The organism is Shewanella xiamenensis, from assembly GCF_014647135.1.
GTDB lineage: Bacteria > Pseudomonadota > Gammaproteobacteria > Enterobacterales > Shewanellaceae > Shewanella > Shewanella xiamenensis.
This window is the reverse complement of record NZ_BMOP01000005.1, coordinates 1-57,671: the sequence shown is the minus strand read 5'-3', so window position 1 is coordinate 57,671 and position 57,671 is coordinate 1. Positions and strand designations below refer to the sequence as shown.

The window sequence follows — 57,671 nt, the reverse complement described above, 5'->3', positions numbered from 1 at the left end:
CTCGAACCCACCATATAAATGCTGAATTCTTTCTGTAAACGTGCCACTTGCTCAGGATTAACTCCTAGGAAAGAGAACATACCTTTTTGGCGAGCGATAAAGCCAAAGTCACGCTCAACGCCATTGGCCTTAAGTTTTTCCACTAAAATCGCGCGGTTACCGTTGATACGGTCGCGCATCACTTTGAGCTCATCAAGCCATTCTTGGGTTAATTCTTTTGATCCTAAAATCGTCTCAACAATCGCCGCGCCGTGGGCTGGCGGCATGGAGTAGAGGCAGCGAACCACATAAAGCAGTACAGATTGCGCGATATTGGCGGTATTGGCATCTTTGGCAACCACAGAGCATGAACCGATACGCTCACGGTAAAGACCGAAGTTTTTCGAGCATGAACTACACAGGATCATATTATCAACGGCTGCAGCCATTTTACGCACGCCGTAGGCATCAATATCAACACCATCGCCAAAACCTTGGTAGGCCATGTCGATAAGCGGGGTAAAACCTTGCTCCTTGGTGAGGGCAACCACTTTGTCCCATTGCTCAGTGGTTAAATCCATCCCACTTGGGTTATGGCAACAGGCGTGAAATAACACCACATCATCAGGACTCACTTGCGATAATGCAGCAAGCATCTCATCAAATTTCAATGATTTACTATCGTAGTCATAATAGGGATAAGTTTTTACTGTAATCCCAGCAGCTTCGAATAAACCGGTATGGTTAGCCCATGTTGGATCGCTGACCCACAATACCGCATTAGGATTGCAACGTTTAATAAAGTCACCCGCAACACGCAGGGCGCCCGTACCACCTGGTGTGGAAACTGTACGAATACGGTTAGCGATAATCGCGCTATGATCACTGCCAAAGGCTAATTGTGTCATCAGGGTATTAAACTGAGGCGAACCGGTTGGACCGATATAGACCTTTGTCGTCTCCGTTTCTAAACGAAATTTCTCGGCTTTTTTTACACAATTGAGAATGGGGGTGTTTCCCGCGGGGTCTTTATAAACACCGACACCTAAGTCTACTTTCTGTGGATGTGTGTCTTCGCGGTACTGGGTCAACAAGCCGAGGATCGGATCCGCAGGCATTGCGATGAGTGAGTTAAACATAGCTCCATCTACCTTTCTAGTTATTAAGCGACAGCATGAATCACATAGGATGTGCGTGATTTATCGATTGAAACCTAGGATAACGTGAATAGATGAAAACTTTAAAGTAAAAATGGTGTTTAGAGACCAATTAGTCTGGCAAAAAAGCCTGCCGAAAAAGCGTTTAGATCACAATTTCACCCATTATATTTAGTATTTTTGTTATTTTTAGGCTGACTTGAGTAAATTTCCGGTTTCAAAAGCCATTTTTTAGTAAAAAACGGTTGAATCCTGCGTCACTATCGGTAAATTTATAACGACGAAGCACCAACAAGGTCCCCAATCTCCTTTTATTAGTAACGTAAACTTGACGTCCTGTAGCGTGAAGTTGCCATTAGCCTATTCAGTTCGCGTGATGACATCAATCACGCCCAAAGAGAAAGAAGATTTATTCATGAAGCAATTACGTCTTGAACCTGTTGTGCAAGTCCGCGGTGAGATCAATATTCCCGGCTCAAAAAGTATTTCAAACCGCGCTTTATTATTGGCGACCTTAGCCAAAGGCACCACCACGCTCACCAATCTGCTCGACTCCGATGATATTCGCCACATGTTGGCGTCTTTAAAGCAATTGGGGGTTGAATACCGTTTATCGCAAAACAACACTGTCTGTGAACTCATAGGGTTAGGTGGGACGATTTCGGCAGATAGCGCGCAAACGCTGTTTTTAGGCAATGCGGGGACGGCAATGCGGCCATTATGCGCAGCGCTGACCTTGGGGCGAGGCGAATTTACCTTAACCGGCGAGCCGCGCATGGAAGAGCGTCCTATCGGTGACTTAGTCGATGCCTTAAGGCAACTTGGTGCCAATGTTGTGTATTTAAAAAATGACGGTTTCCCGCCTCTAACCATTAATGCGACAGGTCTTAATGGTGGTGATGTGGAAATTGCCGGCGATCTGTCTAGCCAATTCTTAACGGCGTTGTTAATGGTTGCGCCCCTTGCGAAGGGTAGCGTGAATATTCATGTTAAGGGAGAACTGGTTTCTAAACCTTATATCGACATTACCTTAGCCTTGATGGCGCAGTTTGGCGTTCAGGTGATTAATCATGACTATGCCCGCTTTGAAATCCCAGCCGGGCAGCAGTATGTGTCTCCAGGTAAAGTGTTAGTGGAAGGGGATGCATCTTCTGCATCTTACTTTTTAGCTGCGGGAGCCATTAAGGGCGGTGAAGTAAAAGTCACTGGCGTTGGCCGTTTAAGCATTCAGGGCGATGTGAAATTTGCCGATGTGCTGGAAAAAATGGGCGCCGATATTGAGTGGGGCGATGATTACATTATTGCGCGTGGCGCGCCGTTAACCGCGGTTGATTTAGACATGAATCATATTCCCGATGCGGCAATGACCATTGCCACCGCGGCCTTGTTTGCTAAGGGCACGACCACCATTCGCAATATCTATAACTGGCGCATTAAAGAGACCGACCGATTAGCTGCGATGGCCACAGAGCTGCGTAAAGTGGGAGCGTTAGTGGAAGAGGGGCATGATTATATTCAAATCACGCCGCCAGCAGTACTGAATACCGCAGAGATTGACACTTATAACGATCACCGCATGGCCATGTGCTTCTCCATGCTGGCCTTTGCCGATTGCGGGATCACTATTAACGATCCTGACTGCACCTCGAAAACCTTCCCTGACTATTTTGCTCAATTTGCCAGTCTGAAGGCCTAACGTTTTCAGCTAACAGATTGACTTCTGACCATATCAAACAAAAGAAGCCGCATTTGAGCGGCTTCTAAACTTCATAAAAAATCCACGGATTTTATTTGTATATTATTGTACAATGCGGCGCGCTCATTTTCGGGGCTCTACTTATGAACTCACGGATGATGATTATTTTTTGCGGAGGAATGTATGTCTGAACGGGCTCCTGTAGTCACAATCGACGGCCCAAGTGGTGCTGGTAAAGGGACAATTAGCCAATTATTGGCTAAGCATCTAGGTTGGCAACTGCTTGATAGTGGTGCAATTTATCGAGTACTTGCACTAGCTGCCATTCATCACGACGTAGAATTGGAAAATGAAGAGTCCATCACCTTGCTAGCTTCACACCTCGATGTGAAATTTTTAACGGGCAATGAGAAAGACCCCGTTCAAGTGATCTTAGAAGGTGAAGACGTCACCACAGCGATACGTACCCAAGAATGTTCAAATGCTGCCTCTAAAGTGGCGGCGTTTCCCCGTGTTAGGGAAGCCTTATTGCGTCGCCAACGAGCCTTTAGAACGGCACCGGGATTGATCGCCGATGGCCGCGATATGGGGACGGTAGTTTTCCCAACAGCATCGGCTAAATTATATTTAACGGCATCTGCACAAGAGCGGGCTCAAAGACGCTATAATCAGTTGCAGGACAAGGGCTTCGATGTTAATATCGAGCGCCTTTTAGCTGAAATTATCGAACGTGATGACCGCGATATGAATCGTCCTGTGGCACCATTGGTCCCAGCCGAGGATGCGCTCGTTATCGATACAAGCGATAAAGGTATTGATGAAGTACTGGAGCTTGCGCTCAACTTTATCAAGCAAAAATTATCCAGCACTAACTAAAATTATTGCTCGGGTAGGTATTCGTATTAAGGATGATACGGATAATTTGACTGACTCCACGTCTAGGATTGACTGTGGTTTATTACATTAAAGTAACTTAAACATGACTGAATCTTTTGCTGATCTATTTGAACAATCCCTTCAAACTCTGGAATTCCGTCCAGGCTCTATCGTTCGTGGTACTGTAGTTGCTATCGAAAACGGTATGGTTCTGGTTGATGCAGGTCTGAAGTCTGAAAGCCCAATCCCAGCTGAACAATTCAAAAACGCTCAAGGTGTTTTAGAAATCGCTGTTGGTGATGAAGTTGACGTAGCTCTTGACTCTGTTGAAGACGGCTTCGGTGAGACTCAACTGTCTCGCGAAAAAGCGAAACGTCACGAAGCTTGGATCGTTCTGGAAAAAGCTTACGAAGATGCTGAAACTGTAATCGGTATCATCAATGGTAAAGTGAAAGGCGGTTTCACTGTTGAATTAAACGGTATCCGTGCCTTCTTACCAGGTTCTCTAGTTGACGTGCGCCCAGTTCGCGACACCGCTCACTTAGAGTACAAAGAATTAGAATTCAAAGTTATCAAACTAGACCAGAAGCGTAACAACGTTGTTGTTTCTCGTCGTGCAGTTATCGAATCAGAAAGCAGCGCTGAGCGTGATGCACTGTTAGAAAACCTGCAAGAAGGTCAAGCAGTTAAAGGTATCGTTAAGAACCTGACTGACTACGGTGCATTCGTAGATTTAGGTGGCGTTGACGGTCTGTTACATATCACTGATATGGCATGGAAACGCGTTAAGCACCCATCTGAAATCGTCAACGTTGGTGACGAAATCAACGTTAAAGTACTGAAGTACGATCGTGAGCGCACTCGTGTGTCTCTAGGTCTGAAACAACTTGGCGAAGATCCATGGTTAGAAATCAGCAAGCGCTACCCAGAAAACACTAAGTTAACTGGTCGCGTAACTAACCTGACTGACTACGGTTGTTTCGTTGAAATCGAAGAAGGCGTTGAAGGTTTAGTTCACGTTTCTGAAATGGATTGGACTAACAAGAACATCCACCCATCTAAAGTGGTTAACTTAGGTGATGAAGTTGAAGTTCTGGTTCTGGACATCGATGAAGAGCGTCGTCGTATTTCTCTAGGTCTGAAGCAATGTAAGACCAACCCATGGGATGACTTCGCAACTCGTTACAACAAAGGCGACAAGGTTTCTGGTAAGATCAAGTCAATCACTGACTTCGGTATCTTCATCGGTCTTGACGGCGGTATCGATGGTTTAGTTCACTTGTCTGACATTTCTTGGAACGGCACTGGTGAAGACGCAGTATCTGAGTACAAGAAAGGCGACGAAATCCACGCAGTGGTTCTGTCTGTTGACCCAGAGCGTGAGCGTATCAGCTTAGGTGTTAAACAAACTGAAGACGACCCATTCAACGCTTACTTAGCTGACAAGAAGAAAGGTACTATCGTACACGGTACTGTTTCTGCTGTTGATGCTAAAGGTGTGACTGTTGAACTGGCTGACACTGTTGAAGGTTACATCCGTGTAGCTGACATCAGCCGTGAGCGCATCGAAGATGCATCTACTGTTTACTCAGTAGGTGACGCAATCGAAGCTAAGTTCATGGGTGTTGACCGTAAGAACCGTTCTATCAGCCTGTCAATCAAAGCGAAAGACGAAGCTGAAGAAAAAGAAGTAATGGCGACCTTGAATAAACAAGAAGACGCTGTTATTAGTAATGCAATGGCTGAAGCGTTTAAAGCAGCTCGCAAATAATCGCCTGTTGTATGGGGAGATTTTCTCCCCATTAGGTGACTGTGTTTGGCTTGATAATAGGGGATAGCTAGGATGACAAAATCCGAACTGATCGAAAAACTCGCCACCAGGCAGTCGCAGCTGTCGGCGAAAGAGGTAGAAGGCGCAATCAAAGAGATGTTGGAGCAAATGGCATCAACATTAGAAAGCGGTGATCGTATTGAGATCCGTGGCTTTGGTAGTTTCTCGCTTCATTATCGTGCGCCGCGTACTGGCCGCAATCCAAAGACGGGTTCATCCGTCGAATTGGAAGGCAAATACGTCCCGCACTTTAAGCCAGGCAAAGAACTGCGCGAACGCGTTGACGCTGTCAATGTTTAATTGACCGCATTGCAAAAAGCCTCCGCAAGGGGGCTTTTTTATATCTAATGTAAGGCAAAGCTGGTCAGCTCAGTAAATTTCTTGGATAATCAGAAAATTGAAAGGCGTTTAAGGGAGTGCGACGTGAAATCTTTTGTAGCGACAGTCCTAGTGGCACTGTTATTTATAGTGGCTTTGATTTTTGGCGCACGTAATGAACAAGTCGTGACAATCAGCTACTTTGTGGCACAAGGGGAGTACCGTTTACCCGTTGTGTTAGCGATTGTTTTCTTTGCAGGCTTTATGCTTAGTTGGCTGGTAGCGAGCTATTATATTGTTAAACTTAAATTGGCTTTAGCGGCAACGAAAAAGAAATTAACGGTTCAAACTGCTAAAAAACCTCAAGGTGTAGACGCCTAATATGCTTGAGATCCTCTTCCTGTTGCTTCCTATTGCTGCCGGTTACGGTTGGTATATGGGGCGGCGGAGCATAAGGCAAAATCAGAGCAATCAGCGTAAACAATTAAGTCGTGATTACTTCACCGGCTTAAATTACTTATTGTCTAACGAGTCGGACAAAGCGGTCGACTTGTTCATCAGTATGCTTGATGTAGACGATGAAACCATCGACACCCATCTTTCCCTCGGTTCCTTATTCCGTAAGCGTGGTGAGGTTGACCGCTCGATTCGTATCCATCAAAACTTAATTGCCCGTCCTACGCTCACCAATGAGCAGCGCGATATCGCCATGATGGAGCTGGGCAAAGACTATCTTGCCGCGGGATTTTACGACCGTGCTGAAGAAATTTTTCTGAATTTGGTGAGTCAAGATGATCATAGCGAAGAGTCTGAAACTCAGCTGATTGCGATTTACCAAGTGATAAAGGAATGGCAAAAAGCCATCGATATCACCAAACGTTTAAGCCGTAAACGTCAACTCGTACTCAAACCGATAACAGCGCATTTTTATTGCCAACTTGCCGATGAAACCAGTGATGATGCTGAGAAGGTCAAGCTACTGCAACAAGCCTTAAAACAAGATCCCAAATGTGGCCGAGCCTTATTGACTCTTGCCAAGAAATTTCTCGATGCGAAGGATTACAGTCAGTGTAAATCCATGCTGATAGCATTAAAAAAGGCCGATATTGAGCTTTTTGCTGATGCACTGCCGACGGCTAAAGAAGTATATCGCGATACTCAAGATAAAGAGGGCTATCAAGAGTTATTAGCTGGCGCTATGGCTGAAGGTGCTGGCGCATCCGTAGTGGTGGCGCTTGCCCAACATATGATAAGCCTTGATGAGATTAAAGCTGCTGAAAACATGGTGCTCGATGCGCTTTATCGCCATCCGACCATGAAGGGTTTTCAGCACTTAATGCAAATGCATCTACGCCAAGCAGAAGAAGGGCAAGCTAAACAAAGTTTGACAATGCTTGAGCAACTTGTTGAACAACAAATTAAATTCCGGCCAAGCTACCGCTGTAAAGAATGTGGTTTCCCATCCCATACACTATATTGGCATTGTCCTTCTTGCAAAAAGTGGGGCACCATTAAACGGATCAGAGGCTTGGACGGTGAATAACTTTTTTAAATATCTAGTTAGTGTAACCCTGTTGGAGAGATGATGACGACTAAACCTATCCTCGTAGCGCTTGATTACGATAATAAAAACCACGCTTTACAATTGATAGATCAACTCGATCCCAACATGTGTCGCCTGAAAGTTGGCAAAGAAATGTTTACCCTGTTCGGCCCGCAATTGGTTAAAGATATCCATGACCGTGGCTTCGATCTTTTCCTCGACTTAAAATTTCACGATATTCCTAATACGGTTGCGAAAGCGGTTGCTGCTGCAGCGGAACTTGGTGTGTGGATGACGAATGTCCATGCCAGTGGCGGCTTAGCGATGATGGAAGCGGCGAAAAAGGCTTTGCAGCCTTACGGTAACGAGGCGCCAATGCTGATTGCTGTGACGGTATTAACCTCTATGAGCGATGACGATCTGAAGCTCATCGGCATTGATGTGCCAGCATTTGAGCATGTTCAGCGTTTAGCTAAATTGACTAAACAGGCCGGACTTGATGGTGTTGTCTGTTCAGCCCAAGAAGCGAGCGTGCTTAAGTCTTTATTAGGTCAAGATTTTAAACTTATTACACCCGGCATTCGCCCTGTGGGTAGTGAGGTTGGCGACCAACACCGTGTGATGACGCCGCCTGAGGCGCTTGCTGCCGGTTCTGATTATTTAGTGATTGGTCGTCCGATCACTAAGGCGACAGATCCTCTGGCTGCGCTGCAGGCGATTCACCAATCTTTGCTTTAGTATACTGAACAGCACACTATTTAGCTGTTAAGGTTCGTATTCGCGACAAACTTTAACCGTTCACGGAGAACGTCCATGCTCAATACTACGATGTTTAATTATCAGGGTAAGAATGTTGTCGTTGTCGGTGGTACCAGTGGTATAAACCTCGCAATTGCCATTGCGTTTGCCCATGCGGGAGCCAATGTGGCGGTGGCGAGTCGCAGCCAAGATAAAGTCGATGCTGCGGTGTTACAGCTCAAACAGGCGAATCCAGATGGGATCCATCTTGGGGTGAGTTTTGATGTAAGGGATTTAGCCGCAGTAGAACAGGGCTTTGAAACCATCGCCTCAGAATTTGGTTTTATTGATGTATTGGTGAGCGGCGCTGCGGGCAATTTTCCAGCAACTGCCGCTAAGCTTTCGGCGAATGGTTTTAAAGCCGTAATGGATATTGATTTATTGGGCAGTTTCCAAGTACTGAAAACAGCTTATCCTTTACTGCGTCGCCCACAGGGGAATATTATTCAAATTTCTGCGCCACAGGCATCGATTGCGATGCCAATGCAGGCCCATGTTTGTGCGGCAAAAGCGGGGGTTGACATGCTGACGCGAACCTTAGCTATTGAATGGGGCTGTGAAGGCATTCGAATTAACTCCATTATTCCAGGCCCGATTACAGGCACCGAAGGCTTTAATCGTTTAGCGCCGAGCGCTGCACTACAGCAACAAGTGGCGCAATCGGTACCGTTAAAACGCAATGGGGAAGGGCAAGATATTGCCAACGCAGCGTTATTTTTAGGCTCTGAGCTGGCATCCTATATCACGGGTGTTGTACTTCCCGTCGATGGAGGTTGGTCACTGGGCGGTGCCAGTATCGCGATGACTGCCTTAGGTGAATTAGCAAGCAAAGGGCAGTAACTAAATAGTTATAACTCATTTATTTAATAGAAAATCGGGTGAAAATCCATGGCGAATGCATTACAAGAGCAGCTACTGAAAGCTGGACTTGCCAGTAAACAAAAAGTGCGTGATGTAAAAACGCAAAAGCGTCGCGATAAAAAGGCGCGGGTTGACGACGGCTCAAGCGCGTTAAAACTTGAGATTGCCGAGCAAAAACGCTTACAAGCTGAAAAAGACAAAGCCCTCAATGAACAACGCTTTGCAGAGGCAACGGCCCGAGGACAAGTGCGTGGATTAGTGAGTGAGTTCACGCAATTTGCTATCAAGATCCCAAGTCATGCCGAGATCAAATTCAACTATACGCTCGACAATAAAATTTACTCTGTCTATATCGATGAGAAAATTCAATCCGAATTGCTTAAAGGCCAATTAGGGATTGTTCGATACGAAGATAAGAGCTACCTCGTCCCCCACAAGCTTGCCGAACGCGTGAATCTATTGGTGCCACAATGGTGCGGCTATTTGTGGCAACAGGATGCGGGCAAGGTCGTAGAAGTCGAAGATGATCCTTATGCTGATTATGCGATCCCTGACGATTTAATGTGGTAATCAATACGTTAATCGTGAGCTAAGCCGACGACAACCTAGTTTACTTCTCGCTACACTATAACCCTTAAGGTCACTTAAGGGTTTTTTATTGCCTGTTCTTCACTCTGTTATGTTGCGTAGATTAGTGCTTAGCATCAAAGTGAATTTGTAATGAGATTGTTTTCTGTATAGAACTGGTATAAATTAAAACAACTGTTTAAATCCTACGTTTAAGAGTCTCCCAATGAATCCTTACCAAGCCCCGTTAGCAGATATGCGTTTCTTACTGGAACAGGTTTTTGATGCCCCAAATACGTGGTCACAATTACCTGAGATTGCAGAAATGGTTGATATGGATACGGCCAATGCAATCCTTGAAGAAGCGGCAAAAATCAGTGCTGAATTAATCCATCCGCTAAACCGTGCTGGTGATGAGCAAGGCGTTTTACACCAAGATAATGGTGTGATTACCCCCGAGGGGTATAAAGCCGTATATAAGCAATATTCTGAAGGTGGTTGGGTAGGCCTATGTGGTGAGCCTGAGTTTGGTGGTATGGGCATGCCCAAAATGCTTGGTGTATTAGTGGATGAAATGGCCTACAGTGCCTGCAACGCGTTTACGCTTTATGGCTCATTAACCGCGGGGGCAGCTTTGTGTATCAATGCCCACGGTAGCGAAGCATTAAAACAAGCTTATTTACCCAAGTTATATTCTGGTGAATGGGCTGGAGCGATGGATATGACAGAGCCACAAGCTGGCTCTGATCTGCGTAATATTCGCACTCGCGCTATTCCATTGGAGGACGGCAGTTATGCGATTAGTGGCAGCAAAATTTTTATTACTGGTGGCGATCACGATCTCACTGAAAACGTCATTCACTTAGTGCTGGCAAAATTACCAGAAAGCAAAGGTATTTCACTGTTCCTCGTACCCAAAATCACGGTTAATGATGATGGCAGCTTAGGTGAGGCTAACGGTGTTAGCGTGGGGTCAATCGAGCACAAGATGGGCCTTAAAGGCTCAGCAACCTGTGTGATGAATTTTGATGAAGCAAAGGGTTATCTGATTGGCCAGCCTAATCGTGGCTTGGTTTGTATGTTCACCATGATGAACTACGAACGTTTAGCTATTGGTATTCAAGGGCTTGGCAGCGCACAAGCCGCATATCAAATGGCCGCCGATTATGCTAAAGAGCGCAATCAAGGCGTTGCTGCCGGTGGCTCACCCACGGGGAGCGATTCTGATCCTATTATCGTCCATGGCGATGTGCGCCGTATGCTACTGACAATCCGCGCGATGACAGAAGCGGGACGTGCCTTATCCATATTTACCGGCAAACAGCTCGATTTGGCGAAATATGCTCAAGATGAGGTTAAAGCTAAAGCTGCACGCTATGTGGGGTTATTAACTCCCGTTGCTAAAGCGTTTTTAACTGACCGTGGTTTAGACGCGACTATCATGGCGCAGCAAGTCTTTGGTGGACATGGTTATATTCGTGAAACAGGCATTGAGCAATTGGTACGTGATACCCGCATTGCGCAAATCTATGAAGGCACAAATGGTATTCAAGCCATTGACTTTCTAGGTCGAAAAGTCACTGGCGACAACTTAGCGACGCTAAAAGAGTTTGTGGCCGAATTAAAAGCACAAATGCGTGAATTTACACAGGTCGACGGTGTAAAAGTTGCCGCCGTTTGTGCTCGTTTAGATGCTTTAGTCCATGTGGCCGAATCGATCAATGAGCAAAAACTGACTCAACCTGCGTTAATCAATGCTTGTGCAGTCGACTTTTTAGATGCCTTTGGTTACAGCTTATATGGTTTTTATTGGCTAGCCATGTTGGATAAGGTCCCTAGCGCAGAGGATAAAAACTTTGCCGAGCAAAAAGCTTACCTCGCTAAATTCTATTTTGATAAGTTATTGCCTAAGGCCGATTATCATTTAGCGCAAGTGCGTGCGGGTGATGCCAGTACTATGGCAATGCCAGCAGAATTATTCTAAGTTTGGGTTGGTGAGATAAATGATGTAAAAAGCACTGATTTATCAGTGCTTTTTAGTTTTGTCAGTCAATTAATTTAACCGTGTTGAGTTCTTTAGTCGATGTTTGGTTTGTTTGTGCCTGTTGTTCAACTGTAGTTATGAGACGAGTCAAAAAGTCAGCGCTAAACGCAGGCGTGCGTTGTTTTTTCGTTTCAGGACTAATGCCATTCTCAAGCACCACAAATAAGATATCCCGCTGTGGTATTCGAATAAAACCAGCTAAATTGGCAACCCCTTGCATTGAACCTGTCTTGGCAAAAACACGGTTTTTGAGCGGTGGTTGAGTGTAACCCAGTCGATATTTTAGCGTACCGCTGACTCCCGCCTCGGGCAAACTGTCAATCAGGCTGTGAAAGCGGGCATCTTGATAAATTAGTGTAAGCACATTGGCTAATTGCCTTGCGCTCAATAAGTTATAACGAGAAAGCCCTGAACCATCGACGATATTGGCGTGGGTTAAATCGACTCCCAAATCGCTAAGGATATGGCGCATGGCCGCCGCACCATTGGTAAAGTTTCCTTGGGTTTGGTAATAGCGTTGTCCGACTAACTTAAACAGGCTGTCGGCGATCAGATTATCCGACTTAAGCAACATAGTCTTTAACAACTCCGGCAAAGGCGCACTACTGTGACTGGCGATAAGTTTTGCCTTTGAAGGTATTGCGTTGCCAATTTTAACTTTACCCGAGAGCGACATTTCCCCCTTGAGTGTGGCCGTTAACGTATCCATGGCGAATTTTTCAGGATCGGTTATTGCAATAGCGAGGGGAATAGCCTCACTGCCCGGATAACATCCCCGAAGGTGATATTGATTTTGCCCAAGTCGCACTAAATCGAGCTGACAAAAATCATGGCTAGCTTTGGGAGAGAATATCGCGTCACTGCTGACCTTTACCCCAAAACTAGATACCCTTAATTTGACCTCAGAGGAATGCTTGTTCGAGCTTGGAACGAATTGCCCATAAACACAGTTTTGATTGATGATGTAACTCGACACTGGCGCCGCAAAACAAATGCCGAGGTCGTCCCACACCCAGCCAGGAGCTTGTAATTGCTCTTGTTTATCACCGATAAGATAAAGATGCCCGTCAATACTGTTGATGCCCTGTTTTTGTAGGTGGGCAAACAAGGCCTTAAGATCGTCTTGAGTGAGGGTAGGATCGCCACTAAAGCGCAGATAGACACTTCCCGCAATATGGCCTTGGCGAATAGGGGCATCGCTCCACAGCTCAGTCACATAACGAAAATCGGCCCCAAGGTTGGCCAATGCTGTGACGGCAGTAAGGACCTTTTGTGTGCTTGCGGGGATAAACAAGGTATCAGCTTGCTGGCTATAAAGCTGTTTACTGTTCGCCATATCCAGTGCCAGCAGCGCAATTTGCGAGTGACGTGGTGCAATATCATTAATTTGTTGACTCAAGATCGCATGTTGAATATCTGCAGTCGTAGCCCACAGCTGATGTGGTAATAGGGCTGTTGCTACTACCGTTAGCAATATGCCTGCCGAACGCTGTAAATTGAATAATGGGGAGAACGTTTCCATGTCTGTTGTATGTTTACTCTCTTAATTAGCGGTCATGACTGCCATCATCTTTTTCCATCAGACGATACAACCTTAGGGTAACAAATAAAACCAAGCCAATAAAAAGTGGCAAAATGAGTAATCCAAGTTGCGCTTTAAAATGAAAAATGCCCCACGCTAAAGCTAAAGTCAGTGCGAGGGTTAACAGGATTTTTTTATTCATAGAGTTTTAGAGTGTTGACTGGTGACGTTTTAGTTTACGCTAAAACACGCAAAACGGGCATGCTTGCATTAGGAGCAACCCATATTTTGTGATTAAACTACCATTTTGGGCACCCTATGTAGATAAGCAAAATGAGCAACCGATAAAGAGTGCAAGCGTATTTGGTTAGTCGTTGAAGTCGGCTTGTCTGCTCGTATATATTTAGGCTGAACCGACGTAATTTTACACTTATTATTGCCAATGACTTGTTTCAGCTCAAATTACCAGCAAAATAGGCGTTACGCCGCGCTCTTTTCATCGAAAAGTCTTGCCGAGTTGCAGTGAAGTCGGTAATTTCTACCCCTTACGATTTTAGGATCTTAGGTAACCACTAAAACCATGCCTCATATTAGTATGCGCGGCTTACCCCAGGCAGTCGTTGCAGAGCTTAGCCAAACATTACTGCAGTCTTTGGCGGCTATATGTAAAGGTAAAGCAGAGAGTTTTACATTAGATTGGATCCCCAGCATCAGTTACCGTAATGGTAGAATTGATCAGCGTTTTGTCCAAATCGAATTGCTTTGGTTTCCGGTAGACCCTGATATTCATCTTAAAGTAGAACAAACAATCAGGCTGGCAGTGACAGAAGCCTACCCAGAATTAACACAGATTGCTGTGATGTTTTTGTCACTGACCCCAAGCGCTTCCTATCGGGGTGGTCAGCATGTTTAAAGGAGGATGCCTTGCTAGATAAGCTTGGTGGAATAGCCGTTCAACCCGAGGCTTTAACGTGGTTGCTTACGCCATGCCGATTTAAGGCAGAGTTACTTACTCGCATCGAAAATGCCAAGAACAGCATTTACATCGCTGCACTCTATTTAGAAGATGATGAAGCAGGGCGGGAGATTTTACAGGCCTTGATGACGGCGAAGGCTAAAAATCCTGCGTTAGATATCAAAATTTTGGTCGATTTTCACCGTGCTAGACGTGGCTTGATTGGCCATAAGGGTGATAGCGGTAATTATTTGATGTACCGCAAAGTGATGGCTGAAGCTGAATATCCAATCGAGATTATGGGCGTACCAGTCAAATCCCGTGAATTTATGGGTGTATTACACCTTAAAGGCTTTGTAATTGATGATGCCGTGATTTATAGCGGTGCAAGTCTTAATAATATCTATCTACAGCAAAACGATAAATACCGTTTCGACCGCTACCATGTGATTGAGTCAGCAGAGCTGGCACGCAGCATGCGCGCAATGATCCAACGTTATATCATTGCCGATCCAGCAGTGACATCGCTTACTCAAGATGCGCAGCAGGAAGTGTTACCGCCTAAAACCGATGTGCGCAGCTTTAAATTACGTTTGTCACAGGCACAGTACGAGTTTAACGCAACTCGGACAGGTAATCGGGTAACACCATTACTGGGCTTAGGCCGTAAACATAATTTATTGAATAAAGCGGTTATTGCGATGGTTGAGGAGTCAAAAGATAGACTCTTTATCTGCACACCTTACTTTAACCCTCCTTATATATTAGTCCGTGCCTTAGCTAAACATCTGCGCAACGGCAAACGGATTGATATTGTCGTCGGCGATAAAACGGCGAATGACTTTTATATTCCACCTGAGCAAGATTTTTCCACCATCGGTGCCTTGCCGTATTTATATGAACAGTCGCTGCGTAAATTTGCCAAACGTCAGCAGTGGGCGATTGATAATGGCCAGCTCAATATTCACCTGTGGAAGCATGGGATCAACAGTTACCACCTCAAAGGTATCAGTGCCGATGGGCGTAAGCATTTGATCACAGGCTCAAATCTAAACCCTAGAGCATGGGCGTTGGATTTAGAGAATGGGCTCTTGATCCACGATGAAACAGGTAGCTGGAAGGCGCAATTTGAGGCCGAGCAAGCGCATATTCTTGAGCATACACAGAGGTTATATCACTATAGCCAAGTGGATACTTTGCAAAGCTATCCCGATCCGGTGAAGAAGATTATGAATCGTATTAGAAGATTAAAAGCAGACTTTTTACTAAGACGGATCCTGTAATCGATAAGCATCAGATAAAACTAAAGCCCACATAAGTGGGCTTTGTTATTTTGATAGAGCAAACCTCAGGTTTTTTGCGGCAATAGTGTTTGATGGGTATCGTTTTGATCTCGGGCATAATGTAAGGCCACAATCACTAAAAGCACCATCAGCGCGCTCAGTAAACCGATACTTAACTGGCCTCCCATAGGTACAAGCGACATAGTTAATGCCGCCAGCCCTGCGCCAAAGTTTTGTAAACCACCGAGCAAAGCCCCCGCAATGCCCGCTTGACGAGGAAAAGGTTCTAACGCAGCCGAGGTTAATGTCGGAAATAACATGCCGGCGCCGCTGAAAAATAAAATTGAGCCTATCAACAAACTCCAGCCTACAACCAGTTGAAACAACCCAGGGATCAACATAAACAATGCGCCAGCACCGAGCAAGGCAACACCTTGAAATACGGTTCGTTGTGCTTGTTTTTGTCTTCCTGCTACCAGTGCACCGAGTAAATAGCCGGGGATAGGCGCCACAAAATAACAGCTCACCATAAAAGATGAGAGTTGCAAATATTGGCCATAGAGCACACCCGCAATGGCTTCAAAGGCGGCAATCCCCGCAAAGGTGGCGATTAATGAAAATAGATATGCCCTAAAGCTGCGGTGGCGTAGCACATGGCGATAGGAGGCGAACACTGGTTGTTGCTCTCGTTTGTCTTTTGGTAAAGACTCTTTAAAACAAAAACAAAGCAGTAACCAAACCAAGACGCCAAACCCAAATAACACCCAGTAAACGGCTTGCCAACCTAAGTAGGCTGAAGCAAGGCTCCCTAAGAAGGGCGCCACCAAGGGTAAAAACACCACCGCCATGGACACATAGCTATTAAATTTAACTAAGTTATCGCCAAAGTAATGATCCCTAGGAATGCTGCGGCACAGGGCGCCGGCACTGGCTGTGCCTAGGCCTTGAAGCAGACTCGCGCAAATTAACTGATTAAAGCTTGTGGCTTGTGTGGCAATTAACGCGCCGATCATAAAAATCCCAATACCAACCAACAATGGGAGTTTTCGCCCATAGCGGTCAGATAATGGGCCATAGATAAATTGACATAAACCGTAGGCGAGCAGATAACAGGCCATGACTGCTTGTAGCTTGCTTGCATCGACGGCTAAACCTTGGGCAATCAGCGGGAGTGCTGGCACAAAAATCGTTTGAGCCATTTGTCCACAGGCCACCATAAAGACCAGCATAAAGAGCAATCGAGTGGTACTTCCTGCTGATGAAGCCGACGCTTTTGATGAGATTAAAGACGGTTTTTCGCCTGACATCATAATTCCGTAAAAAAGCACAGTTGAACAATGGCGCGCATCTTACGCCCAAAATTGAGTAGTTCAATGGCTAATCGTCTTGATTTTCAGGAATATTTTTTCATCTAACACATAAGTTTTTCTATGCTTTTATGGCTGTAAAACTAAGCTTACACTTGGTGTTTATCTTGTTAATCAGGTTTTGTAATTGATAAAGGGTGGATTTTTAAGTCAACAATATAACACTTTTATTAACATGGGTTTTGATCAATAACGAGATATTCGTGGCAGAGAAATTGAATGGAGAGAAAACCTCTCCATTTTGGCAAGCGCGGTTTGGGCTGAAATATGATGACGCGATATTAATTTTGCAGTGTTTCTAAGCCTGTTAATATCTGGTAACCCGCGGTTACCCGTGGCGGCACGGGATAATTTTTATTGCTCAATAACACCAATGCCAGCTTTTTAGCTGGAATATAAGCCACATACGCAGCAAAACCACCCGTTGAGCCAGTCTTATTTATCCAGACATTTTGCTGTTGCGCTTGGGGTGGTGTAATGGCTTTCACTGGCATGCTGCCAAACACTACATCTTGAGTATGTCCAGTGAGGAGCTTATCAAGGGCAATAGGATACGGATATTGCTCCCAAATCATCGCTTGAGTCATCATGCCGACATCAAAATAGCCCGTATGGGTGGCATCAATGGCACGTTGCAACCTTGCAGGCACCGAATGCTGCTGCATATTGGTTTCAACAAAACGGAGCAGATCTACAACCGTCGTTTTTATTCCGTAGGCCTCATCGGCGAACACTCCGGGATTGAGGCGTACTGGCTGATCTTGCTTATTGTAGCCTTGGGCGTAGTCAGTCATTTTATTGGTTGGAACCATAAAATAGCTGTTTGTCATGCCAAGTTGTCGAAAGAGAGTTTGCTCTACGGCCTCAGGAAAACCTTGACCAAGCTGCTTTGCCGCGATCACACCGAGAAGACCAATGCTGGGATTGGCATAATTGCGGTGAGTACCTGCGGCATAAGCTGGTTGCCAGGCTTTTAAATAGCTTATTAACTCAGCATTATTGGTTATATTATCAGGGACCTGCATGGGCAGATTTCCCGCAGTATGGGTGGCTAAATGAATGAGATTGATCTGGTCAAAATGGCTATCGGTTAATTCAGGCAGATATTGGCTTACCTTATCTGTTAGCGTCAGTTTACCCTCAAGTTGAGCGTATGTTGCGAGGGTCGCGGTAAAAGTTTTACTGATAGAACCAATCTCAAATAGGGTATTTTCATTCACCTTTTCCCCTGTCTTTTTTGAACTGACACCATAAGAAAAGAAATACTGTTGTCCATTGATACTTACCCCGATTGCAATCCCAGGGATCCCATATTCGTTCATTAAAGGATTAACAGTAGAATCGATAAGGGCTTCTATAGCCTGGGCATTCGGAGGGAAGCTGACGCCCCGTTGTGGCGCGGCATTTACCATTAATGGTGTCACTGCTAGCAATATTCCGCCAAAAATGATCGAGCCTACGTTGTGTGAACTTAATGGTGTAGATAACAAAGCGAAGCGGGTGAGCTTTACCGCTTGCAAGATAGACGTGGGCATATAATTCCTTGCATTTTTGTTGGGGCCTGCAAATGGCACTGATTCAACATAGATTGATGAATGAAAGATTTAGCACGATTTAAATCAGATTGGCTACAAATTTAGCCTAAGCTGTTTTGATCTTCGGCGATCGTTTAGCAAAGCGTAACCAATTAGTTGGCCTATGGCAGCGTTCTTTTCGGTACGCAGCCTTTTCTACAATGTTTANGGTGTGTAGGATGAATTGCCATTGTTTCCCCTGTGACACGCCATAAACTCATCCCTGAGGGCTCGACGGCGGCATCCATGCCGCCAACGATCACAGTTGCAACAATGGCAATCTTTACGATCATTGAACTGTTCATTGGCTAAAAGCTTTTTGCCCCAAAGCTTCTTAGCACTTGTTTAGTGAATCGAAAACTGACGAATGAGTTGCCCTACAAAATCTCATCTATTTACCTAATGTTTGGCCCAAGCGTAAAGCGACTAACAATGTATGGGTATACAGTCGTATTTAAATTTAGATGCTTTTGAGTGTTTTACACTCATTAGTTTGCGCGTTTATCGGCCTCCCCTAAAGTTGGACACCCAGCCTTAATAGCGCGGTAGCTAACCTCCGACTATGCTTTGGTTAAGCATTAAACAAGGAGGTTTGTATGCCGCGCCCTCGCAGAACCCAGATAAGCCTTGAAGACACACCCTATTACCATTGCTGTAGCCGCGTTGTTCGGCGGGCTTTTTTATGTGGCGATGATAGTTACTCGGGTAAAAACTATGACCATCGCCGCGCTTGGGTGGAGTCATTATTGTTTGAACTTGAAGCAGTTTTTGCCATCGATATCGCAGCATTTGCGGTAATGTCGAATCATCTGCATGTGGTGCTGCGGGTCGATATCGACAGTGCTAATCGCTGGACTGACCGCGAAGTGCTTGAGCAGTGGCATAAGTTGTTTAAAGGCGATGAGTTAACGCAAAAATTCGTTAAAGGTGAGTTAGTTGAAGCCTATGAGGTCAACAGATTAAAGCATTCCATCGCCCTTTATCGCAGTCGTTTGTGTGATATTTCATGGTTTATGCGCTGTTTGAATGAGCCGATTGCAAGGCAAGCAAATCAAGAAGATAACTGCACAGGTCGTTTTTGGGAAGGTCGGTTCAAATCTCAGGCCCTACTCGATGAAGCCGCGGTATTAGCCTGTATGACTTACGTCGATTTGAATCCCATCAGAGCACAACTAACTGATACACCAGAACAATCCGACCATACCAGTATTCAACTACGTATTCGTGCCGTATTAAGAGGTGAGCAGCCGAGCAATCTCCTGCCATTTATTGGTCACGAGTGCGACAACCAACCCAATGGCATTGGGTTTTCATTAACGGATTACCTTCAATTGGTGGAAGATACAGGCCGAATTATTCGCAACGATAAACGTGGATGCATCAGTGAAAGTAGCGCCAAGTTACTGACAAGATTAAATATCCCCCATGAGAACTGGCTCAAACTGACCACCGAGTTTGGCAAACTATTTCATGGTCCGGTGGGCACGCTGCAAGAACTGACAGATTACTGCGAACATCTCGAAAAGCGACGACGGCACTTTGCGTCAAGCTGCCAGCACTTTAACAGTAACTGACAACTGCTTATATCACTTCAAAAGCCTCACCCAGAACACATCCCAAGCACTATGGGCCAATTTACTTCGTCTGAAATACCTAATTTTTGAAGGAATTAGCGCAATTTATTGCCCTAGATGCTGTCCCCGCGATTGTTGATTGTCCCTATTTAAACCATTTTAATTCGGACAAGTTGTTGGCAAACATAAAGTGCATTATGTTATTGATTTATATTGGGTGGCTGGATTTATTTAATGGCGGCAAGGCAAACCAGTTTTACCTACACCAAAGATGGCACAACTCAGGCCGATGATGGCTATCTGCCTTACAAGGTTACCAATGCCAAAGGGCATATCACCACCACCGAATACGACATGGGGCTAGGACTCCCCTCCAAGGTGATAGCGCCTAATAATATCGTGACTCAAACCGAGTACGATGGTATCGGTCGTCCGGTGCAGGTCAAACAGACGGGTAGCCCGACTCGCTATTTGCGCTATTTACTCGCCAATGAGGGTAATAATCCGCCCCAGGACAACGACAATATTCCTGCGGTGATGACCCGCACCAGTGGTGCTGGTATCCCCGAAACGGAGCAATATTTTGACGGCCAAGGTCGCTTACTGCGTACGGCAACCCAAGGCTTTGATGGGGGCTATCAATATCAGGATAAGCATTATGATGCGCTTGGACGCTTAACCCGAGAATCGACGCCCTACGGTAATGGTACGGCGGCAGACTATACCGAGTTCAGTGATTTTGATGCACTCGATAGACCCGGCAGACGCACCATTCCTAATGGGCGCTCCGGTGGGCTAGAGTCACTTTACTCCTATAATGGGTTAACCACGGATATCAATGTCGAAGGACGCTTGATGTCGCGCACCTATGGCAGTCAAGGCTGGTTATATGAAACCGTGGATGCGCAAAATGGCACCAACCGCTTTGCCTATGATAGTGCGGGTAGACCGTTAGTTATCCGCGATGCAAACAATAATGATATCAAAGCGACTTACAACGGCTTTGGCCATAAAACCCAAGTTATCGACCCTAATCAAGGCACCACAGTCTTCGGTTACAACAGCGTAGGCGAACTGGATAAGCAAACCGATGCCAATGGCGTAGTACAAACCTATGTACTCGATGTGCTAGGGCGCGTTACCAGTAAAACCACCACGGGCGGCAGTGCGCCAGGTACAGCAACCTTTGTGTGGGACACGCTCAAACAAGGCTTACTCACTTCTGAAACTGAAAACGGCGTCGCTCGTACTTATGCTTACACAACTGCACTGCAATTGGCGCAAACCACAGTGACCGTTGATGGTGTGAGCCGCACGGTTAAGCATCAGTACGATGGCTTTTATGGTCGTCCTAAGGCACTCGAATACCCGAACGGTTTGACTCTTAAATATGCTTATAACGATTATGGTTACCTCGAGCAGACCAGCAACGCCGCCTCGGGCTATCAGTATCGGCGCATCACCGCCATGGATGAAGCGGGCCATATCACAGGCGCCGACCTTGCTAACCGGGTGATGTCTGAATCACGGGTTTATTACAGTGAAGGCACCATGGCGAGTGTCGAAGTGGATGGCCCGCTGGGGCGTATTCATGCGCACTACTATGATGGCTATGATGAGTTTATGAATCTCACCAGTGAACGTGATGGCGTCACTGGGCTGACGAAAAGCTACCACTACGACAGCCTGAATCGACTGGAAAGCTACAGTTTTAGCAATACCAATCCGACCTTTAGCGCCACGGTCAACTACGGCTACGATAAAGTCGGTAACTTCCTTAAAAAGACCGACTACAGTGCCAATAGCAGCACTGCCTACCGTTATGGTGGCAGCGCCAGCTGTGCCGCAGGCAATAATGCCGGCCCCAATGCGGTATGTCAGCTCACTAAACTCAATGGCACCACGGTGAGTTTTCAATATGATAAGCGCGGTAATTTGCGTGTGGGTGATGGCCTGACCATGACCTACAACGCCATGGATAAGCCACTGAGTGTCTCTGGCCGTGGTGCCACCACCAGTTTTGTCTATGGCAGCGATAATATGCGCGCCAAGCAAAGCCGTACGGTCGGCAGCGCAACGACAACCACTTATTATGTCGATAAGTACTATGAAGCCGACAGTGATGGCAGTTGGCGTGCCTACCTTGATGATATCGCTGTACTCAGTTATACCTCACAGCGTGGTCATTTGCTGCAATTTACTCTCAAGGACCGCCTCGGCAGTGCAACCACCCTAGCGGACCAAAATGGCAATATTGTTAGCCAGCGCTATTTTGACCCCTTTGGGCGAACCACCGATTTGGGTATCAACCATAAGCTGGATATCCAAAATAAAAACACGACACTTTCTCAACTACAGGATTTAGCGGTCACCAATAAAAACCGCCGTGGTTTTACCGACCACGAGCATCTGAATGAGCAGCAGTTAATTCATATGAACGGGCGGATTTACGACTATAACCTTGGTCGGTTTATGAGTGTTGATCCATTTATTCAGAGCCCCACCTCGACCCAGAGCGTGAATCCCTACTCATATATCATGAACAACCCGCTGGCAGGGACAGATCCGACGGGGTACTGTGCAACCACAGATAAAGTTCAGGATTGTGCGGACAGTATAGAAAGTGGCACAACGCAGGATATTACTGATAAAGATGGCAAAACCGTCGGTACTGTTGGTAAGGACAGTCAGGGCAACATGTACATTACCAAAGGCAATGGTGCGAGTGCCCATCAAGGGATTCAGAGTGTCATGAGCAATACTGATAACCTGTCTGATATGGGAAGTCTGAAACAGACAGCTTCGAAGAGTGGAGGGAGTGTTGGCTCATCGACAATGAAGGAAACTACGGTCGGGGTTGATAAAACAAAAAACTGGTCAAAAATGACTGATTTCACGAAAAAAGCAATTAATCGGGAAATCGTTAAAGCATATGAAAATTCTGGGCTAGATGCTGTTTTCTCTGGCGAAGGAGCCATGGATTTGGCAGCAGAGAAGTTTGCAGACGCAATGAATCCAATATCTATGAAGTATAACATTGAAATTGGTGCCAATATATTTGTTAATACTCAGACAGGTGCGGTGTATCTTTCGGATCCAGTAACTGATTACGTCTCTAATCGGATAACTAGCGACACTTACGATACTAAAGGAAATGAGACAATACGTTCAGGTCTTTCAAGAGAGGCCGTCGTTCACACTCATTCTAGATATACACCTGGGGCAGATAAATTTTCTGATGGTGACTACGATTTTGCATTTAGAAAATCGTTGAGCGCGATATATGTAGCAACTCCAATGGGGAATTTACACAAATGGAATACAGGCACAAAGAGAGAAGAGACCACAATAAAAAGCGACATTTCGACTTGGGAATAAATAAATGAAAAATCTAATATATATTACAATGTTGTTACTTATTTTTAGTTCAAACAGCTATGCAAGCATTTGTTCATCAGACGAGCCGACTACCTGTATAGTCTCAATAATACATTTAATAGCCAAGCCTGATGATTTTAACAAAAAAATAATAGTTGTTAGCGGTGTATATGATGAATTTGAAGATACATATCGACTCTACCTAGATCATGAGAAATATGAACGCCGAATGTCAGTTTATGCGGTTGAGCTTGAACTATCAGAAACTCAAAAGAAATCACTACGGGATCTCAAAGGTGAATACGTTCAAGTTAAAGGGTTGTATGATTCTGATTTAACAGGGGTAATTGGGATTTCTGCAGGTACGGTTACGAAAGTCACTAAATGGTTGCATGATGAACGTTTACAAAAATAAAAACATTTATCGATAAAAAAAAGATAGGACCAAAAAAGATAGTGGAGAGATAGAACTGGCATAACTCTTTTTATCAATCAGTCCCATGTCCTTGGGGCTTTTTTCTTGCCTGCAATTGGGCAATTCTACCAGCAGCCTGGGCAGTCGTGACCAGTAGAAGGGTTCAGTCTCTAACAGCCGAGAGCGCGATTGGGTGCAGCACCACCAAATTGGCGGCACTGGCGCAATTGATCGCTTCCGCTGTTCACAAGTGATCGCTTCCGCTGTTCACAAGTGATCGCTTCTGCTGTTTTGTGCTGCTCAGTCGGCTATGAGTTTTGACCAAATGAGTTTTTGGAGATCATTCGCTTAAGTTCATGCAACGAAAATGGATGGCTTGTTTATCGGGCTTAATACTAACGCTCAATAATCGCCTTACAAATATTAATCCGAAACCAATGAATTAGGGTAAAAACTCTAGCAAGGTTTTGTCCCAAAGCGTGTTTCGTATTTATTTAAAACTTACAGATTACGCTAATGCTAAAAAGGCTAGCTATGGTGATTAGCGAGACGGCCGTCCGCCCCATGGACGGGGCGGTCGAGCATCCACGGATGGACTTGCTGCGTGTCGGTGAGTGAACACCATGGCAAGCCTATGTTAGTGGATATCAGCCAACGAATCTAATCAGGTTGATAAGTTTGATAATGCTATGACTCACCTTTAGTGCATTAAATCTAACGCGCTTTAATGTCCTAAAGCGAGTTGCCTGAGTATGAGACTTTATTACTCTTCCACAATTGCACCTTTATCGGCCAAAGGATACACTGCGCCTCCGCGGCATAATGGCACACCTTGTGTACTGCCTTTTAAAACGAGTTTGATTGAGAATTGGTTGCTATGGCTCTTGCCCCACACGCTGTACATCGCTTATATGAATATCGCAAATCCATTTCAACTAAGCCTTTTGGCGCTCGCGGCAAAAAACTCATCCGTTGTCCTTTGTGTTTATTAGGTGCGCAATTTTGTACTTGTTCGCTGCGCAGGCAGTTAACCACTCAGGCTAGCTTTCTGCTGATCATGTATAACGACGAGGTCATCAAGCCAACCAATAGTGGCCGCTTAATTGCGGATCTGATCCCGGATACCTATGCGTTTCTGTGGTCGCGCACCGAGCCAGCAGCTGAGATGCTAGCACTGTTAAGCAATGAGCATTATCAGCCGTTTTTAGTGTTTCCCGCCCAATATGCTAACCCAGGCCAAACCGTATTAAGCCAAGTACCCATGGCTACGCTGGCGAACGGTAAACGCCCTTTATTGATTATGCTCGATGGCAGTTGGCGAGAAGCCATTAAAATGTTTCGTAAAAGCGCTTATCTGCAAGATTTACCTATCTTGTCTTTTGATCCTAATACGTTAGCGACTTACGCACTACGTAAGGGCAGTCACGATTTTCAATTGGGGACGGCAGAAGTTGCTTCACTGGCATTGGCTGCGATGGGTGAAGAGGCAAATGGTAAAGCATTAACCGCTTGGTTCGATCTTTTTGTCGAGTCATCTTTACTTGGGCGCAATCGTCGCTGCCGTGAAGATATTCTACCGATCAGCGAGTTTACCGATGCCTTTGAAGTGGCGTATCGCGCTGCGACGTTGGAGTTGTAATTTACAGAAAATCCCCTCGAGTGAGGGGATTGATGTGCTTTATCTGATGCTTTAGTCGATAAATTAAACGGCGACTTCTTTGCCATCGAGTTTACGGATCACCACAGTGGCCGCGCGAGGGCGAAGCACGACACCTGTTGGCGTGACTTCAGCAGCGTTGTTTGAATAAGGCCAGTTTCCCGGATGCTGGATGTTGGCAAATACCGAGGTATAATCAGGGCTTATAGCAAAACCTGTGACTTCACAATCGTTGGGACCTACAAAAAAGCGTTTTAACTCCATTTGGTTATTGCTCGTTAAACTCGCTTGCTTATTGGCACTATCAAGCAGCGTCGAAGGGACAATCGCCAGCATTTGATCGTTAGTCTCTTCTGCGACTTCTTTAGCACCATTATCAGTTTGTACCCATAAAATACCGCGTTTATCAAAGGCTAGGCCGTCTGGGCTGGCAAATTGGTTTAGATCCGTTAAGCCAGATAAATTAGTCTCGGCATTACCATCACTTGGTGAGCCAAAGACAAAAATATCCCAGGTAAATTCAGTCTCTTTCTCAGCTTCATCCCAACGAATAATATGTCCAAAGTTATTTTTCAATCTTGGATTTGCGGGGTTGGCTTCGGTACGTTTCGAGTTATTTGTTAGTGTTAAATAGGCTGAACCTGTGAAAGGATCGACTGCGCACCACTCTGGACGATCCATCGGCGTTGCGCCCAGTAAGTCTGCTGCTCCAGCGGTATTGAGAATAATCTCAGCCAGACTTGCAAAGGTGTCACCTAAGGTTTTGCCATCAGTCGTTTGGCTAGCTAAGGTCAACGGTAGCCACACACCAACGCCATTTTCACTAAACTTAGCCGCATATAATGTGCCTTCATTCATATATTTATCGCCAACTTCAAGGCGATTGCTGCTGTTGGCATCTTGTGGGTCCCAAGGTGCTGCCGACACGAATTTATAGAGGTACTCAAAACGCGCATCATGACCAGAATAAAATACCACGGGTTTACCTTCGCTCAACTTACCAAAAGTACAACCTTCGTGACGAAAACGCCCTAAGGCAGTGCGCTTAATTGCGCGGGATGTGGGATTGTATGGATCTATTTCGACGATATAGCCATGGCCATTGGCTTCATTGCGATAATCGTCCTGCGCGCTCGTTCCCTTTGGGGTCACATCAAAGCGGCTAAATTCATCAAGGCGTTCTTCATCTTGGCCGGCAAGATCATCCCAGCCATAACGACTGGAGGTTTTACTGATCCCAATGCGAATTTGATCTGGAGTGAGAGAGCCACGGTTAACAAAATATTCAGGCCAATTTTCCTCACATGTGAGGTAAGTTCCCCAAGGGGTATAACCATTACCACAGTTATTTAAAGTACCACGAGCTTGGCTACCATCGGGGGAGTATCGGGTTTCAAGCAGTGAAGAATAAGCTAGAGGGCCGGCGATATCCATTACTGTCGCGCCGGTAAAACGGCGATTATGACGATCGTTATAAATTACTTCCCATTGATTATTCGTCAATTTGATTCTAACCACTGACACTCCATGGGCATTAATTTCCTTGCGAACTTCATCGACAATGGTTCGTAATCCCGTTGTTGCATCGACCGTTGGACCATTGGGATGTAGGGCTATTTCATCAATATATTCATGGTTAATACACAATAAACCATCATCACCAGCGTCATTCAATGGGAAAAAATGCATTCCGTCATGGTGCATACCGACAGCATTGGCTTGGTCATCTGCGGTATTACTGCCATCCGCTTTCCAAGGTGCAGCTTTAGAATTTAATGGTGTCCCCCAAGGTGCAAGGACTTGGGCGGTATACCCCTCAGGTACGACTACAGCATCTAAACGTGCGCCTTTGACTGAGGTAAAGTTAAGCTTAGCGCTACTTTTGCTAGGTGGTAATGGTGGCACGGGATCAACTGGGGTGGGGGAGGAGGAATTGTCAGAACCACATCCCACTAAACCCATGCCAGTAAAAGCGGTCATTGCCCCAAGACCTAATCCACTTTTGACAAAATTACGACGAGATAAATGTTTATCCAACACTTGGTTAAAAGGTTCGTTATTACTTTTATTATAGCGTGTAGGATCAAAGGTAGCCTTGCTCATATTTTACTCCAGCTAGTACGGATAATTAATTTCGTGACTTAGCCTAAAGTACTTATATGACACCAAAACGGCATTTATATTACAGGAATACTGCAATGACTAACCATAAACATTTGCAAGACTTAACTTAAAAATATTTCAAATACAGTATTGTGAATTATGGACTAATAAAATGGTTAATCTTCTTTCGGTTTTAGATAATGGCGCAATGAACGCGGATCCGTATGACCAGTTCGTGCCATGATATATAGTGTATCCTTATTGTTTTCATGTAGTTGTGTTACGCATCCGCTGCGTAAACTATGTGCGCCGTAGTATTGAGCGGGTAATCCTGCTTTTACGCAATATTGTTTGATAATTCGATAAATATCGTCTCCATTTAAGAATCCACTATTTCGGTTAAATGTGGTATTGGACTTGTTATTATCTTTCACTTGATAAGGTCTTAAGGTTTTTCCATCACGAGAGATAGAGCGAAATAAATGCCCATCACTAATCTGACTTTCATGTAACCATGCTTTTACTGCATGATAAGCGGCGAAAGGTTCAGAATCAGGTAAATTTTTCCATTCTCTTAATCCTTGCTGATTACTTTTAGAAAATGGCAGGCGTACTTTTAATTTATCCCGCATAAAACTTAAATATTGCACCTTCAAATTCGCCAACTCAGAACGGCGAAATCCTCCTTGTAAACCGAGTTGAATAATAGCCTTATCCCTTGAACGCAGCAGAGGATGAGGTTGTTGCTCAACCGCTTGGAGCAGTAACTCTACTTCATCGTACATTATCGGTTGTTGATCATAATCTTGCACTCGGCGATTGTGATTACGACTCAAACCGCGCATGACTCTGAGCACCAGCGGGTGCTCAGTGGGTGACGGAAAACCCGCTTGTATGTGATAGTAACGAATCGCGGCTAACCGAGTGGTTAAGGTTTGCTTAGAAAGCTGCATCCCAGTGTCGGCCATTAGCAATTCTTTTTGATGACCAATAAAAGAAATAACGCTTCTTGGATCAGTCGGTAATGATTGTAATCTGTGTTCTAAGCAATATTGTGCAAATAGACTGAAGCTCGTTTGGTATACACGGCGAGTATTGCTGGATATTTCAAATTCTGTTTCGGCTGCTGCATTATAAAAGTCATTATGCACAGATTGGGGAAGTGCACTTTCTTCAAAAAATGCATTATCAGCTTGTGTAAGTTTCTTTGTTAAATGAGTGTTTACCCCTACGGGTTGCTGATTAACATCTATTGGATAAAATCGATTCGTTTTTGACATTAGAGCGATTTTCACTGCCGATAAAACTGGCGCAATTATACGTAAATCTTTGCTATTACTACCAGTGATAATCGTCATTATCACTGGTAGTCGAGTTATATGAGGTTAAAATGCACAAATAGGTTATAAATAAAACAGTTTAGAGAGGGCTAGGGCAAAATAGAGTGAAATTTATTTTTATATGAAAATTCAACCATCATTTACCGTGATTCACATTATTGCTTAAATATTATTCCATAAATGGCGTTGAACTTACTGTTGGCGATAAAACACTCTATTTGATATTAAATGCTTGCCATAAAGTAGTGAGGATTAATTAAAATATTTAAATATGGTTACACCATTTTATTGATGATTAATGTTGACTAAATTTAAGACAGAATGATTGCTGGGGCTGAGCTGGTTAAAATTTAGTCTTTTAAAAACATAATATTAGCCATGATTACCAAGATGAACCTCCGCCTTAACCGTACAGCTTTTAAGCGAGAAGAAGGTTATAGCAAAAACGATCGATAAAATGGTGTAACCATTCTTTTATTTTATGGTGTTTATCGTTATCATGGGCTTATCCGTTAACAACACGTTTTGCATAAATGACGACAGCCTATTTTTGGGAATATCATCAAGAAGCACCAACCTCGGGGCGAAAATTACGGTTATTGGATAAAGCAGAATTAGTATTTGCCTTACCGTTAATTTATCGTATGGTTCATCCAGATGTGGTCGGGGAAAAGGCAGGATGGTTTAACTTATTGATGCATTCACCTGCAAGTTATACTGAGTTAATCGCTAACATAAATATACTGGTTCAATTACGTAAGAAAAATCAAACGGTAGATGTTCAATTACAGCAAGTGAATCGAATGCTGAATCAATATTTTAGTGATTTAGGATGGCGCATGGTTCGCAAAGAACTTTCCCAGATAAAAAAGCGTCAGAAAAAGTCCCACATCGAAGTTAGCAAGGATATTATCTTACGCTTAAAGCGTTATATGGAACTTGAGCGTTTAGATAGTTTTGATCAAGCACTCGATACGTTATTATCAGAACATGCCGCTACTGTTTCTGCCGCAAATGAAGAAGAAACCTTTTAAATAATGTTCATATCAACCAACGGCTATGTTTACCATCTTCAATACGTGACTTTTTGGTTTAGTGACGTAAACTAAACTTAAGTTAGCGATGACGCTGGCGTTAATCGTACAACGTTGGACAATGCTTCTAGCAGAAGTGTGTGACATAAGGAAATAATATGCCCAAAAAGCTATCAGTACTTTGCCGAGTTGAACCTGGTTGTCTCGGGCCAGATGGCCGCGAACATATTGAAGCTTTTTGTACCTTAGCACAGCAGGCCATGAAGCATTTTGCTGTTGATTTAGTGACGTGGACCTTAGTGCCTCGTTACGATAAAACCATGCCAGAAATGGAATACACGGTTGATCATAAAAATTTATCACGTTCTCAAGTTTCCCAATACTTCAATACATTAGGTCAAGATCTCGATACATTTGAAGAGGTCTTTAACGATAAGCTCACCGCATTTATCAATTTATATTTAGCCAGAAAGTCATAGCGACAAGGTCTAATCGTTCTCAGCATTTCTTCAGTCGCAGACCCTGTCTATATGATAGGGTACAAGGATTTTTCAATGTCTTATTCAGCACCTCAACCCGATGATGTATCAACCTTGATACCACTATTACAGCAACAATTTGGCTTTGCAGGATTTAGACAGGGTCAAGGTGAGGTTATCTCTCAGCTATTAGCTGGCCAGTCGAGCCTGGCGATTTTTCCTACTGGCTCAGGAAAATCGCTCTGCTATCAATTTACCGCGCTACAACTTCCCCATTTAACCTTAGTGGTTTCGCCATTGTTGGCTTTGATTAAAGATCAATTAAGTTTTTTACAACAGAAAGGCATTAAAGCGGCGAGTATTGATTCGACCTTAACACCAGAAATGACTCAACAGGTGATGCGTGAGGCTCGCTCAGGCGAGTTAAAATTGCTAATGGTTTCGGTGGAGCGATTTAAAAATGAGCGATTTAGGCAATTTATTCAATCAATTCCGATCTCTATGCTAGTTGTTGATGAAGCACACTGTATCTCAGAATGGGGACATAATTTTCGCCCCGATTATTTAAAACTCCCCGATTATCGGCGCGAATTAGCGATTCCATTGGTGCTGTTACTCACGGCCACTGCAACACGTAAAGTAAAGCTTGATATGGCGGCGCGTTTTGATATTAAGCCACAACACATTGTTCAAACAGGCTTTTATCGTGCTAACCTCGACTTGACAGTACTACCTGTAGCAAGTCAACACAAGTTGGCCGCACTACAACAGCAGTTACAACATGTTATCGGTGCAGGAATTGTCTATGTGACTTTACAGCATACGGCTGAGGAGGTGGCCGCTGAACTTTGCCGTATGGGATTTGAAGCAAGCGCCTATCATGCTGGGTTTGAGGATGAGAAACGCCAGCAAATTCAGCAGGACTTTATGCAGGGCAATATCAACATCGTTGTTGCGACCATCGCCTTTGGAATGGGGATTGATAAAAGCAATATTCGTTTTGTGATCCACTATGACTTACCAAAATCTATTGAAAATTACTGCCAAGAAATTGGCCGCGCAGGGCGTGATGGACAACTTTCCCATTGCGTCACTTTAGCCAATTTGGATGGGATCAACACTGTCGAAAACTTTGTTTATGGCGATACGCCTGAACTGGCAAGTATTAAGGCTGTAATTAATCACATTCGCGAAGAAACCCACAATGGACGTTGGGAACTGCAACTTCATCAACTGTCAACTGTGAGTAATATTAGACAACTCCCTCTGAAAACGTTACTCGTGCAGCTTGAAATGCAAGGCATCATCAAACCACTTTATGCCTATTACGCCGATATTCGTTACCGTTTTATTGTGCCGCAAGAGCAATTTTTGCATCAGTTTTCACCCGAACGGCAGGCATTTTTAACCGATATTTTCGCCCACACCCAAATGAAGCGCATTTGGGGCAGTTTGGATTTTTCTTCACTGTATCAGGCTACGGGGGCTGAACGGACTAGAGTAATGGCTGCGTTAGAATATCTTGCGAGTCAGCAACTCATTGAATTAGAAGCAAAGCAAGTCACCGATGTCTATCAAGTCGATGAACAAGGCTTAGTACTGGAAAACCGAGCAGAGCAGCTCTATCAATACTTTGCTGATAAAGAAGTAAAAGAAATTGCTCGCATTGCACAGTTAGTACGATTTTTTGAGCTAACGACTTGCTTAAATTACAATTTAGCTCGCTATTTTGACGATAATGCAGCACCCAAATCCTGTGGTCATTGCAGTGTTTGTCGTGGCCGAGTGGCTAAATTGACCTATTCTGAAGAGCCAATATGGCCTGATGATACGCAAATTTGTGCCGATTTAAACGAGTTAAAACTCGCAGCAGAAGCCAAAGGCTTAGCACCTTTGTCCTTAGATACCCAATGCCAGTTTTTAGCAGGCCTGACTCAACCTATCTTGACTCGTTTGCAAGCTCGCAAACTCCAAGGCTTCGGACGTTTGGAAAAATGTAGATACGCCGATATCAAGCAAAAGCTACAAAAAGCGGGTACTTAAGGGGTAATGATTGAAGGCATATATGCTATATGCCTTTCGTCATCAGATGCATTTAGCAGGTTTAGGCAATCCTGCGATTTTTGTCGCCTGTTTAGCTGGGCCAACGGGAAACAGCGTATAGAGGTATTTGGAATTGCCTTTATCTGGGCCCAAGGTTTGGCCAATCGCTTTAACTAACACCCTAATCGCAGGGCTGGTTTTATATTCCAGATAAAAATCCCGAACAAAATTGACCACTTCCCAGTGAGCACTGGTCAGTTCAATTTGTTCTTCATGAGCGAGCAGCGGCGCCATATCCGGGTGCCAGTCGGCGATATTCTTCAAATAGCCTTGATGGTCGCGTTCAATTTCGACGCCGTTAAAAATAAGCGGATTTACCACGTGATCACCTTATAGTGCTGTAGAGCTTGAGTGACAAACTCGTTGTAATCAATTTGACTAATGTTATTAAGACGTTCCGTTAAGCCGCGGGCGATAACATCGTCTTTCAGCACCATTACCTTAAAGGGTGATAGCGCCATGGCCCATTGGCGCAGTAATAATGCATTTACGCCATCACTCGAGAGTAAAATCGCATCCTCTTTGCAAGCATAACGCAGGCAAAGTTTGAGGGCATTGTCTCGGCTGGGCGAGGTTTGAATATGATGTAAAATCATTAGAATACTAAGACCTCATCGACAGCTTTTAAGTGAGCTGAAATCGCTTCATCGTTTAAGATTGTCACCGGAATCGACAGCAAACCATGGCTTAAGCCGTAGTCACCTAAAGATTGTTTGCAGGCGAACACCGATTCGATGTCGTACAGCGGGAGCGCTTTTAACGCCGCGAGGTAATCTTTACCACCGATAAGTTCGGGTTGTTGGTCTTTAAGCAGATGAAGCACGCCTTCATCGACAAACACTAAACTCACTTCTTGCTCAAAACTGGCACTTAACAGGGCAAAGTCTAAGGCTTCGCGGCCTTTAGTAGTGCCATGGGGCGCGCTTCGGAACAATATACAGATTTTTTTCATAACATTTCCGAAGCTTAAAAGCAGATCAAACGATCGGCTGATTCAATTCCCGTGACCAGTTCACCCAGTCCACCCATAATAAAAGAACGTTCCACATTCCAGTGGCTTAGCCCGTTTTCCTGCGCCTCTTGCTGCGAGACTATGCCGCGCCGTAATGCCGCTGAGACACAGTTCACTAACGAGACTTGATGCTCGGCCGCCAGTTGTTTCCAGCCTTTAACCACATCATATTCATCGGATGCGGGTAAGTTAAAGTCCGTGGAGTTATACACGCCATCCTGATAGAAAAACACGCAGACAATCTCATGTCCGCTTTGCAGGGAGGCTTGGGTGAAACGTAGGGCATTCACACTTGCCGACGTGCCATAGGCTGGCCCGTTTACTTGGATAATAAATTTGCTCATCATAAAAAAAATGGCCCTAAAAGTAGGGCCATTTTAGCGTAAGTTTCCCGAAAAGGGGATTAATCATCGTTACCAATGCCAAGCAAATGCAAAATGGCAATGAATAGGTTTAAAAAGTCCAGATACAAGGAGATAGTGGCGCGGATATAGTTAGTCTCGCCACCATTCACGATACGGCTAGTATCGAACAGGATAAAGCCGGTCATTAACAGCGCAAGACCCGCGTTAATTGCCATAAAGGCCACGCTGTTACCCACGAAAATGTTAATCAGCGCAGCAGCGATCACCACAATCAATCCTGCGAACAAGAACCCACGTAGGAAAGAGAAATCTTTCTTAGTCGTTACCGCATAGGCAGAGAGCGCAATAAAGATAACTGACGTTAAACCAAGAGCTTGCATGATAAGCTCAGAGCCATTCGTCATACCAGCATAGTGGTTAAGCATGTAACCTAATGAGGCGCCTTCCATACCAGTAAAGGCAAAAACCCAGAAGATGCCTGCCGCTGAATCGGCTTTTCGTAAGGTTACAAATAGCAGTACTAAACCGCCGATAGATAAACCGAGTGACATCAGTGGGCTGATGTTGAGCGCCATCGCTAAGCCTGCACACAATGCAGAAAAGGCGAGGGTCATGGCCAGTAACAGATAAGTGTTTTTAAGAAGTTTATTCACTTCTAAGGTGGATGCACTCGTTGAGTACAGGGTTTGCTGAGTCATATCTTTCTCCATTAGCTTTTGAATCCAAACTGATCATTTTGATTTTTAACGGGCACGAGAGTTCCCATTAATCTCGCAAATCCAGTAATCCTGTTTGCATAGTAACTAAAACAGCGCTTGGCTTAAAGGATTCACGCCACAAATAACAAGTTGTAAAGGCTGATTTTTCTGTGTTGTCTGATGATTCAGCCGTATTTCGTTACAACAGTGCAACACAAAGACTTTAAAACAAGCTTAATCCTGTGATCATACGGCAATATTACGCCAGCCATTCACGGTGTAATTTATCGGTATCGCCTAAATAATCCAGCACCCAGGCCAGGGCGGGCGACATTTTGTCGGCATTCCAAGCCAGACAGCAGGGGCTGGTCAGCTTAGGATTTTCAAGCTGTTTTTCGACCAAGGCGCCAGCTTTGATAAAGACGCTGGCCAAATGAACTGGCATATAGCCAATGCCGAGGCCCTCTCTAAAACAGTTAATCGCGCGGATCCAATCCGGCACCACGAGTCTGCGCTGATTCTCCAATAACCAGGTCATGCGTTTCGGAATTTCCCGCGAAGTATCTTCCAAACAGATGGAGGGGAAGGGGCGCAATTCATCGTCGGTTAAAGGTCGGTCAATATTGGCTAAGGGATGGTTTTTACTCACCAAAAACGCCCATTGAATATCGCCCATGTCTTTATATTGGTATACGCCACCTACGGGAATGGCGGTGGTTGCACCAATGGCGATATCACTTCGACCGGTCGCAAGCGCCTCCCACACCCCGTTAAAGACCTCTATGCGGATGATAAGCTCAATATCGTGGAAATGACGGTAAAAGTCGGCGATTAATACGCTAATTCTGTCGGCGCGGACTATGTTATCTAAGGCGATAGACAGTGTGGGTTGCCAACCATTTGCCACACGTTGAGTGCCACGTTTCATCTCATCCATTTGAGTCAGCAAGTTTCTGGCTTGCTTAACAAAATGCTCTCCCGCAGGGGTTAAGGTCACGCTGCGGTGGTGGCGCTCAAATAACACAACACCGAGTTCTTCTTCGATTTGCTTAACGGCATAACTGACCGCTGAAGGGACCTTGTGCAGTCGATTGGCTGCCGCCGTAAAACTCCCCACCCGGGCCACGATATCAATGAGTTCTAACGCTTGTTCCGAGAGCATAGCTGACATCCATTGTGATGAAAATAATTGATAGCATCTGTCAAAAATAAACGTTTCCAATCAAATTAACAAGTATTTAGACTGCACGCCTTAAGTCTTTTGACATGATTATTTTATGAAAACATCTAGTAATATCTTTGTAAATATGAAGTTTTTTATATTCTTATTCTATTTGGCCTTGTTAAGCATGTTAGGCTTTATTGCCACAGACATGTATTTACCTGCTTTCAAAGCAATTGAAAGTTCGTTCAATTCTTCACCTTCACAAGTGGCGATGTCGCTCACCTGTTTCTTGGCTGGTTTAGCCTTAGGGCAGCTGATTTATGGCCCTTTGGTCAGTAAACTCGGCAAACGTTATGCCCTGATCCTCGGCCTTGGCATTTTTGCCGCGTCCAGTGTTGCAATTGCCAATAGCGACTCGATACTGATGTTGAACATCGCTCGATTCTTCCAAGCCATTGGCGCCTGTAGTGCTGGCGTTATTTGGCAAGCGATTGTGGTCGAACAGTATGATGCCGAAAAAGCTCAGGGGATCTTCAGCAATATTATGCCGTTAGTAGCATTGTCACCCGCATTAGCCCCAATCCTTGGTGCTTATATTCTGAACGATTTTGGATGGCGTGCAATCTTTATCTCATTGTGTGTGATTGCCTTTTTATTGGTGCTGATGACCTTATACTTCGTGCCGAGCCATGCAGCGCATCAGGATGCTAAGCCAAGCGCAGTTTCCTACAAGCAGATTTTGAAAAATACCCGTTATTTAGGTAACGTAGTGATTTTTGGTGCGTGTTCAGGTGCGTTCTTTGCCTACTTGACGGTATGGCCGATTGTGATGGAGCAGCATGGCTATCAAGCAACCGAAATTGGCCTTAGCTTTATTCCGCAAACCATCATGTTTATTGTGGGCGGATACGCGAGTAAGTTATTGATAAAACGTATTGGTGCCGACCGTACACTCAACGTATTACTGGCCATGTTTGGACTCTGTGTTATCTCAATTGTATTTTTCACCTTATTAATGAAGATGGAAACTATTTTCCCACTGCTGATTTCGTTCTCGATACTTGCAGCGGCGAACGGGGCGATTTATCCCATCGTCGTGAACAGCGCCTTGCAACAATTTACCCAAAATGCGGCTAAAGCGGCAGGATTACAGAACTTTTTGCAAATCACTATCGCCTTTGGCGCCTCAAGCTTAGTCGCGCTCTGGGCAAGCTCAGGAGAAGTTGCCATAGGTTGGGCCATTTTGAGCTGTTCATTAGTGGTGATCTTGGGTTACCTGTTAAAAACCGAACAAACATGGGCCGATTTTGCCAAACACTTTACTGCGCCGGATCCAGCTCGCCTTGGGATCAATGTGGATAAGAAGCAAAATCAAGCAGATTGAATGTAATACGAGCAGTTAGCGCAAAATTATCAGTTAGTGCTTTACAGTCAGTAAACTAACTTATATTATGCGCATCGTTCGGAGGGGTGGCAGAGTGGTTTAATGCACCGGTCTTGAAAACCGGCGTGGGTTTATAGCCCACCCAGGGTTCAAATCCCTGCTCCTCCGCCATATTCTACGGAAAAGCCATCAGCAATGATGGCTTTTTTATTTTTGGAATTTCGGGAGTTGAACCCTAGGGTTCCTAACGCTAACCGCAGTTCCACCACCAAATTCAGTCAAAAAGGCCGCTGATGACTTAGCGGCCTTTTTCTTTCGCAATAGATTTAATTTCCCATTAGCTAGGATTTTCAAATAGCAAAGCAGCTTAGGTTAAGTAAGGCTAGGCTAAGTGAGTTTATGCCTGATAAGACTTAGCGCAAAAGCTTCATAGGCAGGAACCGTTTCATTCCCCACCCATGTACTGTAGATGCAGGCGGGGTCACTCAATTTAAGCCCCTGAGCGTCAAGATAGTCAGGGCCGTTGACCACAAAGAACTGCTTTTTGTAGGGCAACAACACCATCTGTGGTGATTGCTGTAAAAAAGCCAGTGCCTCATCAAAACCGCTGAACCAGTGATTGAGCAAGGTATCGCAGCGCCTGCTATGGAATAGGGTACCTAAGTCTTCACCGATGTGTGCTTGCCCAGATAACACTCTTTGACAGTGATTAAAATCAGTAAAACCGATTTCACGAGCCAATAGGCTTTGGCAATGTTTAAGCTGAATATCCTGCTGCGTAAAACCTTGCTTATTCATCAAGGGGGCGAATTTATCCAGCGCCATTGCATCACCAGCGTGGCAGGCTTTAAGGCGCTTTTTAGCGTGGATTTTGACTTCGGTTAAGGCGCGTGGTGCTGGGGTAATTTGTTGTATCACAAACAATTCTCCTAAGTTTTATTGGCATCTCCGCTAAGCCAAACCTAATCAATTGTTGTGTCATACATGTGATGCGTACATCGAGATATGAGTCAGAGTGATGTCATCTTCTGCGGATAGGTGTCTCTGCAACCTGGCGCCATTATTCGACTTCTTACCGTTTGAGTCAAGCTAAGCGCAGCTTAGTTTTCCACACTCTTCCTCACCTAATCGTTACATGCTCAGCCTTAATGTTAAAAATTTTATCACCCAACAACTAAAATCATATTGTATTACTATTAACTCGTAGTAATATTGTAGTATGAAATGATATTCACTCTACCTGCGTAAACCGAATAGGACGCAGACAAAATGAATGGGGATGCAAATGTCGAATGTTTTAGGGGCTTACGCGTTAGGGCTTGATTACGGCTCTGATTCAGTACGCGCGTTATTGGTGGATACCCAAACGGGCGCAGAAGTAGCAACCAATGTGGTGTACTACCCACGTTGGAAGAAGGGGCTGTTTTGTGAGCCCGCGAAGAATCAATTTAGACAACATCCCCTCGATTACATCGAAAGTCTTATCGAGGTAGTGCAAGGATTATGGGCAAAAGCCCCCAGTGGCGCCGCGCAAAGAGTCTGCGGGTTGAGTGTTGATACCACAGGTTCAACTCCCATTGCCGTCGACGAATCTGGCGTTGCCTTAGCCTTAAAACCAGAGTTTGCGAATAACCCCAATGCCATGTTTTTGCTTTGGAAAGATCACAGCGCCATCCTCGAAGCTCAGCAAATTACCGCTGCAGCAAACAATGCAAGCGAAAATTACCTGAAATATGAAGGGGGAATTTACTCCTCCGAATGGTTTTGGGCCAAAGCGCTATTCGTACTGCGCCACGACACAGAAGTCAGACAAGCCGCCTATAGCTGGGTCGAGCACTGTGATTGGATCACCGCCTTAATGACGGGCACCACACATCCAAAAGTCTTTAAAGCAGGGCGCTGCGCCGCCGGCCATAAAGTGATGTGGCACGAGTCATGGAATGGTTATCCACCTAATGACTTTTTCGTTGGCATCGACCCCTTACTCGATGGTTTAAGAGACAAATTACCCCTTGAAACCTGCACATCCGACACGGTTTGTGGCCAGCTAACACCAGAGTGGGCGCAGCATTTAGGACTATCGACCGAGGTTATCGTCTCATTTGGCTCATTCGACTGCCATGCGGGCGCCGTTGGTGCCAATGTTAAGCCCGGCGTCTTAACCAAGGTGATGGGCACCTCTACCTGCGACATTACCGTCGCCAGTTATGAAGATATTGGAGAGCGTTGTATCAAAGGGATTTGCGGTCAGGTCGATGGTTCGGTATTGCCCGGCATGATTGGCCTTGAAGCGGGTCAGTCCGCCTTTGGCGATCTCTACGCTTGGTTTAGGGATCTCACCGCATGGCCAATGCAACAGCTCGACACTTCAGCGCTGTTTGGTGACGACACCAGAGCCAAACTTATTCTGCAATTAGAGTCCGAAACCTTAACCGTGCTGGGCAATGCGGCCGCGAAACTCCCCGTTGGCGAGACGGGTATTGTCGCGCTGGATTGGATTAATGGACGTCGCACGCCCGATGCCGACCAATCTGTTTCCATGGCTATCACAGGCTTAACCATGGGCAGCCAAGCACCGCAAGTCTTCAAAGCCTTAGTGGAAGCCAGCGCCTATGGCGCACGGGCCATTATCGAGCGCTTCAAACAAGAAGGCGTTTGCATTGACCATGTGGTCACCATTGGTGGGATCTCGAAAAAATCCGACTTCATTATGCAAACCTGCGCCGATGTGTGGAATTGCAACATCGACGTACTCGAGAGCGAGCAAAGCTGTGCCCTCGGCGCCGCCATTTATGCCGCAACCGCAGCCGGGGTTTATCCCGATGTGTTGAGTGCCCAAGCCGCGATGGCCTCAAGCGTTGCGAAAACCTATCAACCGAATCCTGAAAACGCACAGAAATATCAAGCGCTTTATCAAGCGTACTTAGCCCTTGGCCACTATGTTGATGGAGCAAAATAAGATGTCTTTTTTAGAGCTAAAACGCGAAGTCTACGAAGCCAACATGGAGCTTGAGAAACGCAAACTGGTGACTTACACCTTTGGCAACGTTTCACAAATTGACCGCCAACTCGGCGTTATTGGTATCAAGCCCAGCGGCGTGCCCTATGAAGATTTGAAGGTTGAAGACATTGTGATTGTTGACCTTGAGAATCAAATCGTCGAAGGGAGCATGCGTCCTTCATCGGATACTAAGACGCACACCTATTTGTATCGTCAGTGGCAGAGTATTGGTGGCATTACCCATACCCATTCAACCTATGCCACCGCGTGGGCGCAGGCGCAGATCGCGATTCCCTGCTTAGGCACGACACAGGCCGATTATGTGTACGGTGAAATTCCATGCACAGCAGTGATGCGCAATGATCAGATAAGCCGCGACTACGAAGAAGAAACCGGCGTGCAGATCCTCGATTGTTTTGCCGACCGAGATCCCAACGAGTCGCCCATGGTGATAGTGGCAGGCCACGCGCCGTTCACTTGGGGCGCGAATGCGGCTAAATCTGTGTACCACGCCGTGTTGCTCGAAGAAATCGCTCGGATGGCGTATCTCACCAAAACCTTATCACCAGGTATCAGTCAGTTAAAACAAGAGCTTATTGATAAGCATTATTTGCGTAAGCATGGAAAAGACGCTTATTACGGCCAAAGCAAGTAATTGCCAGTCGGGTCTTATTTCAAACTAGAGAGAGTAATATGAAAGCCTTCAAACAAAAACAAGTGTGGTTTATCACGGGTTCGCAGGATTTATACGGCCCGAAAGTATTAGAGCAAGTCGCTAAAAACAGTGAGCAAATTGTTCATGGCTTTAATGAATCATCCGCCATTTCAATCGACGTGGTGTATAAGCCAACCGTAAAATCCCCACGGGAAATTCATGCCGTATGCCAAGCGGCCAACAGCGATGAAAACTGTGTTGGCGTTATTCTGTGGATGCACACTTTCTCTCCCGCCAAGATGTGGATTGCTGGCCTGAATGAATTAAGCAAGCCATTCATGCATTTACATACCCAGTTCAATGCCGAGCTCCCTTGGAGCGAAATCAATATGAACTATATGAACACCCACCAAAGTGCCCACGGTTGCCGCGAATTTGGTTTTATCGGCACTCGTATGCGTAAAGAGCGCAAAGTGGTTGTGGGTCACTGGCAATCGAGCGATGTACAGGCACAAATCGATGATTGGTGCCGCGCAGCAGCGGGTTGGCACGAGAGCCAAAACCTGCGTATCGCCCGCTTTGGCGACAACATGCGTCAAGTGGCAGTGACTGAAGGCGACAAAGTTGCCGCACAAATTCAATTCGGTTACGAAGTGCACGCCTATAGCTTAGGTGAACTTAATGAAGCGATTGCAGCCATTGCCGAAGGCGATGTAACCGCACAGCTCGATCGTTACGCCAGCGAATACCAAGTGGGTAACGAGCTATTTGGCGATGAATACCAATTAGACCGTTTAAGAAAAGAAGCCAAGATTGAACTCGGCTTAACCCAATTCTTAACCCAAGGTGGATTTGGTGCCTTCACCAACTGCTTCGAAAACCTCACCGGTATGACAGGATTACCGGGACTCGCTACCCAACGTCTGATGGCGAACGGTTTCGGTTACGGCGGCGAAGGTGACTGGAAAACGGCTGCCATGGTGCGCATTATGAAGGTCATGGGTCAAGGCCGTGCCGGTGGTACTTCATTTATGGAAGACTACACCTATAACTTTGGGGCGACTGATCAAGTTCTTGGCGCCCACATGTTAGAAGTCTGCCCCTCGATTGCCGCGGCAAAACCGCGTTTAGAAGTTCACCGCCATACCATTGGTGTGCGTTGTGACGTGCCACGTCTGTTATTCACTGGTAAAGCGGGCCAAGCAATCAACGTATCGACTATCGATTTAGGCAACCGTTTCCGTATCATTCTCAATGAGTTAGATACAGTGACACCACCACAGGATCTGCCAAATCTGCCTGTCGCGTCTGCGCTGTGGGAGCCTCGTCCGAATTTAGCGGTTGCCGCCGCAGCTTGGATCCACGCCGGTGGTGCTCACCACTCAGCTTATAGCCAAGCCATCACGACGGATCAGATTGTCGACTTTGCTGAAATGGCCGGTGCTGAACTGGTTATCATCGATGGCGACACTAAGATCCGCGAGTTTAAGAATGAGCTTCGCCAAAATTCCGTTTATTACGGTTTAGCAAGAGGGTTATAATTGTTGCGCAGGAACAAAGCCGCCTTCGGGCGGCTTTCATTTTTCTGGAACCATTCATTTCATAGGGTTAACACAGATGTATACAGAATTTGACGGCATTATTTTCGATATGGATGGCACCTTAGTCGACAGCGGTCAGTTGCATGAGCAAGCATGGCGACAAACCTTGAATCACTTTGGGATCCCGATTGAGCCAGCCTTGATGCGCTCGTTGGCGGGCGTGCCCACCATAGGCACCTTAGAGATCCTGATTGCGCATTTTGGCGTCACACCAACGGCCAGTTGCGAAGCCATGAACGAGTATAAAGAAGCCCTAGTGCGTGACACTATGCATTTATATGTCAAACCGACGGCATTAGCCGAATTTGCCAAGCAGAATCAGGGCAAACGCCCAATGGCGGTCGGCACAGGCGCCTACACAGAGGAAGCCATTCAAATCTTAACCCTGTGTGGGTTACTGGAATTAGTCGATTATGTGGTGGGGGCTGACCAAGTCGCGTCACCCAAACCTGCGCCTGATACTTTTTTACGCTGCGCCGAGCTGATGGGCATAGCGCCAGAGCGCTGCATCGTATTTGAAGATGCGAAGGCGGGCATCCAAGCCGCCGAAGCGGCGGGGATGTTTGTGGTCGATGTGCATGCTGAATTACAGATTGAAAATGACTATTTTCTAAGCGCTCAATAGCCGTTGCGAGCTTGTCCAATCACTGGCTAAAACGCAAAATTAGGCTTTACAATGTAAAAGTTTGGGGTAAGGTAGGGACAATGAGTTTAAGGAAATTCCCATAAATTCTTAACGTTAACAAAATTTTTATTACCTTTATCATGAAAGGTAGTATCATAACATTTGTTTATCAGCGTTATGTACCTTATCCAGCTGATTGGATTGAGCACAGAGATAGAGAGTTAAAGAGGGCACTATGGCAAATCAGGCAAATAACCGTCCGCAGAATATCCATAACTGGGTGGCAAGCGAATTAGGTTCCCGCATTGTGGGCGGCTTTTATGCGCCAGGTGAATATATCCCTAATGAAAATGCTATCTGTGAAGAGCTGGAAGTATCACGCACCTCCTTAAGGGAAGCCTTTAAGGTGCTCACAGCAAAAGGGCTTATCGAGTCTCGCCCTAAGCTTGGCACTCGAATTCGTGAGCGTCGCCACTGGAATATGTTTGATCCGGTGATCTTAAACTGGTTTTCCCAATCGAAACCTTCACCCGAGTTTTATACTTCGCTCTATGAAATTCGTGCCGTATTTGAACCTGCTGCGGCGGAACTGGCTGCCAAGAAACGCACCCCAGAGCAGCTTGAGGTGATTGCGGCTGCTTATGCCAAGATGGAAGCGGCCGAATTAGGTACGGATGAAGTGTATACCTCGGATATCGATTTCCATATGGCGATTTTAGATGCGACCAATAACGAGTTTATGGTGTCTCTCGGCGTGTCGATTCAATCTGCGCTGCTCGAAATCTTTAGACTCAGTAGCACAATTCAGGATGACTTTATCCAATCCCTTCCTGGCCACAAGGCCATTTATACTGCGATTGCCGCAGGTGACAGTGAAGGCGCGAAAGCCGAGATGAATAAATTACTCTCGACGTCTCAAGATACTGTGCATAAAAATATCGTGCGTAAATAACGGCTTGCTTCAATTTTTAACGCCGCTTTACTGCAAATATAAAAGGTGAACTTAGGTTCACCTTTTTTACTCGCTCTAAAGTAAAAAATAGGATTACTGTGGCTCGTTGATGCCTTCGCTTGTCATATGAATACGCTGTAGGGTGCCATCGGCATTGTAATGCAGCGGGTCAATTGCGACGGAACGTCTAAACTCACCGCCGCCATCCTGCGAGGCGCCGGTATGATAGATAAAGTAGGATTTACCTTTAAATTCAATGATTGCTTGATGGTTTGTCGGCGAGTTACCCGCCACTTCATTTAAGATACCTTGGTACTTCCACGGCCCCTGAATGCTATCACTGGTCGCATAGGCAATTTTTTCAGGGAAGCCTGAAGCGTATGAAAGATAATAGGTTTTATCTTTTTTATGTACCCAGAGTGCTTCGGTAAAGTTTGGAATATCAATCGAGTGAATTGGGCCATCGAGTTCAATCATGTTGGCTTTTAACTTGGCAAATCTTGGCTTAGTGTTGCCCCAAAACAGATAGGCTTGCTTGTCATCATCGATAAAGACAGCAGGATCGATATCATCCCAATCAATCTCGGTATCTGTGGTCATATCATTAGTGATAAGGGCGTTGCCGCGGGCATCCTTGAAGGGGCCGAGTGGACTATCGGCAACCGCGACACCAATAGCAAAACCATTGATTTTGTTGTGTCTTGCCGTTACATACCAGTAAAACTTACCTTCTTTTTCGATCACATGGCTGGCCCATGCATCTCCTTTGGCCCAGCTGAAGTCTTTCACCGATAACTTGCTGCCATGGGCCGTCCAATTGTGCATATCCTTAGAGCTAAAAACGAGCCAATCATGCATTTCAAAGAAGGTACGATTGTCCTTTGCAACATCATGGCCAGTATAAAGATAGACAGTATCTTGGTGCACTATAGCGGCAGGATCGGCGGTGAATACATCCGTAAACAAAGGGTTAGCAGCAATTGCCGCTGTACTGGCCGTGGTGATCAATGCCAAACAAGCACTCACACAAATACTAGAAAATGCCTTTTTCATACTTCCTCTATTGTTTTTTGATATTTTAGTATTATAGTAATACCAATACTTTTACGTGCTAGCAATATTAAAGTACAAATTGTTAACTCAGGGCATAAAGGTGCACCAACTCTCTGATAGTCGACTGTAATGCGGCTAATTGAATATGTCGGGCAGGGCATGTGCCTTGGAAAACGAAGGTGTCATATGAATAATAAAAAACCGAAAACACTTCGTTCGGCTAGTTGGTTTGGTAGTGATGATAAAAATGGTTTTATGTACCGCAGTTGGATGAAAAACCAAGGCATACCAGAGCATCACTTTCAAAATAAGCCTGTGATTGGTATTTGCAATACCTGGTCAGAATTGACTCCCTGCAATGGTCACCTGCGGGAACTGGCGCAAAGAGTAAAGAATGGTATTCGGGAAGCGGGTGGCATTCCGGTGGAGTTCCCCGTGTTTTCAAATGGCGAGTCCAATTTGCGCCCTAGCGCCATGTTAACGCGTAACCTTGCGGCTATGGACACGGAAGAAGCCATTCGTGGCAATCCCATCGACGGTGTTGTCCTGTTAGTAGGCTGCGATAAAACGACTCCGGCTTTATTGATGGGCGCGGCCAGTTGTGATTTACCGACGATAGTCGTCACGGGTGGGCCCATGCTCAATGGTAAGCATAAGGGCAAGGATGTCGGTTCGGGCACACTCGTGTGGGAACTGCATCAAGAATATAAAGCAGGCAACATCAGCCTCGCCGCATTTATGAATGCCGAAGCGGATATGTCACGCTCAACGGGCACCTGTAACACTATGGGTACTGCATCGACTATGGCCTGTATGGTGGAAACCCTCGGCGTGAGTTTGCCACACAATGCCGCCATTCCTGCGGTGGATTCTCGCCGACAAGTGTTGGCCCATATGTCGGGAATGCGAATTGTTGATATGGTCAAAGAGGATTTGACCTTAAGTAAAATTTTAAGCCGTGATGCTTTTATCAATGCCATCAAAGTCAATGCTGCCATTGGTGGTTCAACTAACGCCGTTATCCATTTAAAGGCCATTGCCGGCAGGATAGGAGTTGAGCTGTCACTCGATGACTGGCGCCATGGTTACGCAGTACCGACCATAGTGAATCTTAAGCCTTCGGGTCAGTACTTAATGGAAGACTTTTACTACGCAGGTGGACTGCCAGCAGTATTAAGGCAGCTGTTTGAGCATGATTTACTGAGCAAAAACACGCTCACCGTCAATGCTGCTAGCCTCTGGGACAATGTCAAAGAGGCGCCTTGTTATAACCAAGAGGTGATTATGTCACTTGAAAATCCCTTGGTCGAAAATGGTGGCATTCGCGTACTGCGCGGCAATCTCGCGCCTCGCGGCGCAGTAATCAAGCCCTCCGCCGCCAGCGCGCTCTTGATGCAACACCGTGGCAAAGCGGTTGTGTTTGAAAGTTTTGACGATTACAACGCCCGCATTGGCGATCCTGAACTGGATATTGATGAGAACAGCATTATGGTGCTTAAAAACTGTGGCCCTAAAGGATATCCGGGCATGGCTGAGGTTGGCAATATGGGATTGCCACCTAAGCTGTTGAAAAAAGGAATTAAAGATATGGTAAGGATTTCCGATGCACGCATGAGTGGCACCGCCTTTGGTACCGTTGTTCTCCATGTTGCGCCAGAAGCACAAGCCCTTGGGCCGCTCGCCGCAGTACAAAATGGTGACATGATTGAACTGGATACTTTTGCAGGAAAGTTACAGCTGGAGATCAGTGACCAAGAGTTACAGGCGCGCCTAGCAAAACTCGCGACAGTGAAATCCATTCCAATCAATGGTGGTTATCTCTCGCTCTTTAAAGACCATGTGCTCCAAGCGGATGAGGGATGTGATTTTGATTTTCTCGTGGGATGTCGAGGTGCAGAGATACCCGCACATTCCCATTAAATATGAACTCGTTTTCTTTTATAATGAAACCAAATAATTATTTTAATAAAAGGTTGAGTTATGAAGTTGACTAATCAATACCCGAGTTTACAAGGTAAGACCATTTTTATCAGTGGCGGTGGTACGGGTATTGGGGCTTGCTTAGTACGGTCTTTTTTAGAGCAGGGCGCTAAGGTGGCATTTGTCGACATTTTAGTTGAGGAGTCGACTCAACTTGTCACAGGCCTTAAGCAGACTCAGCCTGACGCCAGTGTGAAATTTTATCACTGTGATCTTGTCGATGTAGTTGCGCTTAAAAGCGTCATTGCTCAGGTTGAAGACGATTTAGGCCCTATCTCAGTATTGATTAACAATGCCGCGTGCGATGAAAGGCATAGCATAGATGAAGTCACGCCAGAATATTGGGACCAATGCTTAAATACCAATTTGCGGCACTACTTTTTTGCCGTACAAGCGGTAAGGCCGCAAATGCAGCGGCTCGGCGGGGGTTCTGTTATCAATTTTGGCTCGATGAGTTGGCACAATCGTCAAGCGGGAATGGCGGGATATACAGCCTCAAAAGCAGGCGTCATGGGCTTAACTCGAGGCTTAGCCGCCGATTTAGGCAAAGATAAAATCCGGATTAATACCTTAACGCCGGGTTGGGTGATGACAAAACGTCAACTCACACATTGGGTAGATAAAGATACGGCAAAACATATCGAAAATAACCAATGTATTAAAGAATATGTAATGCCCGAAGATATTGCTGCTATGGCGTTATTTTTAGCAGCAGATGATAGCAAACTCTGCACCGCACAAAATTTTATTGTCGATGGTGGTTGGATTTAAATATCACAATAAAATTTCAGTTCATTGAATAATGAGGTGAGTGCTGAGTTTATTTTTAAATAAAAGGTAAAGCACTCACCATGCAACTCTCCGTCTCTAAAAAAAATGTAGAACATGCCGCATTTGCGGATGAATTACAATTAGTCACCCTCACCAATAGCCATGGGCTTGAAGTGGTTCTATCAAATTACGGCGCTAGCATTTGGTCGGTAAAACTTTATGGCAAAGATGAGCAACCTATTTCATTAAGTCTTGGCTATCAAGATATTAAAGATTGGGCGACTAATCCGTATTATTTTGGTATTACCGCCGGCCGTGTCGCAAATCGCATTGGTAAAGCACAATTCCCCTTAGCAGGTAAAACAATTCAATTAGTCGCCAATGAAGGCAATAATCAACTTCACGGCGGACCTAAAGGATTAAGCCATTGCACTTGGCAGGTTGAGACACTGCAGGACAATGACAGTGTGGCGGCGGTTTTCAGCATTATCAGCCCCGATGGCGATCAAGGATTTCCGGGTAATCTTGCGATTAAGCTCGAGTATCGCCTCAATGAAAACAATGAATTAACCCTGAACTATCAAGCCGTTTGCGATCAAACCACCCCCGTCTGTTTAACCAATCATGCTTACTGGAATCTTGCCTCCAACAAACAGCAAGGCATTTTAGGGCACGAACTCTCCATTCAAGCCAGCCATTTCCTGGCGCTCGATAATGAACAGATCCCAACAGGCGAATTAACCTTAGTCGACGATGGCGCTTACGATTTCAAACAACCGAAGCTAATTGCCACGGATATTAAGCAATTAACTAATGGTTATGATCATTATTTTGTGATGGATAGAAATCCTGACAATAAAAACAGTTTGCAGACTATTGCGGTGTTAAAAGATCCGCTTTCTGGCCGAGAACTCGAAATTAGTACCACTGAAGTCGGCGTGCAATTTTATAGTGGAAACTTTCTCGATGGCAGCCATATTGATGATGAAGGTTATAGCATTAATCAATTCCATGGCCTGTGTTTAGAAACCCACGGTTATCCGAATGCGGTAAACATTGACCATTTCCCGAGTGTCATGCTTGAGGCAAATACTCAATATCAACAAATTACGGTACATAAGTTTAAGAATATTTAATTCAATCAAGGCGAAATAACATTTATTTGTACGAGTTGGCCTGCTGTTAACAGCAGGCTAGGGGATCTCTGTTACCTAAAATTATAAAGGGAATAATAATGAAACATAATAAAATCATTACCGCATTGGGATTATGGGCTGTCAGTGCAACTTGTGCCTACGCCACCACGGTGGGCTTTTCACAGGTTGGCTCCGAGAGTGGTTGGCGTACCAGCTTTAGCGAAGCGGTCAAGGCCGAAGCTAAACAGCGTGGCATCGATTTAAAATTTGCCGACGCTCAGCAAAAACAAGAGAACCAAATCAAAGCCGTGCGTAGCTTTATCGCCCAAGGCGTGGATGCCATTATTATCGCGCCCGTAGTGGAAACAGGCTGGAAACCCGTACTCAAAGAAGCCAAACGTGCCCACATTCCTGTGGTGATTGTTGACCGTAATATCAAGGTCGATGATGACTCCTTATTCCTTACCCGTATCGCCTCCGACTTTACCGAAGAAGGCCGCAAGATTGGCCAATGGCTAATGGATAAAACCCAAGGCAACTGCGATATCGCCGAGTTGCAGGGCACGGTAGGTGCAACCGCAGCGATTGATCGCGCCGCCGGTTTTAACCAAGTGATTGCCAATTATCCCAATGCCAAGATCGTTCGCAGCCAAACCGGCGAATTTACCCGCGCTAAGGGTAAAGAAGTGATGGAAGGTTTCCTTAAGGCGCAAAACGGTCAGCCACTGTGCGCCGTGTGGTCGCATAACGATGAAATGGCCCTTGGCGCCGTACAAGCCATTAAAGAAGCGGGTTTAAAACCGGGCAAAGATATTCTGATTGTCTCAGTGGACGGTGTTCCCGATTACTTTAAGGCCATGGCCGATGGCGATGTTAATGCCACGGTTGAGCTTAGCCCATACTTAGGCGGCCCAGCGTTCGATGCTATCGATGCGTACCTGAAGGGCAATAAGGATCAAGCCAAGCTAATTAGCACCACGGGTAATGTATTTACCCAAGAAACCGCTGCCGCAGAGTACGAAAAGCGCCGCCAGCAATAATCCCATTGACGCTTTCTTGGGGAATAGCGCTATGAGCCTTATTTTAGAACTCAAGCAGATCAGTAAGCATTATCCGGGCGTTAAAGCCCTTGAGGATGTGAGCTTACGGTTATTTGCAGGGGAAGTTCACGCCCTATTGGGCGAAAACGGTGCGGGTAAATCGACGCTGGTGAAAGTGATGACAGGCGCCCAGTCGAAAGACATGGGCGACATCCTTTTCCTCGGTGAGCCGCAACACTTCAACACACCAATGGATGCGCAAAAGGCGGGGATCAGCACGGTTTACCAAGAGGTGAACTTAGTGCCTAACCTGACCGTGGCACAAAACCTGTTCCTCGGTTACGAACCGCGCCGCCTTGGACTGATCCATTTTAAAAAAATGGATGACGACGCGCGGGCCGTGTTAACCCAGTTCAAGCTGGATATCGATGTTAGCGCACCGCTGTCGGACTATTCCATCGCGGTGCAGCAACTGATCGCCATCGCCCGTGGCGTAGCCATGTCAGCCAAGGTATTAGTGCTCGATGAGCCTACCGCGAGCTTAGATGCCAAAGAAGTGCAAGTGCTGTTTGGGATCTTAAACCAGCTCAAAGCCAAGGGCGTGGCTATCGTATTTATCACTCACTTCCTCGATCAGGTTTATCAGATAAGCGATCGCATTACCGTGTTACGTAACGGGCAGTTTATCGGCGAATATCTGACGGCAGAACTGCCACAACCTAAGTTGATTGAAGCCATGCTCGGGCGTTCTCTGCAGGAGCAATTGGTTGATAAACAGGAAAAGGAGCGCACCGTCACCCGCGCTGAGGCTGTGCTCTTGTCCCTCAAAGATGTGTCGGTAAAAGGTTCAATCCAATCGATGAATCTCACCGTGCCAAAGGGGCAGGCAGTTGGACTTGCGGGGCTGTTAGGCTCTGGGCGCAGCGAAGTGTGCAACGCCGTATTTGGGCTGGACTTGGTCGATAGCGGCAGTATCCATTTGGCGGGGCAGAAATTGAATCTGTCACAACCCGTGGATGCGATCAGCGCTGGGATCGCCCTGTGCCCCGAAGATCGCAAGATTGACGGGATTATCGGCCCTTTATCGATTCGCGAAAACATCATACTCGCGCTGCAGGCGCGTATCGGGTGGTGGCGGTATTTATCTAAAGCTCGGCAGCAGGAAATTGCCCAGTTCTTTATCGATAAATTACAGATTGCAACACCGGACGCAGATAAACCCATAGAGCAATTGAGTGGCGGTAATCAACAGAAGGTGATCCTCGCGCGTTGGTTAGCCATCGAGCCCATTTTGCTTGTGCTAGATGAGCCGACCCGCGGCATCGATATTGGCGCCCACGCTGAAATCGTCAAGCTTATCAGAACTTTGTGTGATGAAGGCATGTCGTTGCTGGTTGCATCGTCTGAACTCGATGAGCTCGTGGCCTTTTCAAATAAAGTCGTGGTATTACGCGACAGATACGCAGTACGTGAACTTTCAGGAGCGGAATTAACCTCGCAACACGTAATGCAAGCGATTGCGGAGGGATAAATGAAAAACTCTGTCCAAACCCTATCGACCGAATCATTTTCGCCTGAGTCGAACTCATCTGAGCGACAACGGATGCAGGAAAGCCACAAAACCATGGTTCAAGAAAAAAATGCCCGTTACCAAGCGGGCAAGTCGACCTCCATTGGTCGATACCTCTGGCCACTCTTGGCTTTAGGTATTCTGTTACTTGCCAATCTGTTTATTGACAGCAGTTTCTTTAATATCAGCTATCAAGACGACAGACTCTATGGCTCTTTGATTGATATTTTAAATCGCAGTGCACCCGTGGCGCTGCTCTCCATTGGTATGAGTCTCGTGATTGCCACTGGCGGTATTGACCTGTCGGTTGGTGCCGTGATGGCGATTGCGGGCGCCGTTTGCGCGAATCTACTGTTAGTGCCGGATTTAAGCTTAGTCATCGTCATTGCTGCAGGCCTGAGTATTGGGCTCTTAGCCGGTTGTATTAATGGCGGTCTGGTGAGTTTCTTAGGCATTCAACCGATTGTCGCAACCTTGCTTTTGATGGTGGCAGGGCGCGGTGTTGCTCAGCTTATCAACCAAGGGCAAATTATCACCTTCCAGCACCCAGGCTTTGCCGCTATTGGCGTGGGCCAGTTTTTAGGCCTGCCGATGCCCGTGTGGATTGTGATTGGGATGCTGATCTTTAGCCAATTACTGCTACGTAAAACCGCCTTAGGGCTGTTTATCGAAGCGGTGGGCTGTAATGCCAAGGCGAGTCGTTACCTTGGGATCAACGATAAATCCATCAAACTGTTTGCCTATGCCATTGCGGGTCTGTGCGCGGCATTGGCCGGCATGATCAGCACCGCCGATATCCAAGGTTCAGATGCGAATAATGCCGGACTGTGGCTTGAGCTCGATGCCATATTAGCAGTGGTTATTGGCGGCGCCGCACTCACGGGCGGGCGTTTCTCCTTGATTCTGTCGGTCGTCGGCGCGCTGATCATCCAAACCTTAGCGACCACCATTATCGTCAGCGGTTTACCCGCTAAATTTAACTTGCTGATCAAGGCCATCGTTATCCTGACCGTGCTGCTGTTGCAATCGGCTAAATTTAGGCGCCAATTGTCGGCGCTATTCAAATCCAAGCGCCAAGCGGATGCAAAACCAGCAGAAAAGGGCACAAGTGCAAAAGTCAGCACAGCGACAGGAGAAAAACCATGATAGCAAGACGTTTTATCCCGCTGTGGATCACCGCCTCATTGCTGCTGACGATGTTTCTGGTCGGCACCTTTCAGTTTGACGGTTTTGCCAGCGGCCGAGTAGTCACCAACCTGTTGCGTGATAATGCTTTTTTACTTATCACCGCATTAGGCATGACCTTAGTGATTATCTCCGGGGGCATTGATCTTTCAGTTGGCGCCGTCATCGCCTTAAGTGGGGTTGTCAGCAGTTTATTGATCACTGAGTACCAGTGGCATCCATTGTTGGCCTTTACGGTTATCTTGCCCCTTGGCACGCTGTTTGGCGCACTCATGGGCAGCATTATCCATGTGTATAAGTTGCAGCCTTTTATCGTGACGCTTGCGGGCATGTTCCTTGCGCGGGGCTTAGCGACGACGCTCAGTGAAGAGTCGATTGCCATTGACCATCCATTTTACGATGCGGTGGCCGAGATAAGCATTGCACTACCAGGCAATGCTGCGCTCGATTTAAGCTCACTGATCTTTATTCTGTTTTTTGTGATTATCGCCATTGTGATGCATTACAGCCGTTTCGGCACCAATGTGTATGCCATTGGTGGCAATCAACATTCTGCTGAACTAATGGGGATTTCCATCGCTAAAACCACTATCAGTATTTACGCCATCAGTAGCTTTCTGGCAACGCTGGCGGGCATTGTCTTTACCTTTTACACCTTCTCTGGCTATGCGCTTGGCGCCATTGGCGTCGAACTGGATGCCATTGCGGCCGTGGTCATTGGCGGCACGTTACTGACGGGCGGCAGTGGATTTGTGCTCGGCACTGTACTTGGAGTGATTTTGATGGGGGTGATCCAAACTTATATCACCTTCGATGGCAGCTTAAGCAGTTGGTGGACCAAGATTGTTATCGGACTCTTATTGTTCTTTTTCATCCTATTACAGAAACTCTTGAATGGACGCAAAAAACAACATGGATAATCGTCAACCTAACCTGTCGGTCTTTCGGCGCTTGCCTTTGACCTGTGGCTTACTCGCCGCATTGGCACTGCCATTAGCGCAAGCCGTGCCTGTGCTTGAGATTAGCCGCGCACAATCCCACAGCGCCACGGCGCAAGCCCTCGATGCGAAGGCGCCCTTTATCGAGAGAAGGGCGGATCCTTGGGTGATCCGCGATGATGACGGCAGTTACTACTTTATTGCCTCTGTGCCTGAGTTTGACCGCATCGAACTTCGCCACGCCAAAACCATAGATGGTTTACGCCAAGCAACGCCTAAAACCCTGTGGCGCAAGCATGAAACTGGCCCCATGAGTATCGATATTTGGGCGCCAGAGCTGCACAAAATCGATGGTCGCTGGTATATCTATTTTGCGGCCAGCAATAAGGATGTGCGTTTTCATAACCGCATGTTTGTCTTAGGCCTTGAGGGTGACTCGCCGATGACGGGCCAATGGCAAGAGCTAGGTAAATTACAGTCGGCGCAGGATGCCTTTTCCCTCGATGCGACCAGCTTTAGCCTCAAGGGCGAGCGTTATTTTATTTGGGCGCAGCAGGACAAAACCAAGCGTTACAACACCGGCTTAGTGATTGCCAAAATGTTATCACCAACTCAACTCTCTGATAACGAAACCATTATCAGCGAGCCCTTATTGGATTGGGAGCGTTTAGGCTTTAAAGTCAACGAGGGCGCTGCGGTGTTGGTTAAAAACGGTAAAGTCTTCGTGACCTATTCCGCCAGTGCCACGGATGACCGTTATGCCATGGGACTGTTATGGGCCGATGATAATGCCGATTTACTCGATCCTAAGAGTTGGCATAAATCGCCAAGTCCAGTCTTTACCACTGAGCCTAGCTTGAATCGTTTTGGTCCTGGCCATAATAGTTTTGTGCTGGCAGAGGATGGTAAAACCGAGCTGATGTTTTACCATGCTCGTAATTACCTTGAGCTGCAGGGGACACCATTGACCGACGGTAATAGACACACTTACTACCGCGCCATTCGCTGGTCGGCGGACGGTTTCCCAGTATTTGATAATCAGCAGAGTGATAGCCAAACCCTGCATCGGCAAGACACGCAGTCCCGCGAATAAGCGAAATGCGTTTAACAGACACGAAAAATTGCACACTTAACTAATCGAATAGACAGGTTTTCCATGATAAGAGCAACAAACAGCCCCCTAGTCGAGCAGCGCGCCGATCCCTTTGTGTATCGACATAGCGACGGTTATTACTACTTTACGGGCTCTGTTCCGACCTACGATCGGATTGAACTGCGTAAATCCAAGACCTTAGACGGCTTGAAAGACGCCCAAACCTTCGATATCTGGTTTAAACACCAAAGCGGCCCGATGAGCCGCCACGTGTGGGCGCCCGAGATCCATTATCTCGACGGCAAATGGTACATCTACTTTGCGGCCAGCGAAGAAGAAAATATTTGGGCCTTACGCCCCTATGTGCTTGAGTGCCAAGGGCAAGATCCCTTGAATGATGAATGGATTGAACTTGGCATGATGCAGGCGGCAGATGGTGATAATAAGTCATTTATCGACTTTTCCTTAGATGCGACCATTTTTGAAAACAACGGTAAGCGTTACTTCTGCTGGGCGGAGAAAACCGGCGGTCAATTTGCGGCATCCAACCTGTATTTAGCGGAAATGGCATCGCCCATCAAGTTAAAGACGGCGCAATTTATGCTCACCACCCCAGATTACGATTGGGAACGAGTCGATTTTTGGGTTAATGAAGGGCCTGCAGTGCTTAAACATCAGGGGAAAATCTTCATTACTTTCTCGGCCAGCGCGACAGGTGCTTGTTATTGCATGGGTTATATGGAGGCCGATGAGCATGCTGATTTGCTCGATCGTAACTCATGGAAGAAAACCCGCCAGCCAGTGCTGTGCACTGATGTCGACAAGCAAATCTTCGGCCCTGGTCATAACAGTTTCACCGTGGCAGAAGATGGCGTAACGCCCATCTGTGTCTACCATGCCCGTGATTACGAACATGCAGTGGGCGATCCTAGCGTGGTGCCAAAGACAGATACCCGTCCATTAGCGCAAATTATTAAAGATCCACTCTATGATCCCAATCGCCATGCTCGGATGTTAGTGGTGACATTTGATGAGAGCGGGCGCCCCTTGTTCAACCTCTACTAATTCATTTACCACCACAAATGATTCGATAACCGCGGGGCATGCTTCAGCAGCCCCGCTTTTTTATGCCTGACTGAAGCGCTATTGCTGCTTAGGTGAAGCGCGATTGTTTAGGCTCGCACGCAAAACAAGCTATTCCAATCGCTATTTCAATCACTTAAGCGATTCAATCTTTGAACCTAAAGATGTTATATTGCTGCCCGAGCATTCACATTGTGGGTAGGAGTCCTGCCTGAGTGTGGGAGTGAATTTCAGTGATGATGATTTTGCCAAGATCGAGGAGTAGGGATATGGCGATAAACAAGGACAAGCTTAGTGTGGATATTGAAGCTGGATTGGAAGACTTAGCTCAGGAACTCGCTCTGGCACTAGGAGAATATTACGATTGGTGGGTGTCACACTATCCGGCGGAAACCGTATACGGTTTTTGCCTATACAGCACGCCCTTAGTGGAATATTTAGGCGTCACGCTTTTCACTGAGGAAGGTCTTATGGCCGTCGCAGAGCAATATCAAAACGATCATCGTTTTCGACATAAATCCCTCGCAGAGCTTAAGCAAACGCTGCGTTGGTCGGCCTGCGACTCTCCACATCACGATGAAAATGAAGATATTTGTGAGGCGATTAACGACAAACTGCAATTGCTACAAGAGGACGCTGAAGCGCTAGAGTCCGAAGAGGCATACGATGCTTACCTCAAAGCCTTGTACGCCATATTAGTCAGGGCGCTCAATGAGGTTAAAGCTATGCGCCCGCTAAACCCGCAGGCAATATTGTTCTCCGTCTGGTTTGGCGATCAAAGCGATGCTGATATCGATTATTTTGTTCAAAATTGTAATGACAAAGAGATGGTTGCTTGTTTTTATCAGCAATGGCGGTAGATATTGCCTACAAAAATTTTCAATTCAATTGGCTTATTTCGTCTATTACCGACGAGGTCCCACTCAATATTGACTGAAATGCTGACTGAAATATTGATGGGTAGTGGTTGTTATTTACGGCGAGTCGCATAGGGCCAGCAGCAAACATTAGGTAGTGCCAAGCGCAGAAACTCTGAGTTAGGGGATTAAAACAAGGGAAAGCGTTTCACTTTCCCTTATCTGAATCAGTGTTTTAAGCCCGAGTGCCTACATGCGCTCGGGATGCTCGCTTACTGAGTCGAGCTTGGCTCACTTTTTAGTAGGCGCACCTCATATAAACCGCCAGCAATCGAGCCCGGTTTTGCCACAAATTTCACCCTGAAGGGTACAGTGCTATCCAAAAGCATATCGGCGGGAATAGGGTAGTCGACACTAAAAATGTTGGCCCCTTATCGGCAGGCAGAGTGACTTCGGCAAGGCGTTTATCGTTGATCAAAATGTCAAAACGTCGCCCTGCATCCAAACCAAAGTAAGTTAAGCGCAATATGGGTTGCGGTTCACCTTTGGCATCGAGTTGATAGCTAAACCAATCCTCGGCATGGCGCCAATGGCGATTACCATTAAGGCCCGCTTCACTCTTTGATGCCTTAAAGAAATGATCCGACTCAGGTTGTTGCTCACCGGGCTGCACACTATCTAAGGTTTGCGCCATCAGCTTGGCTTCCATCTGGGCTTTTTGAGCTAACGCTTGCTGTTTCTGCTGCCATTCATCGGGAGCGCTCTGGCCAAAATACAAGGTATAGCGGCTGTCATGCAGACGAAATAAGGGGATCAGCGTGATTGAGCTCGCTTGCTGGGACGAGAGGATATGGTTGTAGAGTGCACGTTCATAGTAATCGATATAACGCAAATGTCATACGGTGTAGTAAAGAATCCACCTTCTAAAGAAGGTGGCTTTGTTTTAACCCCCTAAAAGGGGGCCTTTATTCAAGAGCAAGTTGACCCTGCTCTTGCCGCTCTACTTTCTCTTGATGCCTAACGTATCTACGGATTATTTCCTCGTTAATTCCA

General features: G+C 45.9%; 49 protein-coding genes, 1 tRNA gene and 2 pseudogenes (1 of these 52 running past the window's edge). 36 read left to right on the top strand and 16 right to left on the bottom strand.

All coding sequences use genetic code 11. The annotated features are described in order from the left end of the window. Nucleotides 1-1,118, bottom strand: the 5' portion of a protein-coding gene (locus IEY09_RS06460) for an amino acid aminotransferase (protein ID WP_188870346.1). The gene continues 73 nt to the left of window position 1, outside the view; 1,118 of the gene's 1,191 nt are visible here — the first part of the coding sequence; it begins with the start codon at nucleotides 1,116-1,118; the stop codon falls past the left edge of the window. Between the two features lie 433 nt (nucleotides 1,119-1,551). On the opposite strand from IEY09_RS06460, the gene aroA reads away from it, so the two are divergent. The 10 genes from aroA (at nucleotide 1,552) to IEY09_RS06410 (ending at nucleotide 11,610) form a co-directional block, all read left to right on the top strand. Further along, nucleotides 1,552-2,832 carry a 3-phosphoshikimate 1-carboxyvinyltransferase gene (gene aroA, locus IEY09_RS06455; protein ID WP_037418895.1) on the top strand — a complete coding sequence of 427 codons (1,281 nt, stop codon included), beginning with the start codon at nucleotides 1,552-1,554 and terminating at the stop codon, nucleotides 2,830-2,832. 183 nt (nucleotides 2,833-3,015) lie between these two features. Beyond that, nucleotides 3,016-3,708: a (d)CMP kinase gene (cmk, locus tag IEY09_RS06450; protein ID WP_037418896.1), complete on the top strand. Its 693-nt coding sequence runs from the start codon at nucleotides 3,016-3,018 to the stop codon at nucleotides 3,706-3,708. Between the two features lie 103 nt (nucleotides 3,709-3,811). Then, nucleotides 3,812-5,479 carry a 30S ribosomal protein S1 gene (rpsA, locus tag IEY09_RS06445; RefSeq protein WP_011072381.1) on the top strand — a complete coding sequence of 556 codons (1,668 nt, stop codon included), beginning with the start codon at nucleotides 3,812-3,814 and terminating at the stop codon, nucleotides 5,477-5,479. Nucleotides 5,480-5,551: 72 nt separating this feature from the next. Then, nucleotides 5,552-5,839, top strand: coding sequence for an integration host factor subunit beta (gene ihfB / locus IEY09_RS06440; RefSeq protein ID WP_037418898.1), 288 nt, complete (start codon nucleotides 5,552-5,554; stop codon nucleotides 5,837-5,839). 123 nt (nucleotides 5,840-5,962) lie between these two features. Further along, nucleotides 5,963-6,238, top strand: a complete 276-nt coding sequence (locus IEY09_RS06435; RefSeq protein ID WP_037418900.1) for a LapA family protein — start codon at nucleotides 5,963-5,965, stop codon at nucleotides 6,236-6,238. Between the two features lies 1 nt (nucleotide 6,239). Continuing rightward, complete coding sequence (gene lapB, locus IEY09_RS06430) at nucleotides 6,240-7,400, top strand: lipopolysaccharide assembly protein LapB (protein WP_037418905.1); 1,161 nt, start codon at nucleotides 6,240-6,242, stop codon at nucleotides 7,398-7,400. A 42-nt stretch (nucleotides 7,401-7,442) separates the two neighbouring features. Then, nucleotides 7,443-8,138, top strand: a complete 696-nt coding sequence (gene pyrF, locus IEY09_RS06425; protein ID WP_188870344.1) for an orotidine-5'-phosphate decarboxylase — start codon at nucleotides 7,443-7,445, stop codon at nucleotides 8,136-8,138. Between the two features lie 75 nt (nucleotides 8,139-8,213). Beyond that, nucleotides 8,214-9,038 (top strand): SDR family oxidoreductase, encoded by an 825-nt coding sequence (locus tag IEY09_RS06420; protein WP_188870342.1) that lies wholly within the window; start codon nucleotides 8,214-8,216, stop codon nucleotides 9,036-9,038. A 48-nt stretch (nucleotides 9,039-9,086) separates the two neighbouring features. Further along, the gene (locus IEY09_RS06415) at nucleotides 9,087-9,629 is read left to right on the top strand and encodes a DUF2058 domain-containing protein (protein ID WP_037418914.1); all 543 of its coding nucleotides are present in this window, start codon (nucleotides 9,087-9,089) and stop codon (nucleotides 9,627-9,629) included. Between the two features lie 223 nt (nucleotides 9,630-9,852). Beyond that, complete coding sequence (locus tag IEY09_RS06410) at nucleotides 9,853-11,610, top strand: acyl-CoA dehydrogenase family protein (protein ID WP_037428085.1); 1,758 nt, start codon at nucleotides 9,853-9,855, stop codon at nucleotides 11,608-11,610. 61 nt (nucleotides 11,611-11,671) lie between these two features. Here the strand turns inward: IEY09_RS06410 and dacB are convergent, their stop codons facing one another. Then, complete coding sequence (gene dacB, locus IEY09_RS06405; protein WP_188870340.1) at nucleotides 11,672-13,192, bottom strand: D-alanyl-D-alanine carboxypeptidase/D-alanyl-D-alanine endopeptidase; 1,521 nt, start codon at nucleotides 13,190-13,192, stop codon at nucleotides 11,672-11,674. Between the two features lie 580 nt (nucleotides 13,193-13,772). Between dacB and IEY09_RS06400 the strand changes: the two genes are divergently transcribed. Beyond that, nucleotides 13,773-14,105 carry a DUF1904 domain-containing protein gene (locus IEY09_RS06400; protein WP_011072371.1) on the top strand — a complete coding sequence of 111 codons (333 nt, stop codon included), beginning with the start codon at nucleotides 13,773-13,775 and terminating at the stop codon, nucleotides 14,103-14,105. Between the two features lie 11 nt (nucleotides 14,106-14,116). Beyond that, nucleotides 14,117-15,430 carry a CDP-diacylglycerol--serine O-phosphatidyltransferase gene (gene pssA / locus IEY09_RS06395; RefSeq protein ID WP_037428083.1) on the top strand — a complete coding sequence of 438 codons (1,314 nt, stop codon included), beginning with the start codon at nucleotides 14,117-14,119 and terminating at the stop codon, nucleotides 15,428-15,430. A gap of 65 nt (nucleotides 15,431-15,495) precedes the next feature. Here the strand turns inward: pssA and emrD are convergent, their stop codons facing one another. Together emrD and ampC are read right to left on the bottom strand one after the other, a co-directional pair. After that, on the bottom strand, nucleotides 15,496-16,740 hold the full coding sequence (gene emrD / locus IEY09_RS06390) for a multidrug efflux MFS transporter EmrD (protein WP_188870338.1): 1,245 nt from the start codon (nucleotides 16,738-16,740) through the stop codon (nucleotides 15,496-15,498). Between the two features lie 338 nt (nucleotides 16,741-17,078). Further along, nucleotides 17,079-18,209, bottom strand: coding sequence for a class C beta-lactamase (gene ampC / locus IEY09_RS06385; protein ID WP_229777761.1), 1,131 nt, complete (start codon nucleotides 18,207-18,209; stop codon nucleotides 17,079-17,081). Between the two features lie 758 nt (nucleotides 18,210-18,967). Here ampC and IEY09_RS06380 point away from each other — a divergent pair. The 4 genes and pseudogenes from IEY09_RS06380 (at nucleotide 18,968) to IEY09_RS06365 (ending at nucleotide 25,377) form a co-directional block, all read left to right on the top strand. Further along, a complete protein-coding gene (locus tag IEY09_RS06380) occupies nucleotides 18,968-19,945 on the top strand; it encodes a transposase (RefSeq protein WP_188870334.1) in 978 nt (325 codons plus the stop codon). Nucleotides 19,946-20,179: 234 nt separating this feature from the next. Continuing rightward, nucleotides 20,180-23,323 (top strand): annotated as a pseudogene (locus IEY09_RS06375) (RHS repeat domain-containing protein); the annotation flags it as partial. 4 nt (nucleotides 23,324-23,327) lie between these two features. After that, nucleotides 23,328-23,738, top strand: a complete 411-nt coding sequence (locus tag IEY09_RS06370) for a hypothetical protein (RefSeq protein ID WP_188870330.1) — start codon at nucleotides 23,328-23,330, stop codon at nucleotides 23,736-23,738. Nucleotides 23,739-24,615: 877 nt separating this feature from the next. After that, entirely contained in the window at nucleotides 24,616-25,377 is a 762-nt protein-coding gene (locus IEY09_RS06365) for a tRNA-uridine aminocarboxypropyltransferase (RefSeq protein WP_188870328.1), read from the top strand. Between the two features lie 63 nt (nucleotides 25,378-25,440). Here the strand turns inward: IEY09_RS06365 and IEY09_RS06360 are convergent, their stop codons facing one another. Then, complete coding sequence (locus tag IEY09_RS06360) at nucleotides 25,441-27,498, bottom strand: PhoX family protein (RefSeq protein WP_188870326.1); 2,058 nt, start codon at nucleotides 27,496-27,498, stop codon at nucleotides 25,441-25,443. A 176-nt stretch (nucleotides 27,499-27,674) separates the two neighbouring features. Next, nucleotides 27,675-28,778, bottom strand: a complete 1,104-nt coding sequence (locus IEY09_RS06355) for a tyrosine-type recombinase/integrase (RefSeq protein ID WP_055647363.1) — start codon at nucleotides 28,776-28,778, stop codon at nucleotides 27,675-27,677. A 593-nt stretch (nucleotides 28,779-29,371) separates the two neighbouring features. Between IEY09_RS06355 and IEY09_RS06350 the strand changes: the two genes are divergently transcribed. The 3 genes from IEY09_RS06350 to IEY09_RS06340 all read left to right on the top strand — a co-directional run bounded on the left by IEY09_RS06350 (nucleotide 29,372) and on the right by IEY09_RS06340 (nucleotide 32,394). After that, nucleotides 29,372-29,872, top strand: coding sequence for a hypothetical protein (locus IEY09_RS06350; protein ID WP_037418942.1), 501 nt, complete (start codon nucleotides 29,372-29,374; stop codon nucleotides 29,870-29,872). Nucleotides 29,873-30,030: 158 nt separating this feature from the next. Beyond that, nucleotides 30,031-30,351, top strand: a complete 321-nt coding sequence (locus tag IEY09_RS06345) for a hypothetical protein (protein WP_037418945.1) — start codon at nucleotides 30,031-30,033, stop codon at nucleotides 30,349-30,351. Nucleotides 30,352-30,426: 75 nt separating this feature from the next. After that, complete coding sequence (locus tag IEY09_RS06340) at nucleotides 30,427-32,394, top strand: RecQ family ATP-dependent DNA helicase (RefSeq protein ID WP_188870324.1); 1,968 nt, start codon at nucleotides 30,427-30,429, stop codon at nucleotides 32,392-32,394. 42 nt (nucleotides 32,395-32,436) lie between these two features. Here the strand turns inward: IEY09_RS06340 and IEY09_RS06335 are convergent, their stop codons facing one another. The 6 genes from IEY09_RS06335 to punR all read right to left on the bottom strand — a co-directional run bounded on the left by IEY09_RS06335 (nucleotide 32,437) and on the right by punR (nucleotide 35,691). Continuing rightward, nucleotides 32,437-32,775 carry a TusE/DsrC/DsvC family sulfur relay protein gene (locus IEY09_RS06335; RefSeq protein ID WP_037418950.1) on the bottom strand — a complete coding sequence of 113 codons (339 nt, stop codon included), beginning with the start codon at nucleotides 32,773-32,775 and terminating at the stop codon, nucleotides 32,437-32,439. Further along, nucleotides 32,769-33,050, bottom strand: a complete 282-nt coding sequence (tusB, locus tag IEY09_RS06330; RefSeq protein WP_188870322.1) for a sulfurtransferase complex subunit TusB — start codon at nucleotides 33,048-33,050, stop codon at nucleotides 32,769-32,771. Before tusB ends, IEY09_RS06335 begins: the two co-directional genes overlap by 7 nt. Then, nucleotides 33,050-33,406 (bottom strand): sulfurtransferase complex subunit TusC, encoded by a 357-nt coding sequence (gene tusC / locus IEY09_RS06325; RefSeq protein WP_011622737.1) that lies wholly within the window; start codon nucleotides 33,404-33,406, stop codon nucleotides 33,050-33,052. Before tusC ends, tusB begins: the two co-directional genes overlap by 1 nt. Nucleotides 33,407-33,420: 14 nt before the next feature. Then, entirely contained in the window at nucleotides 33,421-33,810 is a 390-nt protein-coding gene (tusD, locus tag IEY09_RS06320; protein ID WP_047540451.1) for a sulfurtransferase complex subunit TusD, read from the bottom strand. A 59-nt stretch (nucleotides 33,811-33,869) separates the two neighbouring features. After that, nucleotides 33,870-34,529 (bottom strand): Bax inhibitor-1/YccA family protein, encoded by a 660-nt coding sequence (locus tag IEY09_RS06315; RefSeq protein WP_037418955.1) that lies wholly within the window; start codon nucleotides 34,527-34,529, stop codon nucleotides 33,870-33,872. Between the two features lie 259 nt (nucleotides 34,530-34,788). Then, nucleotides 34,789-35,691 carry a DNA-binding transcriptional activator PunR gene (punR, locus tag IEY09_RS06310; RefSeq protein ID WP_037418958.1) on the bottom strand — a complete coding sequence of 301 codons (903 nt, stop codon included), beginning with the start codon at nucleotides 35,689-35,691 and terminating at the stop codon, nucleotides 34,789-34,791. Between the two features lie 115 nt (nucleotides 35,692-35,806). On the opposite strand from punR, the gene punC reads away from it, so the two are divergent. Further along, a complete protein-coding gene (gene punC / locus IEY09_RS06305; RefSeq protein WP_037418960.1) occupies nucleotides 35,807-37,078 on the top strand; it encodes a purine nucleoside transporter PunC in 1,272 nt (423 codons plus the stop codon). 80 nt (nucleotides 37,079-37,158) lie between these two features. After that, nucleotides 37,159-37,249 (top strand) — tRNA-Ser (locus IEY09_RS06300). Nucleotides 37,250-37,465: 216 nt separating this feature from the next. Here IEY09_RS06300 and IEY09_RS06295 read toward each other — a convergent pair. Continuing rightward, the gene (locus IEY09_RS06295) at nucleotides 37,466-37,996 is read right to left on the bottom strand and encodes a hypothetical protein (RefSeq protein ID WP_188870320.1); all 531 of its coding nucleotides are present in this window, start codon (nucleotides 37,994-37,996) and stop codon (nucleotides 37,466-37,468) included. 367 nt (nucleotides 37,997-38,363) lie between these two features. Between IEY09_RS06295 and IEY09_RS06290 the strand changes: the two genes are divergently transcribed. From IEY09_RS06290 to IEY09_RS06270, 5 genes are all read left to right on the top strand, one after another. Beyond that, nucleotides 38,364-40,037: a ribulokinase gene (locus tag IEY09_RS06290; RefSeq protein WP_188870318.1), complete on the top strand. Its 1,674-nt coding sequence runs from the start codon at nucleotides 38,364-38,366 to the stop codon at nucleotides 40,035-40,037. Nucleotide 40,038: 1 nt separating this feature from the next. After that, nucleotides 40,039-40,734 carry an L-ribulose-5-phosphate 4-epimerase gene (locus IEY09_RS06285; RefSeq protein ID WP_144374637.1) on the top strand — a complete coding sequence of 232 codons (696 nt, stop codon included), beginning with the start codon at nucleotides 40,039-40,041 and terminating at the stop codon, nucleotides 40,732-40,734. 38 nt (nucleotides 40,735-40,772) lie between these two features. Continuing rightward, nucleotides 40,773-42,275: an L-arabinose isomerase gene (gene araA, locus IEY09_RS06280; RefSeq protein WP_188870316.1), complete on the top strand. Its 1,503-nt coding sequence runs from the start codon at nucleotides 40,773-40,775 to the stop codon at nucleotides 42,273-42,275. 76 nt (nucleotides 42,276-42,351) lie between these two features. Beyond that, on the top strand, nucleotides 42,352-42,960 hold the full coding sequence (locus tag IEY09_RS06275; protein ID WP_188870314.1) for an HAD family hydrolase: 609 nt from the start codon (nucleotides 42,352-42,354) through the stop codon (nucleotides 42,958-42,960). Nucleotides 42,961-43,195: 235 nt separating this feature from the next. Next, nucleotides 43,196-43,912 (top strand): FadR/GntR family transcriptional regulator, encoded by a 717-nt coding sequence (locus IEY09_RS06270; protein ID WP_037418975.1) that lies wholly within the window; start codon nucleotides 43,196-43,198, stop codon nucleotides 43,910-43,912. Between the two features lie 93 nt (nucleotides 43,913-44,005). On the opposite strand, the gene IEY09_RS06265 is transcribed toward IEY09_RS06270, so the two are convergent. Continuing rightward, complete coding sequence (locus IEY09_RS06265) at nucleotides 44,006-44,965, bottom strand: glycoside hydrolase family 43 protein (RefSeq protein WP_144346535.1); 960 nt, start codon at nucleotides 44,963-44,965, stop codon at nucleotides 44,006-44,008. Between the two features lie 186 nt (nucleotides 44,966-45,151). Between IEY09_RS06265 and IEY09_RS06260 the strand changes: the two genes are divergently transcribed. The 10 genes from IEY09_RS06260 (at nucleotide 45,152) to IEY09_RS06215 (ending at nucleotide 56,621) form a co-directional block, all read left to right on the top strand. Next, the gene (locus IEY09_RS06260; protein WP_188870312.1) at nucleotides 45,152-46,885 is read left to right on the top strand and encodes an IlvD/Edd family dehydratase; all 1,734 of its coding nucleotides are present in this window, start codon (nucleotides 45,152-45,154) and stop codon (nucleotides 46,883-46,885) included. Between the two features lie 60 nt (nucleotides 46,886-46,945). Beyond that, nucleotides 46,946-47,716, top strand: a complete 771-nt coding sequence (locus IEY09_RS06255) for an SDR family NAD(P)-dependent oxidoreductase (RefSeq protein ID WP_140907324.1) — start codon at nucleotides 46,946-46,948, stop codon at nucleotides 47,714-47,716. An 80-nt stretch (nucleotides 47,717-47,796) separates the two neighbouring features. Further along, complete coding sequence (locus IEY09_RS06250) at nucleotides 47,797-48,852, top strand: aldose epimerase family protein (RefSeq protein WP_188870310.1); 1,056 nt, start codon at nucleotides 47,797-47,799, stop codon at nucleotides 48,850-48,852. A 98-nt stretch (nucleotides 48,853-48,950) separates the two neighbouring features. Continuing rightward, the gene (locus IEY09_RS06245) at nucleotides 48,951-49,892 is read left to right on the top strand and encodes an ABC transporter substrate-binding protein (protein ID WP_188870308.1); all 942 of its coding nucleotides are present in this window, start codon (nucleotides 48,951-48,953) and stop codon (nucleotides 49,890-49,892) included. Nucleotides 49,893-49,923: 31 nt separating this feature from the next. After that, nucleotides 49,924-51,423 carry a sugar ABC transporter ATP-binding protein gene (locus IEY09_RS06240; protein ID WP_188870306.1) on the top strand — a complete coding sequence of 500 codons (1,500 nt, stop codon included), beginning with the start codon at nucleotides 49,924-49,926 and terminating at the stop codon, nucleotides 51,421-51,423. Next, the gene (locus tag IEY09_RS06235) at nucleotides 51,424-52,608 is read left to right on the top strand and encodes an ABC transporter permease (RefSeq protein ID WP_140907326.1); all 1,185 of its coding nucleotides are present in this window, start codon (nucleotides 51,424-51,426) and stop codon (nucleotides 52,606-52,608) included. Continuing rightward, nucleotides 52,605-53,567 (top strand): galactofuranose ABC transporter, permease protein YjfF, encoded by a 963-nt coding sequence (gene yjfF / locus IEY09_RS06230; protein WP_140907327.1) that lies wholly within the window; start codon nucleotides 52,605-52,607, stop codon nucleotides 53,565-53,567. The genes IEY09_RS06235 and yjfF overlap by 4 nt, the downstream gene beginning before the upstream one ends. Continuing rightward, nucleotides 53,542-54,678, top strand: a complete 1,137-nt coding sequence (locus IEY09_RS06225; protein ID WP_188870304.1) for a glycoside hydrolase family 43 protein — start codon at nucleotides 53,542-53,544, stop codon at nucleotides 54,676-54,678. The genes yjfF and IEY09_RS06225 overlap by 26 nt, the downstream gene beginning before the upstream one ends. Nucleotides 54,679-54,741: 63 nt before the next feature. Continuing rightward, nucleotides 54,742-55,743 carry a family 43 glycosylhydrolase gene (locus tag IEY09_RS06220; RefSeq protein WP_069454955.1) on the top strand — a complete coding sequence of 334 codons (1,002 nt, stop codon included), beginning with the start codon at nucleotides 54,742-54,744 and terminating at the stop codon, nucleotides 55,741-55,743. Nucleotides 55,744-56,030: 287 nt separating this feature from the next. Further along, entirely contained in the window at nucleotides 56,031-56,621 is a 591-nt protein-coding gene (locus IEY09_RS06215) for a DUF4303 domain-containing protein (protein ID WP_188870302.1), read from the top strand. A 352-nt stretch (nucleotides 56,622-56,973) separates the two neighbouring features. Here the strand turns inward: IEY09_RS06215 and IEY09_RS06210 are convergent, their stop codons facing one another. Both IEY09_RS06210 and IEY09_RS06205 read right to left on the bottom strand, forming a co-directional pair. Next, complete coding sequence (locus tag IEY09_RS06210; RefSeq protein WP_229777726.1) at nucleotides 56,974-57,510, bottom strand: DUF6805 domain-containing protein; 537 nt, start codon at nucleotides 57,508-57,510, stop codon at nucleotides 56,974-56,976. Nucleotides 57,511-57,583: 73 nt separating this feature from the next. After that, a pseudogene (locus tag IEY09_RS06205) lies at nucleotides 57,584-57,671 on the bottom strand (IS200/IS605 family transposase); the annotation flags it as partial.

Bases quoted from the DNA above. Each gene is read 5' to 3' on its own strand.
- rpsA (WP_011072381.1), top strand. From the start codon at position 3,812: ATGACTGAATCTTTTGCTGATCTATTTGAACAATCCCTTCAAACTCTG.
- IEY09_RS06270 (WP_037418975.1), top strand. From the start codon at position 43,196: ATGGCAAATCAGGCAAATAACCGTCCGCAGAATATCCATAACTGGGTG.
- IEY09_RS06265 (WP_144346535.1), bottom strand. From the start codon at position 44,965: ATGAAAAAGGCATTTTCTAGTATTTGTGTGAGTGCTTGTTTGGCATTG.
- aroA (WP_037418895.1), top strand. From the start codon at position 1,552: ATGAAGCAATTACGTCTTGAACCTGTTGTGCAAGTCCGCGGTGAGATC.
- IEY09_RS06420 (WP_188870342.1), top strand. From the start codon at position 8,214: ATGCTCAATACTACGATGTTTAATTATCAGGGTAAGAATGTTGTCGTT.
- ihfB (WP_037418898.1), top strand. From the start codon at position 5,552: ATGACAAAATCCGAACTGATCGAAAAACTCGCCACCAGGCAGTCGCAG.
- IEY09_RS06245 (WP_188870308.1), top strand. From the start codon at position 48,951: ATGAAACATAATAAAATCATTACCGCATTGGGATTATGGGCTGTCAGT.
- yjfF (WP_140907327.1), top strand. From the start codon at position 52,605: ATGATAGCAAGACGTTTTATCCCGCTGTGGATCACCGCCTCATTGCTG.
- IEY09_RS06255 (WP_140907324.1), top strand. From the start codon at position 46,946: ATGAAGTTGACTAATCAATACCCGAGTTTACAAGGTAAGACCATTTTT.
- IEY09_RS06225 (WP_188870304.1), top strand. From the start codon at position 53,542: ATGGACGCAAAAAACAACATGGATAATCGTCAACCTAACCTGTCGGTC.
- IEY09_RS06235 (WP_140907326.1), top strand. From the start codon at position 51,424: ATGAAAAACTCTGTCCAAACCCTATCGACCGAATCATTTTCGCCTGAG.
- IEY09_RS06340 (WP_188870324.1), top strand. From the start codon at position 30,427: ATGTCTTATTCAGCACCTCAACCCGATGATGTATCAACCTTGATACCA.
- IEY09_RS06215 (WP_188870302.1), top strand. From the start codon at position 56,031: ATGGCGATAAACAAGGACAAGCTTAGTGTGGATATTGAAGCTGGATTG.
- dacB (WP_188870340.1), bottom strand. From the start codon at position 13,192: ATGGAAACGTTCTCCCCATTATTCAATTTACAGCGTTCGGCAGGCATA.
- cmk (WP_037418896.1), top strand. From the start codon at position 3,016: ATGTCTGAACGGGCTCCTGTAGTCACAATCGACGGCCCAAGTGGTGCT.
- IEY09_RS06250 (WP_188870310.1), top strand. From the start codon at position 47,797: ATGCAACTCTCCGTCTCTAAAAAAAATGTAGAACATGCCGCATTTGCG.
- ampC (WP_229777761.1), bottom strand. From the start codon at position 18,209: ATGGTAAATGCCGCGCCACAACGGGGCGTCAGCTTCCCTCCGAATGCC.
- IEY09_RS06360 (WP_188870326.1), bottom strand. From the start codon at position 27,498: ATGAGCAAGGCTACCTTTGATCCTACACGCTATAATAAAAGTAATAAC.
- IEY09_RS06400 (WP_011072371.1), top strand. From the start codon at position 13,773: ATGCCTCATATTAGTATGCGCGGCTTACCCCAGGCAGTCGTTGCAGAG.
- araA (WP_188870316.1), top strand. From the start codon at position 40,773: ATGAAAGCCTTCAAACAAAAACAAGTGTGGTTTATCACGGGTTCGCAG.
- IEY09_RS06345 (WP_037418945.1), top strand. From the start codon at position 30,031: ATGCCCAAAAAGCTATCAGTACTTTGCCGAGTTGAACCTGGTTGTCTC.
- tusC (WP_011622737.1), bottom strand. From the start codon at position 33,406: ATGAAAAAAATCTGTATATTGTTCCGAAGCGCGCCCCATGGCACTACT.
- IEY09_RS06365 (WP_188870328.1), top strand. From the start codon at position 24,616: ATGGCTCTTGCCCCACACGCTGTACATCGCTTATATGAATATCGCAAA.
- tusB (WP_188870322.1), bottom strand. From the start codon at position 33,050: ATGATTTTACATCATATTCAAACCTCGCCCAGCCGAGACAATGCCCTC.
- IEY09_RS06240 (WP_188870306.1), top strand. From the start codon at position 49,924: ATGAGCCTTATTTTAGAACTCAAGCAGATCAGTAAGCATTATCCGGGC.
- IEY09_RS06380 (WP_188870334.1), top strand. From the start codon at position 18,968: ATGCCGCGCCCTCGCAGAACCCAGATAAGCCTTGAAGACACACCCTAT.
- IEY09_RS06410 (WP_037428085.1), top strand. From the start codon at position 9,853: ATGAATCCTTACCAAGCCCCGTTAGCAGATATGCGTTTCTTACTGGAA.
- IEY09_RS06290 (WP_188870318.1), top strand. From the start codon at position 38,364: ATGTCGAATGTTTTAGGGGCTTACGCGTTAGGGCTTGATTACGGCTCT.
- IEY09_RS06275 (WP_188870314.1), top strand. From the start codon at position 42,352: ATGTATACAGAATTTGACGGCATTATTTTCGATATGGATGGCACCTTA.
- IEY09_RS06355 (WP_055647363.1), bottom strand. From the start codon at position 28,778: ATGTCAAAAACGAATCGATTTTATCCAATAGATGTTAATCAGCAACCC.
- IEY09_RS06220 (WP_069454955.1), top strand. From the start codon at position 54,742: ATGATAAGAGCAACAAACAGCCCCCTAGTCGAGCAGCGCGCCGATCCC.
- IEY09_RS06260 (WP_188870312.1), top strand. From the start codon at position 45,152: ATGAATAATAAAAAACCGAAAACACTTCGTTCGGCTAGTTGGTTTGGT.
- IEY09_RS06415 (WP_037418914.1), top strand. From the start codon at position 9,087: ATGGCGAATGCATTACAAGAGCAGCTACTGAAAGCTGGACTTGCCAGT.
- lapB (WP_037418905.1), top strand. From the start codon at position 6,240: ATGCTTGAGATCCTCTTCCTGTTGCTTCCTATTGCTGCCGGTTACGGT.
- emrD (WP_188870338.1), bottom strand. From the start codon at position 16,740: ATGATGTCAGGCGAAAAACCGTCTTTAATCTCATCAAAAGCGTCGGCT.
- IEY09_RS06285 (WP_144374637.1), top strand. From the start codon at position 40,039: ATGTCTTTTTTAGAGCTAAAACGCGAAGTCTACGAAGCCAACATGGAG.
- punR (WP_037418958.1), bottom strand. From the start codon at position 35,691: ATGCTCTCGGAACAAGCGTTAGAACTCATTGATATCGTGGCCCGGGTG.
- punC (WP_037418960.1), top strand. From the start codon at position 35,807: ATGAAAACATCTAGTAATATCTTTGTAAATATGAAGTTTTTTATATTC.
- IEY09_RS06370 (WP_188870330.1), top strand. From the start codon at position 23,328: ATGAAAAATCTAATATATATTACAATGTTGTTACTTATTTTTAGTTCA.
- pyrF (WP_188870344.1), top strand. From the start codon at position 7,443: ATGACGACTAAACCTATCCTCGTAGCGCTTGATTACGATAATAAAAAC.
- IEY09_RS06315 (WP_037418955.1), bottom strand. From the start codon at position 34,529: ATGACTCAGCAAACCCTGTACTCAACGAGTGCATCCACCTTAGAAGTG.
- tusD (WP_047540451.1), bottom strand. From the start codon at position 33,810: ATGAGCAAATTTATTATCCAAGTAAACGGGCCAGCCTATGGCACGTCG.
- IEY09_RS06350 (WP_037418942.1), top strand. From the start codon at position 29,372: ATGACGACAGCCTATTTTTGGGAATATCATCAAGAAGCACCAACCTCG.